Consider the following 57,142-nt stretch of genomic DNA (forward strand, 5'->3'; position numbering starts at 1 on the left):
GGTGGCGGCCGAGCCGGTGCGGGCCGGGGGGCGGCCGGTGCCGGTGACCTTCAGCGCGGGAGTGGCCTGCCGGACCGCCGGGCAGAGCCTGGAAGCCGGGCAGAGCCTGGAAGAACTGCTGCACGCCGCCGACGAGGCGCTGTACGCCGCCAAGCGAACCGGCCGCAACCGGGTCGAGACCGCCGCGGTCCCGGACGCTCACGCGTCCGGAACCGCGGCGTGACGCTCCCGTTCCACGGGAAGTCCGCGAAGTCCTCGAAGATCCCGAAGACCGCGATGATCCCGAAGAACCCGATGATCAGGGACGCGCCTCGATGACCAGGTTGTACTCCGTGGCGAGCGCCACGCGGACCCGGCCGAACCCGGCCTGGGCGAGCACCTGGCCCAGCCGGTCGGCGCCCGCCTGGGCGCCCAGCGCGAGACCGGGCTCCCCCGACAACGAGTGGGGCACGCACATGAACGTCGAGGCGGCGTAGTAGCTCATCGAGACCGGGTTGCCGATCCGGTCCTCCAGCCGGTCGGCCGCCGCGGGCTCGACGAGAAGCAGGGTGCCGTCCTCAGCCAGGCTCTCCCGGGCCCGCCGGGCGGCCGTCACCGGGTCGCTCATGTCGTGCAGGGCGTCGAAGAAGCAGATCAGGTCCCACGGACCGGTGGCGTCCTCGGTGGCGTCGCCGACGTGGAAGTGCGCGCGGGAGTCCACCCCGGCCTTGATCGCGGCCTGGCGCGCGGCCTCGATCGACGCCTCGTGGTAGTCGATCCCCTCGAACCGCGAGGCGGGGAACGCCTCTGCCATGAGGATCGTCGAGATGCCGTGCCCGCAGCCGACGTCCAGGACGTGGGCCCCGGCGCGGAGCCGGTCGACCACGCCGTCCAGGGCCGGCAGCCACTGGTCCACCAGCGACATCCGGTAGAGCGGGCCGAAGAAGCGCGCCACACCGGTGAACAGCCGCGCGTCGTGCCGGTGCCACCCGAAGCCCTCGCCCGTACGGAAGGCCCGCGCGATCCCGTCGACCGCGAGCCACGCGGCGGCGGTGGCCTCGATCTGCCCGGAGCGCGAGGTGATGGCCTCGTCGTCGGCCAGCACCGCGGCGTGCTCGGCGGGGAGCTCGAACCCGCCGGTCGCCGGGTCGTAGTCCAGGTGTCCGGCGACGGCCTGCGTGGACAGCCACTCACGCAGGTACCGCTCCGACAGGCCGGTGCGCTCGGCGAGCTCCGCGCCGGTCAGGGGACCGGCCCCGGTCATGGCCCGGAAGATCCCGAGCAGGTCTCCGAGGTAGTTGGACAGGCTGAGGCTCGCACCGAGCGCCTCCTGCGCGATCTGGGTGTGGAACGCCTCAAGCTTGGTGAGGTCCATGGTCTGTTTCCTCCCGTTGGTCGTGTACCTCAAGGAGGATCGGGGACCGCGCTGCCACGGCCCTGTCGTCCGGCTGTCACCCGCCTGTCGCCGGTTCGCGGCACCCGGCCTTCTGCCGCCGGCTCGCGGTGCCCGGCCTTCGCGGCGCCCGGCCCGGCCGTCCGCTACGCGGTGTCGCTGTCCATCTTCCGGGTGTCGCGGGGCTCGACGTACGGCTCCTGCTCCGGCGGGTGCCCGTCCTCGATCGCGCGGGCGCGGGCGAGCTCGGCGTCGAACTCCACCCCGAGCAGCACGGCGATGTTGGTGATCCACAGCCAGATCAGGAAGATGATGATGCCGGCGAAGGCGGCGTACGTCTTGGAGTAGGAGCCGAAGTTGGCGACGTAGAACCCGAACGCCAGGGAGGCGACGATCCACAGGATGACGGCGAGCACGCTGCCCGGGGTGACCCAGCGGAAGCCCGGGTGCGCCACGTTGGGGGCGGCCCAGTACAGCAGGGCGAGCATCAGCATCACGGCGATCACCAGGACCGGCCACTTGGCGATGTTCCAGACCGCCAGCCCGGTATGGCCCACGCCGAGCACCTGGCCCGCCCTGTCGGCGAGGCCTCCGGTGAACACCACGGCGACCGCTCCGGCCGCAGTCAGGATGACCAGGACGGTGGTGATGGCCAGCCGCAGCGGCAGGGTCTTCCAGATGGGCCGTCCCTCGGGCATCTCGTACATGATGTTGGCGGCTCGCATGAAGGCCGCCACGTAGCCCGAGGCCGACCAGAGCGCGACGGCGATACCGATGATCGTGGCGACCCCGGCGCCGCTCGGGTTGTCCCCCAGCGTACGGAGGAACCCGAGGAGGATGTCCTTGACGGGCCCGGAGGGCAGCGTCTCCATGTTCTGGATGAGCGGCCGGGTCGCCTGCTCGCCGAACAGGCCGAGCAGCGAGACCATCGCCAGCAGCGCGGGGAAGATCGACAGGACCGCGTAGTAGGTGAGCGCGGCGGCCCAGTCGGTGAGCTTGTCCTGCTGGAACTCCTTGACGGTGCGTTTGAGCACTCCCCACCAGGAGCGCTTGGGCAGCTCGGTCGGGCCTTCGGGAGCCTTGTCGCCGGGAGCCTTGTCGCCGCCCCGTCCGCGCGCCGCGTCGCGCTCCCGTCCGCGGGCCGTACCGGTGGAGGATCGTCTGTCGTCGTCGTGGCGTGTCATCGGATGCACCGTCTTCGGAGTGGAAGCCGCTGCCGCTCCGCCTCGGGGAGGCGGAGCGGCAACGTTGGTCGGACGACTGCGGCTACAGCTGGGAGCGGGTCTGGTCGGTGACCTGATGGGCCTGCTCCCGGGCGTGACCGCCCGTGGTCTTCGCGGCCTCGGTGGCGGTCTCCTTGACCTGCTGAGCCGCCTCCTGGGCGATTCCCTTGGCCTCCTGGCCGAGCTGCTGGGCCGAGTCCTGCAGCGCGCTCTTGACCGGTTCGACCATGTCGCCCGCCTGCTCCCTGAGCTGCTCGGCGGCCCGGCTCTCGGCCTCGGTCTTGGGCAGCAGGGCCGCTGCCAGCAGCCCGGCGCCGAAGGCGATCATCCCGGCCGCCAGCGGGTTGCCCTGTGTGCTCCGCATCACCTGTTCCGGCGTCTCCTTCACCACTTCGGTGGCCTGGTAGGCCCCGTGCTTGACGGTCTCGGCGGCCTGCTGGGCGCCGTGCTTGACGGTGTCGGCGGCGCCGGAGGCGCTCTCCCGGACCGTGTGGGCGGCCTGCCCGGCCTGCTCACGCACCCGGTAGGCGGCGTGGGTCGGGGTTCCCATCACGCGCTCACGCACCACGCGCATCTTCTGACGCATCCGCGCGGTGCGGCGCTGCGCGATCCGCCGCGGGCTGGTCCGCTCGGCGAGCCGGTTCACGTCGGCGGCCAGTTCCGCCCGGGTGGCGTTGATCTCCGCCCTTATTTCGTCAGGTTCCGCGCCCATTGTGCGTCCTCCTTGAGCGTCTCGATGGTCTGTTCCGGCTTGGGGGATACCTGCTGCATGCGCTTGCGTCCGTTCACGAACAGCACCGCGCCGATCACCGCCCACACGACGGCGACGATGAGCGCGGCCCAGCCCAGGTCCATGACGTTCCCGAGGCCGAACATGACGGCCAGGGTCACCAGCAGAGCGGTCATGTAACCGGCGAACCCGGCGCCTCCGAGCAGTCCGGCGGCCTTGCCCGCCTTGACCGCCTCCTGGCGGATCTCCGCCTTGGCCAGTTCCACCTCCTGGCGGAACAGCCGGGACATGTCCTCCCCGATCTCACTGATCAGCTGTCCCAGTGACGGGGGTTCCGCAGGTTCCACATGCGTGTCCGCCCGATGATCAGGGCGAGGGGGAGCGCTCATCACGACTCACCGTCCCAGCGGTTCGGCGGGTAGGCGCCCTGCGACTCGGCCGGAATGCTCTCCGGGTAGGTCGGCTGTGCCAGCGGCTCGGCCGGCTGTGCCGACTGATACGGCGACGTCGTGTGCGCCGGCGGGGTCATCGGCCGTACCGGGGTCTCCTGTCCGAAGCTCCCGGCGGTCGGGGTGAAGGTGGAGCCGCTCCCGGTGCCCCGTGACACGGTGCCGCTCGTGGTCTCCTCCGACGTGACGCCCGCCGTGGCCTTGGCGACCCGGCCGGCCAGGAAGCCCGCCACCACCGCCCCGGCCAGGAACAGGCCCGGACGGCGGCGGGCGAAGTTCTGGACCTCGTCCACCACGCCGGCCAGCCCGTTCTCCTCCAGGTAGTCGGCGGCGCGCCGGCCACTGTCGGCGATCTGCTGGACCGCCCCGTGAACCGGGGAGTCCGGCTTGACGGCTTCCTTCATCGACGACAGGTCATCGGCCCACTGGCGGATCCCCTGAGCTGCGCGCCGACTCTGGTGCTGCGTCTGTTCCCCCACTCGGTCACGCAGCTGACCCACGACGCGACGCGCCTGGTTCCTGGCCTCCCCGGCCACCACCCGCGTCTGCTCCTTGGCGGTCTGCGCGACCTCACCCGCGGCCGACTTGGCCTGCTGGGCCGTTGTCTGCGCTCCCCCGCTCTGTCCAGAGTAGTCCCCCGCTCCGGTCGGATACTCGCTCACCGATGCCTCCAGCGGTTGTGCTTTTTTCGGATGAAGCGCCCGCTACCCCCAAGTGCCGCGGACATTCACAAACCGCTTAAAACAGGGTCAACGATCTCCCTTTCCGATCATTTCTTTGCCGCACCCCCCGCACGATCCCCGTCGCCCGGGGATCCCTCCCCCACCTGTGGGTACGGCTCTCGCCGGGGACGGCCGGCCGCCGGTCGAGGTGGGCCATCACTTGGCAGGAGATGTACATGAAACCGGTTCGACGTACGGCGGGCTCCGCCGTGCTCGTCCTGATCCTGTCCGTCCTGGCGCTCGGTCTCCCGGCCTGCGGAGCCGCCGAGGAGACCGGCCGAGGAGACGGCACGGTGTCCACCGCCTCCCCCACCGCCTCCCCCGGCGGCTCCCCGCGGGGCGGCGCGGACGGTTTCCGGATCGGCCTGCTGCTCCCCGAGTCGACGGCCGTCCGCTACGACAGGTTCGACCATCCCTACATCGCCGAGGAGGTCACGGCGCTCTGCCCCACATGCGCGGTGGTGTACAGGAACGCCAACCGGGATCCGGGACGGCAGGAGCAGCAGGTCGACGAGATGCTCGCGAACGACGTCCGGGTTCTGATCCTCGACCCGGTGGACGCCCGGGCGATCGGCCCGGCGGTGGCCAGGGCCAAGGCGAGGGGGGTCGGCGTGGTCTCCTACGACCGCCTGGCCGCGGGCCCGATCGACGCCTACGTCTCCTTCGACAACGTCGAGGTCGGCAGGGCACAGGGCGAGGCCCTGCTCAAGGCGGTCGAGAAGGCCGGGACCCGGGGGCGCGGCCCCGTCGTGATGCTCAACGGCTCGCCCACCGACCCCAACGCGGAGCAGGTCAAACGGGGCGCTCACTCCGTCCTCGACGGCCGGGTGGACATCAGCAGGGAGTACGACATTCCCGACTGGAGCCCTGACCAGGCCAACGCCCGGGCGGCCGAGGCGTTCGCCGAGCTCGGCGCGGACAAGATCGCCGGGGTCTACGCGGCCAACGACGGCATGGCCGCGGGTGCCGCCCAGGCGATGCGCTCCGCCGGGGTTCCCGGGAGGATTCCGCTGACCGGCCAGGACGGCGAGCTCGCGGCCATCCAGCGCATCCTGCTCGGCACCCAGACGATGACCGTCTACAAGCCGATCAGGCCCCAGGCGCGAAGCGCCGCCCGGATGGCCGTCGCCCTCGGCACCGGCACGGCGGTGAGGACCACCCGGACCGTGGACAACGGGACCTCGGCCACGATCCCCGCCGAGATCCTCCGGCCGATCGCGGTCACCGCCGCCACCATCGGCACGACGGTGGTCGCGGACGGCTTCTGGAGGGTCGAGGAGATCTGCGCCGGGGACGTCCGGGCGGCCTGCCGGGCCGCCGGGCTCATCTGACCGCCGAACTCGTCCGACCGGCGGGCTCATCTGACCGCCGAACTCGTCCGACCGCCGGAACCGTCAGGCGTCGCCGTTCACGTCGAAGTAGACCCGCGTGGTGGTACCGGCCGGCCCGGTGTGCACGCGGACCAGGTCGCCGAGGAGGTGCGTCACGAGCAGGCCGCGCGAGCCGAGCTGGTGGGTGTCGGCGGGGTGACGCCCGGCGAGGGGATCGGTGATGTGGCCCGCGTCGCCGATGTCGAAGACCACCCGGCCGTCCTCCCGCCAGATCCGCAGGACGCCCGATCCGCCGCCGTGATCGAGGCTGTTGGCGGCCAGCTCGCTGGCGACCAGCCGCAGGTCGTCCAGGCGGTCGCCGGACAGCCCTGAGCGGGCGGCGTACTCGGCGGCGAAGTCGCGGACCCGCGTCAGGGGGTCGGGATGGAGGTCGTGGCCGTACCGCATCGTGGCGGCGTCCTCGGGGGGCGGCAGCGGCTGGTTGCACTCCCGCAGCACATGGTCCACCTCGTACCGGGAACTGGTCCGGGTTCCGGAGGCGTCCACGATGACGGGATGGGTCTCCTCCGCGTCCTTGATCACCACGGGGTCCAGCCGCTCGACGTCGTACGGGCACAGGATCGTGGCGTCCCGGCCGGCGAACGCGAGGTTGATCAGCGCCTCGTGCTGCAGGCACGCCGGGTACTCGGTCGCGGAACGGCCGGGCCAGATGGGTTCTCCGATGATGCGCACGTGGGTGCCGGGGTGGAGGTCGGCGAAGGCGCGCAGCACGCTGGGAATGATCCGCCCCGGATTGCGCCCGGCCTCGCCCATGTCCAACAGCCGCACCTCGGCGGCCGCGCGCTCACCCAGCGCCTCGCGGATCAGGTTCAGGTTCCCCCGCGGTACGGCGACCGCGACCGGTTCCTCCGCCGCCAGCCCTTCCAGGATGAAGGGCACCGTACCCCTGAGGTAGTCATCGGCTCCGCGGTAGAAGAGGGCCGGGTGTTCGAAAGGACCGGGCGTGTGCGGCAGTGACCGCCCAGAAATCGACCCCTCTGGTTCGCTTGCCACCACTAACCGCCCCAAATTGATGAACCGACATCTCCAACGTACCCTCTGCCCCATTTTCGGGAACAAGGATCCGCCAAGTGACATCATGCACGTCCATCTTTCTCCTCAGCAGATCCGGCCGGGCCGTATGACTCGCCGGAAGCGGGACGCGCCGGCGAGAACGGCGGCTCGCGCGGGGTCAGGCGCCGAGGACTTCGGCGATCCGGTGGACGGAACCGTCCCAGGGACGTGCGGTGATCACGGGGATCCCGGGCTCCACGGCCGCCCGGCGAGCCAATCCCCGTAGCGGGCGCTCACCCCGGCGCGCTTGAGCTGTTCTCCGGCCCCCGGTTCGCGACGGCGGTAGTTCTCCACGATCTGACTCGCCGATCGGGATCCCGTAGTGCCGTGCCAGCCGGTAGGCGACCCGGCTCTTCCCCGTTCCCGACGCACCCGCGAGCAGGAGCGCCTTCCAGTCGTTCGCCACGAGGAAGAACGTAGTCCATCCATCGATAAGTGCCTCTGTAGGGAAAGATGTCTGATATGCGGATTCTGATCATCGGTGGCACCCGGTTCGTCGGCCGGCACATCACCGAGGCCGCGCTCGCGGCCGGACACGACGTCTCCCTGCTGCACCGGGGACGGACCGGACCGGACCTCTTCCCCGAGGCGGAGCACATCCTGGCCGACCGCGACACCGGTCTGTCGGCCCTGGACGGCCGGGAGTGGGACGTCACGATCGACGTCAGCGCCTACCTGCCGTCCCAGGTCGAGGCGCTGGCCGGCGCCGTCTCGACCGGGCAGTACGTCTTCGTCTCCACCACGGCCGTCTACGCCACCCCCGAGGCGCCCGGCTTCACCGAGGACTCCCCGCTCGCGGAGCTCGCCGACCCCGGCGGCCCGGTCCCCGGGGCGGTCACCCCGGAGACGTACGGCCCGCTGAAGGTCCTGTGCGAGCGGGCGGCGACCGCCCGGTTCGGCGCGGGCACCCTGATCGTCCGCCCGACCTACGTGATCGGCCCGTACGACTACACCGGCCGTTTCACCTACTGGGTCAACCGGATCGCCCGCGGCGGCGAGGTCCTGGCCCCCGGCGCCCCCGACGACCCGATCCAGGTGATCGACGGACGCGACATGGCCTCCTGGATCATCGCCATGGTGGAGAAGGGGAACGGCGGCACCTTCCATGCCGTCAGCCCGCCCCCGCCGTTCACCTTCGGCGACATGCTGGAGGCGATCACCGCCGAGGTCGCCCCGCCGGGAACCACGCTGACCTGGGTGGACGCGGACTTCCTGCTCGCCCGCGGGGAGAACGGCCGTTCCCTTCCGCTGTGGGGCGAGGGGGACGCGTGGACGGCGGCCAACACCGCCGATCCGTCCGCCGCCCACGCCGCCGGCCTCACGCCGCGTCCGCTCGCCCAGTCGATCCGCGAGATCCGCGCGTCCGAGGCGGACTACTCCGTCGAGACCACGATCACCCCGGATCGGGAGGCCGAGCTCCTGGCCGCCTGGCGCGCGCGCTGATCATTCTGCGGAGTCCGGCAGAACCGGAATCTGCCAGAATCGGATCATGCTGAACATCCGGACTGTCGTGCTGGGCGTCGACGACGTGCCGCGGGCGATCGAGTTCTGGACCCGGGCGCTGGGCTACGTCCCGCGCCCGGGTGAGGTCCGGGACGACTGGGCCGTGCTCGAACCGGCCGACGGTGGCGGCGGTATCGCGCTGGCGCTCGACCTCAGCGAGTCCCCCGTGCAGGAGCACCCGCGCATCCACATCGACCTCTACGCCCGTGACACCGCCGACCAGGCCGCCGAGGTGGAGCGGCTGATCGCGCTCGGCGCCGGGCGGGTCGACTGGGACCTCTACCCCGAGGACCCCGACTTCGTCGTCCTGGCCGACCCCGACGGCAACCGCTTCTGCGTCATCGACCCGACCCACTGAGCCCTGCCCCACTGAGCTTCGGCCCACTGAGCTTCGGTCCGCTGAGCCCCGGCCCGCCGGGTGCCGCCGTACCGGCCAGCGCCAGATCCACGGCGCGCTCGACGTGCAGGCGGGTGGAGTCGAACACCGGGACCGGGCTGTCCTCCGGACCGATCAGCAAGGTGATCTCCGTGCAGCCCAGGATGATCCCCCGGGCCCCGCGGGCGGCCAGATCCGCGATGATCTCCCGATAGGCGCGGCGGGAGGCGTCCTCCACCCGGTTGCGGGTCAGCTCCCGGTAGATGACGTCGTGCACCAGGGCGCGGCCGGGTTCGTCGGGGACCAGCAGGTCGATCCCGTGCTCGCGCATCCGGTCGCGGTAGAAGTCCATCTCCATCGTGAACCGGGTGCCGAGCAGTCCCACGGTCGTGAGTCCCGCCTCGGTGATCCGCGCCGCCGTGGCGTCGACGATGTGCACGAACGGCACCTCGATCGCGGCCTCGATCTCCCCCGCGACCCGGTGCATGGTGTTGGTGCACAGCAGGACCAGCTCCGCCCCGCCCTCCTGGAGGGTCCTCGCCGCCCGGGACAGCAGCCGACCGGCCGCGGCCCAGTCTCCCGCGCGCTGCATGGCCTCGATCTCGGCGAAGTCCACGGTCAGCATGAGGCTGCGGGCGCAGTGGTGGCCGCCCAGCCGGCGGCGGACCTCCTCGTTCAGCAGACGGTAGTACTCCGCCGAGGATTCCCAGCTCATGCCGCCGATCAGGCCGATGGTTCGTGTCATGCGGAAATCCTGACGCGGTAGCCGCCCCATAGGTAGACCTGGATTTCTTTGACGACATCCAAGGAATACTTATGGCATGACCCACGGCATGGATCCCCACCGCCTGCTGGTCTTCCGGGAGATCGCCCACGCCGGGTCGATCGCGGGCGCGGCCCGCGCTCTCGGCTGGACCCAGCCCGCGGTCAGCCAGCACCTGCGCCACCTGGAGCGGCGGGCGGGGATGGCCCTCGTGCTGCGTCTCCCGCGCGGCGTCCGGCTCACCGAGGCGGGCCGGCTCCTGCTCGGCCACGCCGACGCCGTCGCCGCCCGCCTGCAGGCCGCCGCCGACGACCTCGACGCGCTGGCCCAGCTGCGGGAGGGCACCGTACGGCTGGCCGCCTTCCCCTCGGCCAGCGCCACCGTCGTCCCGGCCGCCATGGACCTGCTGCTCCGGCGTCATCCGGGAGTGGACGTACGGCTGCGCGAGGCCGAACCGCCCGAGGCGTCCGACCTGCTGGCCGCCGGGGAGGCGGACCTGGCCGTGACGTTCGCCCACGCCGGTCAGGAACCGGACGACCATCCCGGGCTGGTGCGGACCCCGGTGGGCGAGGACCCGCTGCTGCTGGTCCTGCCGCGCTCGCATCCGCAGGCCGTCCCCGGCGACCGGCCGGTGGACCTGCGGTCGCTGGCCGCCGACGGGTGGATCGCCGGCTGCGAGCGGTGCGCCGCCGGACTCCGCCGCGCCTGCGAGGAGGCCGGGTTCGTCCCGGACGTACGGCACGGCACCGACGACTACGTGGTCACCCAGGCGCTGATCGCCCGAGGCCTGGGGGTGGGGCTCCTGCCCCGTCTGGCCCTGGACGCCTTCACCGCCCCCGGCGTCGCCGTCCGGCCCGTCCCGGGGCTCCGCCCCCGCACGCTGTACCTGACCCATCCCCGCGAGACCGACCAGATCCCGGCGGTCCGCGCCGCCGTGCAGGCCCTCCGCGACGTTCTCGCCCCGCGCGTCCGGGCCGCGGGTGACCCGGACCACGGGTGACCCGGGCCACGGGTGACCCGGGCCGCATCCGTCAGGACGTCCAGCCGAACAGCGCGCACAGCCGCGGAAGCCGCCGCGCGTTCTCCTCCGTTCCCGGCCGAGACCGATGAGCCACTCCCGGAAGCAGTCGAACGACGCGTCGGAGTACCATCCGGCGATCACGGAAGTCGCGGCCCGCAGCGGCCACTGGAAGGCGGCCAGGCTGAGCCGGTGCCGGTGCTCGTTGAAGGCGCCCCGACGATCCGGCCGGTCCCGCAGCCGCGCCGCCCGCCCGCGGCGGCCGTCATCCAGAACGCTCACCGACGATCGCCCGGAGCGCGGCGACGTGACCCCGGTAGGCGGCGCGGCCGGGTTCGGTGAGCTGGAGCCAGACGCGCTGGCGGGTGTCGCGCACGGCTTTGCGCTGTTTGACGTAACCGGCCTCGATCAGCACTCCCACCTGCTTGCTGAGCACGGAGGCGCTGACCCCGAGCTGCTGCTGGACCGTGCCGAACTCGGCCTCGGCGACCGCATCCAGCAGGGCGCAGATCCGCAGCCGGTTCGGCGCGTGGATCGTCGCGTCGAAGCCGTCCGGGGAGTCGCCGACCACCGTCATGCCGACTTCCGGGAGGGCCTGCGGCAGTAGAGGGTGAGGGTGAACATGACGACGGCGTTCACCGCCGCCGAGACGCCCCAGCCCCACTCCAGGCCGTATCGCACGTCGAGCACGGTGGCGCCCGCCATGAGGCCCACGAGGAACAGCGCCGCCAGCGACATCACCACCACCTGGCGCCTGTCGCCTCTGCTCACGATCCCGGACCTGTCGAGGAACACCCGCATCGCGACCACGATCCCGGCGACCAACGCCACGGACACGACGGCTCCGGCGGGCTGCGGAAGCAGCACGCTCAGCGGAGACGCCGCGCTCAGCAGGGCGATGGCGACGGGGTACCACATCGGCATCGGGGTGGCGCGGAGGGTGGCCTGGACCTGCTCCACCTCGCGGAGAGCTGCGGCGGCCTCCTCACGGGAGAGCACGGGGACGGAGTTCTGAGAACTCGCGTGTGTTTCCATGACGGAAAGCCAACCACTGACTTTCCATATCGTCAACTCTAGGCTTTCCGTCATGGAAAGACGCGGACTCGGCGCCTCTCGCGCCCACGGGCTCAGCCGGGGAAGCCGATCTCCACCCGGCGGTTCCTGGCGCGGCCCTCGGGGTTGTCTCCGCCGTCGGGGGCGGTGTTGGGGGCGACGGGGTCGGCCGCGCCGTGGCCTTCGACGATGAAGGTGATCCCCTTGCCGTCCAGCAGCCGCTCCAGAGCCTGTCGTACGGCCTGGGCACGCCGCCGTGACAGGTCCAGGTTGTAGGCGTCGCCGCCCTTGGTGTCGGTGTAGCCGTCGATGCGCACCCGCTCGCCCCCGGCCTCGGCGGCAAGTGTCTTCGCGGCCTGCGCCAGGCGGCTCCTGGCCTTGGCGGTGAGCGTCGCCCTGTCGAAGGCGAACAGCACGTCGGCCGCCACGGTGATCTTCCGTTCGGTGCCCCTGCTCTCGTCCGTGAGCGATCCGTCCAGGGTGGCGACGCGCTCGCCGATGTCGAGAACCCGGCCCTGGACGTCGAGCACCGGGGCGGTCAGGTCGAGGACGGGCGCGGTGACCGGGGGACCCGCCTCCACCGGGATCGGGGTGGGCGACGGCTGCGGCGCGGGGGTCAGCAGGGTGGCGACGACGGCCAGCGCGCTAGCCGAGCGGTACATCGGCCAGCGTCCCGACGTTGGGGATGTGCACGTCCATCGACGTCACACCCTCGGGCGGGGCGGCGAAGGTGGCGGAGAACGCCGCGCTCTCGCCCTCCTTGAGGAACAGCGACCCGATCCGGCTGCAGACGCACGCGTTGTCGCTGTCCAGTGCGACCAGGTGCTTCTTGGCGTTCCTGGTGTCGACCAGGAACACCCCGTCGACAGTGGGGTGCTGCTGCGGGACGGCGGAGAAGGCGTTGTTCACCTGCCAGCCCAGTCCGCCGTCACCCTTGGTCACGGTGACGGTGAAGGTGAGGTTCACGAACCGGTCGCGACGGAGGAATTGCACGATCTCCACCCGGAAGCGGTGATTGTCGAGAGCGCCTTCCCGGCCGGCCACGACCTTGTCCGGTGGCGCCGTCGACTCCGCCGCCGGGGCCTTCGAGCCGGAGGAGGTGAGTTCCACCTGCTCCTTCGGGACGTCCCGGGCGGTCTGGCCGAACCGGCAGCCCGTGACGGCCAGGACCAGCGCCGCCACGGTTACGATCTTCATCGTCCTCATGGGACGAGAATCCTAATAAGCGGCTTTTACTTATTTCTAGTACAAATTCATGATTTCAAGACATGCTAAGCGCGCCAACTAATGCCTAATGGGCAAATTGGCCTGGACATATATTGTCAAACTGGGCGAGAGGACGACAGCCGGAAATTTGGGCAGATCCGGACAAAGGCACCAATACGCTCGGAGTATGTCCGAAGAACCCACGCGAACCGGCCCCGGGAACTCCCTGATGGAGACGGAGCCTCGATGGGGGGAGACCGGGCTCGCACGGACTGTACCCGGCACGGACGGCGCCCGGGAGGCGGACGCCGTGGAGCTGGCGAGCACGGGCCGGGGCAGCGTCGTACTCTCCCTGGCCGGTTTCCAGGACCAGTGGGTGACCGTCGCCTCCATCGCCGGGAAGCCGCAGCGCGGGGGCGTGCCCGTGCTCCTGCTGGGCGAGCGCGAAGGGGCCTACGCGTTCTACGACTGCGTCCGCCGGGAGACCTTCCGGCTGCCGGTGGGATCGACCTCGCTCCACCGCTTCGAGCTCGAACCCGACCGCCCCGACGACTTCACCTGCGACGCGCTGACGGCCGCACCCTGATCCGGGCGGGCCGGCCCCGCCCGTGGGAGCATAGGGGCACGTCTTTCGTGTTCCACGAAAAATCTGAGAAAGGCGTGAAACGCAACGCCGTTGCCGGACAGGTACGAGGTGACCGAGTCCCCGGCGGAAGGAAGCAGCGTGGGTCCCCCTGACCCCAAGCGGCGCTTCGAGGAGATCTACACCGCGCACTACCCCGATCTCCTGGCGTACGTACGGCGGCGCACCGGCTCCCCCGACGACGCCGCCGACGCGCTCGCCGAGACGTTCACCACGGCCTGGCGCCGCCTGGACGACGTCCCCGAGGGACACGACGCCCGCCTGTGGCTGTACGGGGTGGCCCGGCGCGTGCTGGCCAACGGCCGCCGCGCCGAGACCCGCCGGACCGAGCTGGCCGTACGGCTCCGCGCGGAGCTCACCGTGTGGGCCGAGCGCGACGGCGGAGCCCGGAACGCCGCCGAGGACGACCCCGGCGGGATCCGCGCGGCGTTCATGCGACTCAGCCCCGACGACCGAGAACTGCTCTCCCTGGTGAGCTGGGAGGGCCTGGACCACGAGGAGATCGCGACCGTGATGGGCTGCTCGCGCGGGGCCGTACGCCTCCGGCTGCACCGGGCGCGCAAACGGCTCGCCCGGGAGCTCGACTCCGCCGGGCTCGACCTGGCCAGGTACGGCTCGCGCGCGGTCGCGCTGGCGAAGGGGGACGTGTGATGCACGACGTCGACCGCCTCGTGGCGGGCATCGCCCCCGACCCCGGCCCCGGCATGACCCCGGGAGCCCGGGAGCTGTTCGACGAGATCACCGCCGTCGCGCCCGCTCCGCGCCGCCGGTTCGCCTGGCTCACCGCGCCGTTCCGCGCCGGGATCGTACGGCGCCGCCGGTGGACGACCCTGCCGATCGTCGTCGCGTCGGCGGTCCTGGGGGTGATAGTGACCTGGACGTTCCCCGGTGCTCTGGGTTCCCGCCCCGCCTCCGCCGCGCTGGACGTCAAGAGGGAGGGCGACTACTACGTCATCACGGTGAAGGACCTGTTCGCCGATCCCGGGCGGTACGAGTCCGAACTCGAATCCCTCGGCCTGAACATCAGACTCAGTGTCAAGCCCGCCTCCCCCGGCGGGGTGGGTCAGTTGCTCAGGGTGGACGAGGAGGCCGAGACGAACCGCATCCGCCGTCTCGTCAGGGAGGGGAAGCTGAAGGCCGGAGACGTCATCGAACCCGGTGAGGGCACCATCGTCGCCGTCGAGTCGTCCGGTTCCTGCCCCACCCTGTTCCCCTGCCACATCGGCCTGAAAGTCCCGGTGGGCTACACCGACAACGCGGAGATCTCCCTCGGGCGGGCGGCCCGTCCCGGCGAGGAGTACGCGGACCGGCCCGACCTGGGCCAGCCGCACCAGGTCTTCCACTGCGTCCCGTACGCCAACAGGACCGTCGCCGAGGTGACGGCCACGCTCCGGGCGCACGGCATCCGGCCGACCTGGACCTCCTACTCCACCATGAAGCCCCAGACCTCGCTCCCCGGCGACTGGTACGTCTACGAGGGCTTCATGACCTCGGCGGACGAGGCGTTCATCCTGGCCAACCCCACGCCGCACCGTACGCCCCGGCCGCTGAAGGTCTTCTGCCCCGAAGGGTCATAACCCTCGGGAGGTCGTGAGCCGACCTCGCCGGCCGTTCCCCGCCGGCCGTTCCCCGCCGGCTGCATCCCGCCCGGCCCCGGCGGGTCTCCCCATCGACGATCGGATTCAGCGTGCTCACAGACGTCCGCCCGGTGGCGCCTCCCCGGCTCCGCCGTACCGTTCTCGCGTCCCTCGCCGACCACCGCGTCTTCGCGGTCCTCCTCGTGCCCGCCGCCGCGCTCCGGGTCGTCACGATGCTCGGTTACCGGCCCGCCCAGCTCTACTGGTACGACTCCTTCACCTACCTGGACACCGCCGTCCACCTCGAACCCTCGGCGGCCTTCCACCCGATCGGGTACCCGCTCCTGCTCCGGGCGTTGTGGCCGTTCCACAGCGTCGAGCTGGTCGCGGCCGTCCAGCACGGGATGGGCCTCGCCATCGGGATCATGATCTACGCCCTGCTCCGCCGCCGGTCGCTGCCCGGCTGGGGCGCGGCCCTGGCGACCGTGCCGCCGCTGTTCGACGCCTCGTTCCTCCGGCTGGAGCACGCGATCCTGTCGGACACCCTGTTCATCTTCCTGATCGTCGCCGGGCTCACCACGCTCATGTGGTCGCCCGCGCTGTCGGCACGGGCCGCCACGGGGGCGGGCCTGCTGTTCGCGGCGGCGGCGCTCACCCGGACGATCGCGCTGCCGCTGCTGGCGCTGGTGCTGCTCGTCCTCGCCGTCCGGCGCACCGGGTGGCGTCCGCTGCTCGCCATGGTCCTGGCCGGGACGCTGCCGCTGGCCGCCTACGCCGCCTGGTACGGCGCGCACCACGGCAGGTTCGCGCTCAGCGGCGCCGACGGGGTCGCGCTCTGGGCCCGTACGATGACCTTCGCCGACTGCGCGGTCGTCAAGCCGCCGCCCGAGCTGGCGCGGCTGTGCCCCAACGGCACGGTCGTGGACGCCGCCTCGGAGTACGTCTGGGCGCCGGGCGCCTCGCTCAACCTTCTGCCCGGCGGCCGGTTCGCGCACAACGACGCGGCCCGCTCCTTCGCGCTGCGCGCCATCGCGGCCCAGCCGTTCGACTATCTCCGCGAGGTCGTCAGGGACACCTCCATCGCCTTCTCCTGGACGCCGGTCGCCCATCCCCGGCGGGTCACCCCGGCCTTCGGCTTCGGCCACGGGGAGTGGCCGCTGCCGGAGCAGCCTCTGATCGACAAGGTGAGGCGGGAGTACGACCCGGACATCCGCGGTCTGTCCTCGGTCCGGCCGTACGCGGACGTCCTGGTCGCCTACCAGTACCCGGCGTACCTGCGCGGGCCGATGCTGGGGGCGATCCTGCTCACCGGCGCGGCGGGGACGCTGCTGCGGCGCCGGGGAGCCCGCCCGGGGACGCGCCGTGCGGTCCTGCTGCCCTGGGCGGCGGCGACGGCCCTGCTGGCCGGGCCGGTCGCCGTGCTCGACTTCGACCACCGCTACGTGCTGCCGGTGGTCCCGGTCGCCTGCCTGGCGGCCTCTCTCTCCCTGTGCTCCCTGCTGGTGCGGCCGTCGGCCGACCACTGGCGCCACGGCACGGCGAGCAGCGCCGCGACCGCGCCCAGGATCGAGAGGTGAACGCCCCACGCCTTGACGAAGCCGGCCTCGAACGCCGTGCCGAACTCGGGCCAGCCCCGGTTCGACACCAGCCCCCCGACCAGTCCGAGGAGCAGGTACACCAGCGTCAGCGCCCCTCCGATGGCCAGCTTGGTCCGGGTCCGCATGCGGCGGATGACCCGTTTGCTGGCTTCCGCGGCGGTGAGCTCCCGGCGGAGGCGCTGGTTCTCCAGCTTGATCTGCTGGAGGACCGACAACGCCGTGCGCCCCGCGACGAAGTCGTTGTCCGCGCCCCGGTGACGGGCCAGCATCCCGACCACCGTGTGGACCGGGATGTCGATGAGCGAGTCGAACTTCAGCCACGCCTGCAGGCACCGTACGGTGACGCTCGCCTTGCCGCCCCAGGGGTAGGCGCCGGGCTGCCGGCGATCGAGCTGGTCCAGGATGGAGATGACGGCGCGCAGGCACATCTCCTCGACGCACCGGACGGTCTCCTCCGCACCGTCCTTCAGCAGGGCGCGCGCGTCGAGCAGGGTGTCGGCCATCGTGGCCGTGGTGATCAGGTCGACCCACTTGCCCTCCTCGTCCTGGCAGTCCGCGACCACCTTCACGAGGTACGGCACGGCCTCCGCGGTCTTCGCCACGACGGCCGCCTTGAGGTACACGGTGAGGTCGTTCTCGCTCGGGGGGGCGTCCCCGGCCGAGGTGACCCGGGCGAGGATGGCACGGACGTCCGCCAGCTCGCCCCGCTCCAGCGGACGGATCAACGAGAAGGTGACGTAGGCCAGGGCCCGATCGCGGTCCGGGCACTCCCGGATCGCCCGGCGCAGCCAGCGCCTGCTCGCCGCGGTCCTCGGGTCGTCCCGGCCGAGGTAGCGGGCGCGCATCCACCACAGCGCCACCGTCGCGCCGAACACCTCGTCGTACGATCCGTCCCGGTCATGGTTGGCGACGATCTTCCATGCCTCACCCAGGTGGTCGCCGATGTCGTCCGCCCGGCTGGGGAGCGCGCTCATGGTCTGGAGCGTCTCCACATGGCTCCAGAAACTGTCGTCGATGTAGCCCTGCTCGATGTCCGCGTGGATCTGCAGCTCGGCCGCCTGGAGCAGCCGGGCCGCCGAGAACTCCGGGCTGAGGACCGACAGGGGCCGGATCCGGTGGCCGGGCCGGCGGTCGGCGAAGTCCAGCACCCTCAGGTATCCGGCCCCGACGGCCTGGGTGATCACGGTTTCCAGCCGTTCGGGCAGTTCCCCGGCGAGACCGGGCTCGATGATCAGCGAGGAGTGGATGCCGCTGCCGAGGTGCTCCGCCAGCGCGTCGGCCTCGCTGCCCAGGTCGTAGGCCCGGAAGGCCAGCCGCTGGTCCCGCATGCTGTCGAGCAGGTAGGAGAAGGAGACCGGCTTGCGGGCGGCGTCGGCGACGACGGCGGTGTCGTGCCGTCCCTCCACCGCGTAGATCAGCAGATTCGCGGCGAGGTCGTGGTAGCCCTGCCAGTCGATCGGCAGAGCCGAGAGCACGACCCGGCGGTTGGACGACTCCTTCGTGGCCAGGAGCAGCGTACGGGGGCCGGAGGCGACCGAGGTGTCGGCGACGAGCACGTCCCAGTCGGTCAGGTCGACGTCGTCCCAGTAGTGCCAGTAGACGCCCCGCGGGTTGTGCGGGGCGGCGCACCAGTCCGTGATGCCCCGCTGGTCGATCGGGTTCGGATACAGCAGAGTGACGTGGCGGGCTCCCGCGGGCGGTTCCAGCCTGCCGCCGGTGAGGGGTTCGGTGGCGGGGCGCACCACCGGGCGGACGTCGCCGAGCGGGTCCGGCAGCACGCGCATGCACGGTCCTTTGCGCATGGCGAGCCCGAGCTGGTGGAAGCAGAGGAACCCGCGGCCCTCCAGCAGGAACTCCTCCAGGCTCGCGGCGAACGCCTCGTCGCACATCGTGTCCATGATGGTCCGGTCGTTCAGCGCGTTGGAGGCGAGCACGATCGCGTCGAACGCGCCGTCCTCCATCCGGTCGCGGAGGGTGGCGACGTTGTCCCCCGTGTACAGGGTCACCCGGTATCCGCGGCCACCGATCAGCGGCCTGGCGTCGGCGTATCCGTAGTGGGCCATCTCCGACTGGTTCTGGACCAGTGCTACCCGGTACATCCCTGCCCTCCTCGGGGTCAGCGGAGCAGCGCCACGAGCGCGGCGTGCGCCCCGGTCCGGCCGTCGCGGCGCCGCGAGAACCAACGCTCCGGATCCTCGCGGGTGCACCCGCCGACGGCTCGCACCCGGTGGACGCCCGCCCGCGCGAGCACCGCGGTCACCCCCGCGAGCAGGTCGAACGTTCCCGCCTCCGTCACGGCCTCCGGGTAGCGGCGGGCCATGGCCCGGCGCCGCTCCCGCCCGGCCGGGTAGCAGCGGGAGCAGATCGACGGCCCCAGCCAGGCCGCGGTCCGGCCGGACACCGCCCCCATGGCCAGCAGCGCCGCCACGCCCGCCTCCACCACGCCCGCGAGCAGCCCGCGCCAGCCCACGTGGAGCGCGCCGACGCACCGTGCGACGGGATCGGCGAGCAGGACCGGCAGGCAGTCGGCCGTGCCGATCATGAGCGCGATCCCCGGCGTACGGGTCACCATGGCGTCGGCCGCCGCCAGGGGCGGCGCGGACAGCCGGTCGCCCGCGGGAAGCCCCGGCACGGGCAGCGGGTCACCCTCGGGGAGCCGGTCGCCCGCGGGAAGCAGCGTGCCGGAGCGGGCGCGTGACCCGCCGGGATCGGGAGCCTCCGGCCCCGCCGGCCCCACCGGGACGCACCGGCCGCCGTGAACCTGCCGGAGGGTCACGACGGGCAGACCCGTCAGCCCCGCCGCCCCGAGCACGCCCGCACGATTGGCCCGCACCGCCGCCGGATCGTCCCCGACGGAGAAACTGATATTCGCGCCCGCGAAATGCCCCCGGCTCACACCTCCCGAACGGGTGGCGAACGCCGCGACGATTCCATGATCGAAATAATCATCGCAGTTCAGCAGAGCGACAATTTCCCCTGACCGGGGGCACATGGCATTCCGCACTCGCACATATTAGTATTCGCATTGGTCAGCTCATAGTGGTTTATCGAACCTTCCGATTGCGGGGCCCACGGTGCTGCCCGTTCCTTTCCATTGCCAATGGAGTTTGACGGACGACCCCGACATTCCACCCCACGACGGGGTGCCGTGGGCGACGAGAAGTTGCGCCATCGCCTGCTTGACCATGATCCTCAACTACTGGGGCCACGCCACCCGGATCTCGGAGGTGCTGGGACACGCGCTCCGCGCCGGCGCCTGGAGCACCTCGCGCCTCTGGCTCCACTCGCAGCTGGTGACCGTTCTCCACAACCACGGGCTGGCCGCCTGCCGCCGCAACTGGAGGCTGCTGGACGGCAGGGAGCAGGCCTACCTCGCCGGGCGGCCCGCCGAGGGCAGTGACTCCGAGCTCGACTGGGTCAAGCGGCAGATGATGCGGGAAGGGCTCGATTGCCTGACCCGGCTGCTGGGACTGCGGGTCCCCGTCATCGTCTCCGTCCACCGGCCGTTCGGCGCCCGGGAGGCGCGGGGCCACCAGGTCGTTCTCCTCGGCCGCGGGGACGGCCACGTCTGGTACCACGACCCGGCCGAGCGCGAGGGCCGGCAGTTACGCCTCCCCGTCGCGGCCTTCATGGCGAACTGGAGGGGTACGGCGATCATCGCCGCCCCGCGGGACCATCCGGCGCTGGACCCCGCCCCTTCCTGAGCGGCCCCTGCCCGGAGGACTCGGAGGCCCCGGAGGCCCCGGAGGCCCCGCGCGCCCGGCGGGTCAGCCCCAGAAGAGATTGAACAGGCCGTGCAGCAGTTCCGGCCGCCACGGCGGCCTCGGACCGCGGTACATCCGCATGGTCCGTGCCGACTCGGTGAAGCCCGCCCTCACCAGGGCGTCGAGCACGGCCGAGTTGGCCGCGGGGAGCGCGACGCCGCCGTGCCGCTCTCCCAGCAGCGCCATCCCCCCGCCGGGCGTCCGCGCCACCACGGCCCCGACAGCCGGCCCGTGCGGGGGGGTGAGGCTGAACCCGGTGAGCCCGCTCCCCCCACCGGCGACCCTGGCACCGCGCGGCCACAGGCCGCGCAGCAGCGGGCCGCGGTCCTCCCCGGTGGCCAGCCGGTCGAGTTCGAGCACTTCCGGCAGGTCGGCGGCCACGCCGTCGCGGATGTCCGTCGGGTCGCAGACAGGCGGAAAGCCGTCCGGGGACGGGTTCATCTGCAGGCAGACGCCCTCGTCGGAGAAACCGAGCTTGGTGTAGAGCCGGTGCCCGGCCTCGGTGGCGTGCAGCAGCAGGGTCTCCGCCCCGCCGGCGGAGAGCCAGTCCATCGTGCGGCCGGTGAGCTCGGCGCCCATGCCGCACCCCTGCCTCGCGGGGGAGACCGCGATGCCGCCCAGCCAGCCGGTCCGGCCGAGGGGAAGTCCGACCGAGGCGCCGACGACCCCTGTGGAATCCGCGGCGACGAACGCCCGGCCGCCCAGAGCACGACAGACGAGACGCACATCGTCGATGAGGTCCGGCCGGAATCCCACTTGTGAATAGAGACCGCCGATGGCAGCGAAATCTTCCTCTTCCGCAACGCGGACCATCGAGTCGCGCATGGCAACATACTCCAGAATGCCCGGTTCCGCGGTTGCCGAAATCCGCCGCGTCCGTCCTATCCAACCATGCTCCATTCAGCTGGAGCCCACTCCGTCCTTCTCAAGGAGGCTGGACACCCTGGAATTCATCCGGCTCGAATGGACGGTCCGCCCGCTCCGGCTCAAGGAGCCCTTCGTCATCGCGCGGGCCCGCGTCCACGACGTCACCACGGTGTTCGTCCGGGTGGGTCACGACGGGATCGTCGGGTACGGCGAGGCCCGGCCCGCGGCGTACCTGGGCGAGGATCTCAGCCGCGTCCTGACCGGTCTGGAGACCGTGGCGGCGGAAGGCCTGCTGGGGACCGATCCGTACGACCTGCCCCGGATCCACGACCGCCTGGCGGGACACGGCGTGGCCCATCCGGCCCGGGCCGGCCTGGACGCCGCGCTCCACGACCTCGCGGGCCGCCGCTCGAAGACGCCCGTCTACCGTCTGCTCCGGCTCGGGCGCGGGCGTCTGAGGTCCATGCGGACGGTCTCGCTCGGAGACCCGGACACGATGGCCCGGCAGGCCGAGGCGATGCCCCGGTACGCCCCGCTCAAAGTGAAGCTGGGCGGTGGAGACGGCCTCGACGGGCACCGGCTCGCGGCCGTGCGCGCGGCCGGCCCTCATCGTCTGTGTGTGGACGCCAACGGGGCCTGGAGCCTCGACGAGGCGCTGGATCTGCTGCCCGCGCTGCGGGAGCGCGGCGTGTGGATGGTCGAGCAGCCGCTCGCGCCGGGGGATCCCGCCGGACCGTCGCTGAGAGCGCGCTGCCGCCTGCCCGTCGTCCTCGACGAGGAGTGCCGGGATGCGAGCGATCTCCCCCGCGCCCGCGAGCGGGGGCACGGCGTGAACGTCAAGATCGGCAAATGCGGTGGTCTCCTGCCCGCGCTGCGGATGATCCGCCGGGCCCGCGAGCTGGGCCTGCGGGTGATGCTCGGCTGCCACCTCGAAACGGGTCTGGGCATCGGCGCCGCCGCCCACCTCACCGCCCTGGCCGACGCCGCCGACCTCGACGGGAACCTCCTCCTCGCCGCCGACCCGTGGATCGGCCCGCTGTGGCGGCGCGGCCGCCAGCTCCCGCGCCGCGCTCCCGGTCTCGGCGTCAGGCCGCGGCGGACGTGGGCGTGACCTTCGCAGGTTCCACGGGCACCCATCATGACAAATCTCTTTTCACACGATTTACCAGTGCAGATCAATCCTCTCGCTCCATTCCGGATGTGCGAACACCTGAGCGACATGTACTTTTTGTTCGGTCGTTGATCGCAGTTCGCCGGCCGGGGAGGTAGAACGGTGTCGAAAGCGACGTTCCGGGAGCGATCGCGGTACTGGTTCGACAACACCATGTCGCGGGGCACCGCCGCGCTCATCGGGTGGCTCGCGGTGATCTCCGTGGCGCTCATCGTCGTGGTCTCGGGGCTGGTGTTGTGGCTGACCCCGGTCGAGGCCGACAAGCACCACGGCGTTACCGGGGTGGTGTGGGCGACGCTGATGCGCACGCTCAGCCCGGGAAAGGTCGCCAGCGACACCGGGAGCGCGCCGTTCGTCGCGCTGATGTTCGTCGCGTCGCTGGGCGGCCTCTTCATCGTCAGCGCCCTGGTCGGCGTGCTCGCCAACGGGTTCAAGGAGCGCTTCGAGCAGCTCCGCAAGGGCCGCTCCCGGATCATCGAGCGCGGGCACATCGTGGTCCTCGGCTGGTCCGACCAGGTCTTCACCATCGTCAGGGAACTGGTCGAGGCGCACGCGAGCCGGCGCGGCTCGACCATCGCGATCCTCGCCGACCTGGACAAGGTGGCGATGGAGGACGCGCTCCGCACGCACGTCGGCGACACCGGGCGGACCAAGGTGGTCTGCCGGACCGGCCGTCCCGTCGAACCCGCCGACCTGGACCTGATGAACCTGGACGCGGCCGGCTCGGTCGTCGTGCTCTCCCCACAGGGGGAGGACCCGGACGCGCACGTCATCAAGACCCTGCTCGCCCTGGACAAGCGCGCGGGCGGCCACCCCCCGGTGGTGGCCGCGATCGCGAGCACCGGCAACATGGCCGCCGCCCGGCTCGCCGGAGGCCCGGCCGTGCACCTGGTGGACTCCGACGACACCGCCTCCCGGCTCATCGTGCAGTCCTCCCGCCAGTCGGGCACCTCGGTGGTCTGCATGGACCTCCTCGACTTCTCCGGCGACGAGATCTATCTGCGCTCCGACCCGAGCCTGGCGGGGACGGAGTACGGCCGGGCCCTGTCCGCCTACCAGACCGCCACGGTCATCGGCCTGCGCCGCGCGGGCCGGGTCATGCTCAACCCGCCCATGGACACCGTGATCGCCGCCGAAGACGAGATCATCGTGATCGCCCCGGACGACTCGATGATCCACCTGGCCGACGGCATGCCGAAGGCCCAGGAGGACGCGATCGTCATGGTCGAGCACGACAGGCCGGGTCCGGAGCGGACCCTGGTGCTCAACTGGAACGGCCGGGGTCGGCAGATCATCCGCTGCCTCGACGGCTACGCCGCCCCCGGCTCCGTCATCGACGTCGCCTCCGACCATCCCGACGCCGCGACCGGCGTCGAGGGCCTGGTCAACCTCACGGTGAACGTCAAGGACTGCGAGACCACCGACCGGTACGCGCTGGAGTCCCTCGGCCTGGGCGTCTACCAGCACGTGATCGTGCTGTCCGACGACCGCTACGACGCCGCGCACGCCGACACCCGGACGCTGATGACCCTGCTCCAGCTCCGCGACATGCAGAGCACGCTCGGCGAGCGCTACTCCATCGTCAGCGAGATGCACGACGAGAACAACCGCGCCCTGGCCGAGGTCACCCGGGCCGACGACATCGTGATCAGTGACACGGTCATCGGTCTCCTGCTGGCCCAGCTCACCGAGAACCAGCACCTGGCGGAGGTGTTCGGCCACCTCTTCGACTCGCGCGGCTCGGAGATCTACCCCCGCCCGGCCAACCGCTACGTCCGTGCCGGAGCGCCGGTCAGCTTCGCCACGGTGATCGAGGCGGCCCGCCGCCGCGGCGAGACCGCGATCGGCTACCGCCTGGCCGACCAGGTCAGCGAGGCGCCCCACTTCGGGGTGGTGCTCAACCCCGACAAGTCACGCCTGGTCCGGCTCGGCCCGGACGACTGCGTGATCGTCCTCGCCGAGCACTGACCCGCCCGCCCGCCCGGAGTGGTTAGAGTACGCGAGGTGGGATCCGTCCGCCTTCCCCCGAAGGTCCCTCTGAGCTTCCTGGCCACCGGGCTGGTGATCCTGGGGGTCCTCGGCGGCACCGTCGTCACCGCCGCCCTCAGACCCGGCGTGACGCCCAACGTCTGGGACTATGCGCTCCCCCTGCTTGCCTGCGCCGCCCTGCTGGTCCGCCACCGGTTCCCGGTCGGGATGCTGGTCGTCGTGACGGTGGCGGGAGCCGTCTACTATCCGGTGGCCCGCCTGGACGGCACGCTCTACCTCGCGCTGCTCCTGGCCCTGTTCACCGCCGCCGACCTCGACCACCTCGGCGCGGCCGTGACCGTCACCGTCCTGAGCCTGCTGGGAGTCCTGCTCGGCGAACTGAACAGCCCGGTCCAGCACCTGGACGTCAGTCAGCTCCTCCTGCTGGGCGGCTGGACGGTCGCGACCGTCGCGATGGGCGGGGTGACCCGCAACCGCCGCGCCTACCTGCGGGAGGCCGAGCGCCGGGTGGCGGAGGCCGAGCACGGCCGTGAGGAGGAAGCCCGGCGGCGGGCCGCCGAGGAGCGGCTGAGGATCGCGCGTGAGCTCCACGACGTGATCGGTCACAACATCTCGCTGATCAGTGTGCAGGCCGGGGCCGCCCTCCACCGGATCAGGGACCGCCCCGAGCAGGCCGAGTCTGCGCTGACCGCCATCAAGGAGGTCAGCAGGGAGACCCTGCGCGAGCTGCGGACCACCCTCGGCGTGCTGCGCCAGGTGGATGAGGAGGCTCCCACCGCTCCCGCGCCGAGCCTGTCCAGGATCCGGGAGCTGACCGGCCGGAGCGGGCTCGCCGTACGGGTCGAGATCCTCGGCGAGTCCCGCGACCTGCCCGCCGAGATCGACCACGCCGCCGCGCGCATCATCCAGGAGTCCCTGACGAACGTCACCCGTCACGCGGGCACGTCCGCCGCCGAGGTGTCCGTCCGGTACGGCGCCGCCGAGCTGACCGTCCGCGTCGACGACGACGGCCCGGACGGCTACCACCCGGACCGCCACCGCCCGGACGGTCACCGCCCGGACGACGGCGGGGCGGGGGAGGCCCTGGAGCCCACTGTGCCCGTTGAGCCCGTTGAGCCCGCTGAGGGGGGCTTCGGGATCACGGGCATGCGCGAGCGCGCCGCCGTCCTGGGCGGGACCCTGGAGGCGGGGCCGCGTCCCGGCGGCGGTTTCCGGGTCCTCGCCCGCATCCCCCTAAGGAAGGACATTTCGTGATTCGTGTGATGCTTGCCGACGACCAGACCCTGGTGCGAGCCGGGTTCCGGTCGATCCTGGAGGGGGAGGACGGCATCGAGGTGACCGGGGAGGCCGCCGACGGGCTGCGGGCCGTACAGCTGGCCCGGGAGCTCCACCCCGACGTGGTCCTGATGGACATCCGGATGCCGGAACTGGACGGGCTGGAGGCCACCCGGCGCATCGCCGCCGACGAGAGGCTCTCCGGCACGAAGGTGATCATCCTGACGACCTTCGCGCTCGACGACTACGTGTACGGCGCGCTGCGCGCCGGCGCCAGCGGGTTCCTGGTCAAGGACACCGAGCCCGTCGAGCTCATCCACGCCGTCCGGGTGGTCGCCCGGGGTGACGCGCTGATCGCGCCCGCGATCACCCGCCGGTTGATCGCGGAGTTCGCCGGGCGGGTGAAGCCTCCCGCGCCGGGACCGGAGTTCAACGGGCTGACCGAGCGCGAGCGCGAGGTGCTGACACTGGTCGCGGCGGCCCTGTCCAACGACGAGATCGCGGCCCGGCTCGTGCTGAGCCCGGCGACGGTCAAGACCCACGTGAGCCGGATCATGAGCAAACTGCACGCCCGGGACCGGGCCCAGCTGGTCGTCCTGGCCTACGAGGCGGGCATGGTCACCCCGGGCTGGATGAGCGAGGCGAGCGGCCCCGGGGCGTAGGGAAGTCAGCCGGGAGACAACTTCCGGAGTACGGGCGGTGCCCTCCCGGGACGGATGCGGCGGCGGTAACCGTACCCGGAAGCTCTCCGCATGGACACGCTCGACCTCGCCCGCCTGCAGTTCGCCCTCACCGCGGGGGCGCACTTCCTGTTCGTCGCCCTCACGCTCGGCCTGGCCACACTGATCGCGATCATGCAGACGCGGGCCACGCTGACCCGTTCCGCCGTCCACGAGCGGATGACCCGGTTCTGGGGGCGGCTCTATGTGATCAACTACGCGATGGGCATCGTCACCGGGCTGGTCATGGAGTTCCAGCTGGGCATGGCGTGGAGCGGGCTGACGCATTTCGCGGGCAACGTGCTCGGCGGGTCCCTGGCGATGGAGACGCTCGTGGCGTTCTTCGTCGAGTCGACCTTCCTCGGCCTGTGGATCTTCGGGTGGGACCGGTTGAACCGCTGGGCCCACCTGGGCGTGTTCTGGGTGGTCACGCTCACCGCCTACGCCTCGGCGTACTGGGTGCTCGTCGCCAACGGCTTCATGCAGAACCCGGTCGGCGCCGAGGTCTCCGGCGGCGTGCTCCGGCTCACCGACGCGGCGGCGGTGCTGGGCAACCCGACGGCGCTCACCGCGTTCGGGCACGTCCTGTCCGCCTCCCTGGTCGTGGGGGCGTTCTTCGTGACGGGGGTGAGCGCCTACCACCTGCGCAGGCGGACCGCCGAGCGGGAGTTCTTCCGCCGCTCGCTGCGGATCGGCGTGTTCACCGGCCTGCCCGCGCTGCTGGCCGTCGCCGCGTTCGGCGGTGCCGGCTTCGCGTTCGTGCAGCCGACGAAGGAGGCCCTCTTCGAGGGTGACGCGGCGGAGGTCGCCCGGCTCCAGGCGGAGGCGGTCACCGCGCACGGCTCAGCGGCCGGGCTCGCGGACCACCTCCCGCCCATGGGCCTGGTGCAGGCCGGAGCGATCCTCATGTTCATCGCCTTCGTGGTGATGCTGGTCGTCGCGGTGCCGAGCGCGCTGCTGGCGCTGTCCCGCCGCGCGGTGCTGGGGATGCGCTCCTGGCACGTCGTCCTGATCGCCGCGATCCCGCTGCCGTTCGCCGCCGTGCTCGGCGGCTGGGTCTTCCGGGAGGTCGGCCGCCAGCCCTGGGCGGTGTACGGCCTGCTGACCACGGAGGAGGCGCTCAGCGACCTGTCACCCGGCGTGCTCCGGTTCTCGCTGACGGCCTTCGCGGTCCTGTTCGCCCTGCTGGTCGCGGTCAACGTCTGGATGCTCGCCCGCAACGCCCGCCGCGGTCCCGTCACCGCCCCGAGTCTCCTGGACGAACCCTCGGACGCCCCGGCCGGCCCGGTACCGGTGGCCGCCGCCTTCTGACGCGGCGCTTCCGGCGTGACGCCGCCGGCACGACCGCACGACTCACGGACCAAGGACAAGGACCAAGGATCGCCCCCTCATGGAAATCGCACTTCTGGCGTTCTTCGCCATCGGCTACTTCGTCCTCGCGGGCGCCGATTTCGGGATCGGCATGCTCCTGCCCCATCTCGGGCGCTCACCGGCCGAGCGCGGCCGGGTGCTCGCCGCGATCACCCCGTTCTTCCTCGCGAACGAGGTCTGGCTGGTCACCGCGCTCGGGGTCCTCGCCGGGGCCTTCCCCGTCCTGGAGGGCGAACTGCTCAGCGAGCACTACGCGGTCTTCACCGCGCTGCTGCTCGGCTGGGTGACCCGGGACGCCGGGATCTGGCTGCGGGGGCGGGTGGACCGGGCCGGATGGCGGGCCGGTTGCGACACGGCCGTGGTCGCCGGGAGCTGGACGGTGGCGCTGAGCTGGGGAACCCTGCTCGCGCAGACCGTGGAGGCGGCCCCGCCGGTCGCCGTCCCGGTGATCGCGGCGGTGGCCGTGCTGTTCTGCGCGCACGGGCTGGCGCTGGCCGGGCTCCGGCTGCGCGACCGGCCGAGGGAGCGGGCCCGGCGGCCCTTCGGGGCCTCGGGCGAGCGTACGGTCTACGCCCTGACGACGGGCGGGACGGTCCTGGTCTGCCTGCTGGCCGGCTCCCGCCTGCCGCTGGCGGAGAACCTGGCCGACCCGGCGACGCTCGCCCTGCTCACTCCCACGGCGACGGTGCTCGTCCCCCTGCTGGTGGGAACGCAGGTGTGGCTCTGGTGGAGCCTGGGCCGGATCAGGCCGGCTGGGTGATCATGAATGCCAGACCGAGAAGCACGGCGACGGGGATCAGCCACACCACGGCCTCGATCGCGAACTCCTTGTACATGGTGAACTTCTTCCTCTAGAGCGTGCTACGACAACAAAGACATCGACCCGTAGCATAAGGGCTTGAGGAAAAGCCCGGAATCCGCCCTCCGGCGGAACAACGGCCTCCCCGGGCGCGCCGAGGAGGACTGACCGCGTCCGGTCAGGCCGCAGGCCGCGGCGTCCTCGCGCAGACGAAGGCGCGGACGCCCTCGGTCCACGTCCGCTCCAGGTCGGAGCCCTCGGGATAGCGGCCGTCGAGCTCCAGGATCACCATGCCGTGGGCGAAGGACCACAGGGCCTGGGCGAGGTACGGCTCGCCGGCGGCGAGGAAGAACGGGGTGCCCGACCACTCCTCCAGCCCGGGGGCGAGGCGCTCGCGGGGCAACGATCCCGCGGTCATCAGGCGGTAGAGGTTGGGGCGGGCGAGCGAGGCGGCCCGGTAGGCCCGGAGCACGGCCCCGATCGCGCCCCCGCCGCCCGCGCCCTCCCGCCCGGCGTCCCCGCTCCCCGCATCCTCCCGCCCGATGTCCCCGCTCCCCGCCCCGGCGCCCGCCGCGGCCTCGTCGAGCGCGGCGTGGAGCAGGTTCCCCATCTCGGCCAGCTCCTGCTCGATCAGGGCGGCCTCGACCGCCGCCTTGTCGGGGAAGTGCTTGTAGAGCGAGGGCGCCCGGATGCCGAGCCGGTCGGCCAGCGCCCGCATGGTGAGGCCGTCGGGGCCCTCCTCCTCCAGCAGCGCCCGCGCGGCCGCGACGATCTCCGCCGCGCGGGGCGTGAGGGGACTGAGTTCCGGCTGATCGCTCATCAGGCCATTTTCTCAGCGCGAGCCTTCAGCGCCGCGTTCATCGCGGCGAAGCCGTCGGCCACGTCCAGCGTCTTCCCGACGAACGGCACCAGCGCGCCGGTGAACGTCTCGCCCTGGACCAGCCGGCTCCGGCCGCCACCGAGGTCCTCGATGAGGAAGTAGTGCTCGCCGTCCACGACGCCGGGCATCACGAACCGGCCGATCCAGCGCAGCTCCCGCCCGGGGGTGGCGGCCAGGACCGTCGGCGTGAAGGTCATCTCGCCCCCGTTGCCGGCCAGCCTGTTGGTGAGCGTCGCACCGGCGCGCGGCTCGCCCTGGGCGCTGACGATGAACGGGTTCCACTGCGGGTAGGCGGCGAAGTCGGTCAGCACCCGCCACACCTGCTCCGGAGAGGCGTCGATCTCGATATCGGTGCGGATCCTGCGCGGATTGATCCGGGTCCACAGGTAGGCGGCGGCGGGCACGATGAGCAGAACGGCGACGGGGGCCAGGAACCACACGAACATGACGTCCTCCAGGGGCTAACGCTGTTAGCCACAACAGTAGGCTAACAGCGTTAGCTTCCGCAAGAGGGTGGAGAGACCCGTCAGGACCCCTTGGCCGAGGCGTCCTCCGGGAGCTGGTCCGGCTCGGCGACCCGGAACCAGCGGCAGCCGTACGGGCCCAGGGTGAAGCGCACGCGCCCGTCGGCCGGGATGTCCAGCGTGCCGTCCACGAGCAGGTCCACCAGGATCTTCGAGTCGTCGATCCCGCACAGGAAGAGCTCCACCTCCGCGTCCCGGTCGGCGAAGTTGTGCACGGCGAGCACGGTGCCGCCCTCGGCGTCGGCCCGGTGGGCCAGCACCGCCTCGTCGCCCGCGTCCAGGACCTCGTACTCGCCCCAGGCCAGCTCCGGCGACTCGCGGTAGCGCTCGATCAGCATCGTCACCCACCGCAGCAACGAGTCCGGGTCGCGGCGCTGCTGGTCCACGTTCACCTGGCGCGGGCCGTACTCGTTGTCCGGGCTGGGCACGGAGACCTTGGGGTTCTCCGAGAAGCCGCCGTCCGGAGACCACTGCATCGGCACCCGCACCGCCATCCGGCCCTCGCCGTCGAGGTTCTCGCCCAGGCCGATCTCCTCCCCGTAGAAGAGCACCGGGGTGCCCGGCAGCGAGAACATCACGCTGTAGGCGAGCTTGAGCCGGCGCAGGTCGCCGCCGAGCATCGGCGGCAGCCGGCGGCGCAGGCCGCGCCCGAACAGCTGCATGTCCTTGTCCGGGCCGAAGGCGTCGAAGACCTCCTGGCGCTCGGAGTCGGTCAGCTTGTCCAGGGTCAGCTCGTCGTGGTTGCGGATGAAGGTCGCCCACTGGGAGTCCTTCGGCGGCCGGGGCCGCTCGCGCAGGACGTCGGCGAGCGCCTTGGGATTCTGCCTGGCCATCGACAGGTGGAAGCGCTGCATGCCGATGAAGTCGAAGCACATGGTGATCTGGTCACCGTTGCCGTTGCCGAAGTAGTGCATCAGGTCCGGGTAGGGCAGGTTGACCTCGCCCAGCAGGATCGCGCTGCCGTCGCGCCGGTTGAGGAAGGCCCGCAGGTCGGCGAGGAACTCGTGCGGGTCCCCGCCCACGCCCTCCAGCAGGAACGGCACCGCGTCCACCCGGAAGCCGGACAGGCCCAGCTCCATCCAGAAGCCGAGGATGCGCGCGATCTCGTCGCGGACCTCGGGATTGGCCGTGTTCAGGTCCGGCTGGAACCGGTAGAACCGGTGCAGGTAGTACTGCCCGGTCCCCTCGTCGAGCTCCCAGACGCTGTCCTCCTTGTCGGGGAAGACCAGGTCCTTGGGATCGACCGGATCCGGCTCGTCCTGCCAGACGTACCAGTCGCGCTTGGGCGAGTCCCGGCTGGAGCGGGCCTCCTTGAACCAGGGGTGCTCGTCGGAGGTGTGGTTGACCACCAGGTCCGCGATGACCCGGATGCCCCGGTCCCTGGCGGTCCGCATGAACTCCACGAAGTCGCCCAGGGTGCCCAGCCGGGGGTCCACGGAGTAGAAGTCGGTGATGTCGTAACCGTCGTCGCGGTCGGGGGTGGGGAAGAACGGCATCAGCCAGATGCACGTCACCCCGAGCCTGTCCAGGTGGTCGACCTGCTGGGTCAGCCCCCGGAAGTCGCCGATGCCGTCGCCGTTGCCGTCCTTGTACGTCTCGACGTCCAGGCAGTAGACCACGGCGTTCTTCCACCACAGGTCCGCGGTGTAGGTCAGTCGCATGGGCCCGCCCTACCCCGTCGTGAACCTTTTATGAGGACCGCTTCACTGACTGCGGGAACCGCTCCCGGGACAAGGACGCATACCGTCCTGCCGTCCGCCGGTTAAGGTGGGATGACTCGTGACCCACCGGAGGGCATCATGCGGCAGCTGAGGCGCGCGCCCTTCGGCTGGCTGCTCGCCCTGCTCTTCCCCCTGCTGGTCTCCGGCGGGGCGGGCGCGGCCACCGCCTCCGCCTTCCTGCACGCCCCGGCCCTCACCAAGCCGCCCGGCGACCAGCACCCGTTCTCCCGCCAGCTCCCCGCCGGTGAGCGGCACCACGTCCTCGCCCCCGCCCCCGGGAACGGCTCCGGGGGCGGGCATCCCGTGGCGGCCGTCCCTCCGGACGCCCGCCACCTGTCGATCTCTCCCGGCCTCGGCACCGGTCCCGCCCGGCGTGACGACCCCCGTCCTCTGGCGGCCCTGCTGGTCAGGCCGGGCCGCGCACCTCCCTCCTCCACGGGCGCCTGAGGCTCCCCGGACCGCGTTCCGGGCGTCTCACCGTGCACACGGCATCTTCCGTCGCAGTGCACGGCCCTTCCATCCCGCGTACGGCCTGCCCGCTCCGGGCGCACCGCCGTACCCAGAGGACATCTCCCGCTCCGGAGTGATCGGCCCGCGTGCTGTGCCCGGAGGACTCCAAGCCTGTGGAGGCTTTCATGACACGTGCCCCCGTGGTACGCGCGATAGCGGCGTTCGCCGTGATCGCGACATCTCTCTACATCGCGTTGACCATGACCCCGCGCCTCGGTCTCGACCTGCGCGGCGGTACCCAGATCGTGCTGGAGACCAGGGACTCCCCCACCGTCAAGGCCGACGCCGAGACCACCGACCGCGCCCTGGAGGTGCTCCGCCGCCGGGCCGACGGGCTGGGCGTGGCGGACGCGCCGCTGTCCCGCTCGGGAGAGCGGCGGATCATCGTGGAGCTGCCCGGCGTCCTCGACCCGACCAAGGCGGCCGAGGTCATCGGCAAGACCGCCCAGCTGACCTTCCACCCGGTCATCTCCCCGGCCGACCAGAACACCACGCCGGGGCAGGGTGAGCGGGTCATCGCCGACGAGGACGGCAACCTGCTCCTCATCGGCCCGGCCCGGCTCACCGGCGACGGCGTCAGCGGCGCCGAGGCCGGGATCGACCCCGCCTCCGCCGGAGGCTGGTTCGTCACCGTCGACTTCCGCGACCAGGGCCGCCAGGAGTGGGCGAAGCTGACCGGCGAGGCGGCCTGCAACCAGCCGGGCGACCCCAAGCGCCGGGTCGCGATCGTGCTCGACGACAAGGTCATCACCTCCCCGCAGGTCAACGAGGGTGTGGCCTGCAACGTCGGCCTGCCGGGCAGTTCCACCCAGATCACCGGCTCCTTCACCATGGAGACGGCCGAGGACCTGGCGGCGCTCATCAAGGGCGGCGCGCTGCCGGTTCCCGTCGAGATCATCGAGCAGCGGACCGTCGGCCCGACCCTGGGCGCCGCCGCCATCGCCGCCAGCGCCCAGGCCGCCGTCATCGGCATCGTGCTGACCGCGCTGTTCATCATCGCCGTCTACCGGCTGGTGGGGTTCATCGCCGCCTTCGCCCTGGCCTGCTACGCGCTGATCTCGTACGCGGCGCTGGTCGCCCTGGGCGCCACGCTCACGCTGCCGGGTCTCGCCGGCTTCGTGCTCGCGATCGGCATGGCGGTGGACGCCAACGTGCTGGTCTTCGAGCGGGCCCGGGAGGAGTACGCCGCCGAGCAGTCCTCCGGGGGCGCTCCGGGGACGAAGCTCCGCCCGGCGCTGGAGAAGGGCTTCCGCAACGCCTGGAGCGCGGTGGCCGACTCCAACATCACCACGCTGCTCGCCGCCGGGTTGTTGTTCTTCCTGGCCTCCGGCCCGGTGCGCGGCTTCGGCGTGACGCTGTCCATCGGTGTGATCGCCTCGCTGGTCACCGCCATGGTCATCACCCGGGTCCTGGCCCAGTGGGCGGTGAGCCGGCAGGGGGTGGCGGCCCGGCCGCGGGTCACCGGACTGTCCGACATCGGGCGGGTCCGCCGGTGGCTCACCGAGCGCGACCCCGACGTGATGCGCCGCCGCGGCCTCTACTTCGTGATCACCGGCGTGCTGGTGGTCACGGCCATGGCCGGGGTCGCGCTGCGCGGGCTGAACTTCGGGGTGGAGTTCACCGGCGGGCGGATCGTCGAGTACTCGACGAGCCGGCCGATCACCGCGGACGCGGCCCGGGAGCTGGTCAGTGGGGCCGGGTTCCCCAGCGCCGTGGTGCAGACCTCGGGGCCCGGCGGTCCCGAGGGCTCGGTCATCTCCGTACGGACCGGTCAGATCGGCAACGCCGAGGTGGCGCGGATCGAGACGGCGCTGGAGCGCGGGGCAGGGGAGGCCGACAAGATCCGTGACGAGCTCATCGGTCCCAGCCTCGGTGACGAGTTGCGGCGCAACGCCCTGATCGCGCTGGCCGTCGCGCTCGCCGCGCAGCTGGCCTACCTGGCGTTCCGCTTCCGCTGGACGTTCGGGCTGGCGACCGTGGTGACCCTGGCGGCCGACGCGTCGATCGTGGTCGGCGCGTTCGCGTGGCTGGGCAAGCCGATCGACGGGGTGTTCCTGGCCGCGATGCTCACCGTGATCGGGTACTCGGTCAACGACAAGGTCGTGGTCTTCGACCGGGTCCGCGAGCTGTGGGGGGCCCGGCGCAAGGAGCCGTTCGCCTCGGTGGCCGGCACCGCGGTCCTGCAGACGGTGCCCCGCACGGTCAACACCGGTCTGGGCGCGCTGTTCATCCTCGCGGCGCTGGCGGTGCTGGGCGGCGCCTCGCTGACCGACTTCGCGGTGGCGCTGCTGCTCGGCATCATCGTCGGCACGCTCTCCTCGGCGTTCGTCGCGGCGCCGCTGGCGATCGTGTTCGAGAAGCACAACGCCGCCCCGCCGCCGCAGCCCAAGCAGAAGCGCGTCGCGCGTCCCCGCGAGGGCTCCGGAGCCGTGGTCTGACCTGCGCTCCCAAGACGTGCCGCCATATGCCTATATGTCGGCACGTCTCACGGAGATACTGTGATGATCTCCCACTAGGGTGTGTCCCGCGGATCCCCCGCCGCGACGTCCGCGGCAGGTGATCCGCCGGGCGCACCCCCGGTGTGCTCCGCTTTCGACCCCTCCGCATCAGGAAGGCGGACCCAGCCATGGCGAACGACTACGCGCTGACCTTCAAGATCGTCGATGTCGACGGCGACGGCCTGATCTCGGCTCCGGAGCTGACGCGGCTGATGGAGGTGCTCGGCCAGCCCATCACCCCCGAGGCGGCCACCGCGGCGATCGCCCGGATGGACAAGGACGGCGACGGCCGCATCTCCCTCGAGGAGTTCGCCGCTTATCTCGGATAGGTCTCAATCCCTCCCGTCGCACGCGCGAGGTGTTGCCTTTGAGACAAGAACAAGCGTTTGCTTACTAACTCAGGTGTCAACACGTCAGAACAGGACGCGCTCCGACGGGAGGGTCTATGCCGACGAAGGAACACACACGGGTGGCGGCCGCGGGATTCAACGGCCGCAGGGGAAAGTCCCGGGATTTCTCCGACCAGCGCCTGTGGAGCTCCACGCCGACAGACACAGCCCGGCTGCTCCGGCCTGGCCTGGCCGCGGTCGCCGACCAGGTGATCGATGAGATCACGCTCCGCATCCCCGAGTACGCCCGTCCCGCCGACTCCGTCTACATCAAGGTCATCCGGCTCGCCGTGGACGAGGCGTTACGCCAGTTCGTCGACCGGATAGAGAATCCGAACCGGCCCTGGGAGCTCGACGTCTTCCGTACGATCGGGCGGGGCGAGGCCAACGAGGGCCGCAACCTCGAACCGCTCCAGACCGCGCTGCGGCTCGGCGCGCGGGTGGCCTGGCGGCGCCTGACCGAGCAGTCCGAGGCGCTCGGGCTCACCCCCCAGCACCTCTACGACCTGGGCGAGGCCATCTTCGTCTACCTCGACCAGCTCGCCGACGCCGCCGCCGAGGGCTTCGACGAGGCCCGGGCGCACGCCGCCGGAGAGATCGAGCGCCGCCGCCACCGTCTGATGGACCTCCTGCTCAGCCAGCCTCCCGCCTCCCCCGACGCCATCGCCGACCTGGCCAAGGCCGCCGGGTGGCGGCTGCCCAAGACCGTCGCCGGGGTCGCGCTGGAGGACCACTCCGGCGGCTACCGCCCGCCGTCGCTCCCGCCGGACGTGCTCTCCGGCATCGACCGGCCCCATCCCTGCCTGATCGTCCCCGACCCCAACGGCCCCGGCCAGGCCCAGACGCTGGAGGCCGGGCTGCGGGGCTGGCGGGCGGCCATCGGCCCCGCCGTACCCCTCTCCGCCGCCGCCACCTCGCTGCGCTGGGCCCGCGAGGCGCTGGAGCTGCGCAGACGCGGGGTGCTCAACGAGGAGCGGGGCCTGCTGCGCTGCTCCGACAACATGGCGACGCTGATCGTGTTCAAGGACGAGGAACTGGTCAACGCCCTGGCGGAGGTACGGCTCGCGCCCCTGGCCCACCTGCGTCCCAGCCAGCAGGACCGGCTGGCCGAGACGCTGCTGGCGTGGCTGCGGCACGGCCGGGGCGCCGGCGAGGTCGCCGCCCGGCTCCACGTGCACCCGCAGACGGTCCGCTACCGGCTGCGCCAGCTGGAGGAGCTCTACGGCGACCAGCTCGCCGACCCCGACATCCGGTTCGAGCTGGAGATCGTCCTGCGCGCCCGGCGTCCCGTCACCCCCGGAACATCCTGATCCGGTCCTCGCCGATGCGCTCCCGCAGGGCGGGATCCTCGATCCCGAGGTCCTCCGCGGGGGCCAGGCACAACACGCCGACCTTGCCGACGTGTTCGTTGCGCTGGACGGCGCGGGTCGCCTCGCCGGTGCGGTCCAGCGGGTAGACCGTCGACAGGGTCGGCTGCAGCATGCCCAGCGAGAGCAGCCGGTTGACCTCGTGGCACTCCTGGTAGTTCGCCCCGTGCGAGCCGATGATGCTCTTGAGCTTCATCCACAGGTGCCGGTTGTCGTAGGTGTGGGCGTAGCCGCTGGAGGACCCGCAGGTCACCACCGAGCCGCCGCGCCGGGCCAGGTAGACGGACGCGCCGAAGGTGTCCTTGCCGGTGTGCTCGAAGACGATGTTCGGGTCCTCGCCCACCTGACGGCGGATCTCCGCGCCGAACCTGCGCCAGGCCTTCTCGTCGTCGAGGTGGTCGAACTGCGAGCGGTCCACGATGTGCTCGCAACCCATCCGGCGCAGCAGCTCGGCCTTCTCCGGGGAGCTGACCACGCCGACCGGGATGCCGCCGCCGTTCTTCACCAGCTGCACGCCGTACCCGCCGAGCCCGCCGGTCGCGCCCCAGACCAGCACCACGTCGCCCTGCTTCATCCGGGAGCCGTGCTCGCCGACGAGCATCCGGTAGGCGGTGGAGGCGCACAACATGTTGCAGGCCGCCTCCTCCCAGCTCAGGTGCCTGGGTTTGGGCAGCAGCTGGGTGGCCTTGACCACGGCGAACTCGGCCAGCCCGCCGTAGTTCGTCTCGAACCCCCAGGCACGGAGGTCCGAACCGAGCATGGAGTCGGCGTGGCTGACCGGATCCTGCGAGTCGACGTAGGCGGGCGAGGTGACGATCCGGTCGCCGATCTTCCAGTGCTTCACGCCCGCGCCCATGCGGACGATCACCCCGGAGGCGTCCGAGCCGAGGACGTGGAAGTCCTGGTCGTGGCGGGGGTCGGTACGGCCGAAGCGCTCCAGGAAGGCGAAGGTGGGGATCGGCTCGAACATGGCCGTCCACACGGTGTTGAAGTTGATGGCGCTGGCCATGACGGCGATCAGCACCTCGTCGGGCGCGAGCTCCGGCATCGGCACCTCGTCCACGTGGATGGACGTGGTGACGTCCTTGTCGACCCCGTCGACGCCGTGCGGGACACGGCCGAACATGCCGACCTGGTCCTTGCGGGTGTGCGCCGCCCGGAACGACGAGGGAACCTCCAGGCGGGCGAGCTCTTCGGGGTCGGCACCGTCGATGACGGCCTGGGCGAGGGTCATAGCTGATCTCCTAGGTGAGCGGCGATGACTTCGACGTACGGGGGATCGAGCAGGTTGAGATGGTGGGAGCCGGGGACGGTGACGATCTCCAGTCCCGGGGCGTACGGGGCGAACCCTCTGGCGGGGTCGCCGGCGTGGGCGTACCGGGAGTCCTGGACCGCCCACGGCGTCGGCTCCGTGGAGCGGTAGAGCACCACCCGGCCCGCGTAGGTCCCCGCCCGGTAGCCCTCCAGGGCCCGGGTGTCCTGGTGCGAGGTGATCTGGTGACGCAGGATCGCCTCGCCCAGCAGTTCCAGCACCCCCGACTCGGCGATCCGGAGCTCGGCCAGGGCGAGCTGCCCCGCCTCGTCCAGCGCCGCCAGTTCCCCGTAGCCGAGCTCGACGTCCACGCCGTAGGTCTCGCGCAGATAGGCGGCGAAGTCCGCGTACCGGCGGGCGGTGATCTCCACCCGCTCCGCCGGCGCGGTCTCGTCCGGCAGCCCGGAGTCGATCATCGCGACCAGCTCGACGTTCCCGGCTCCGAGCTGCCGGGCGATCTCGAAGGCCAGGATCCCCCCGAACGACCATCCCCCCAGCCGGTACGGCCCCTCCGGCTGCACCTTCCTGATCTCCTCCACGTACCGGGCGGCGCGCTCCACCACCCCCGGTTCCGCCCCGGGCGGGCCCGCCTCCCCCAGCCGCTCCAGCCCGAACACCACCCGGCCGGTTCCCAGCGCCCCCGCCAGCGGCCCGTACACCCCGGTCGTCCCGCCCGCCGGATGCCCCAGGAACACCGGCGTCTCCCCCGGTGTCCGCGCCTGCCCGGCCAGGTAGGCGCGGGCGGCCTCGGTCAGGGGACGGATGACGCCCTGGGCGGCCTCCTCCTCGTCGGCGGCGCGGACCAGGTCGGCGATCCGGGCCCCGGTCAGGGCGCCCCCGGCGGCCGTCGCCGTACCGATCTCCCGGCCGATCTCCCGGCCCAGCACGTCCAGCACGATCGGCAGGACATCCGCCGGGATCTCCTCGTTCACCCCGGGTTCGCGCCCCAGGACCCGCGCCAGCACGGCGACGACCCGGCGCTCCGCCGCGTCCCTCGGCCCCACCGGCCGGACCCGGGCGGCGTCCGCGTGGATGCCCAGCTCGGCCGCCACGGTCGCGGCCACGTCGCCGAGGGTCGCCCCCTGCAGCAGCAGCGCGGCCGGGACGCCCACCCCGAAGTCGTGCTCGATCGTCCCGCGCACCCGGGTCGCCGCCAGCGAGTCGAGCCCCGCCTCGGTCAGCACCGTGTCGTCCTGGAGCCACACCTCCTCGAACCCCAGCACGACGGCCGTCCGCTCCCGGATCTTGGCCGTGACCACCGCCAGCGCCTCGCCGGCCTCCATCGTGCTCAGGGCCTCGACCCCCGCCCACGCCGTCCCCGCGTCCGTCCCGGCCCCCGTCCCCGAACGCCCCGCGAGTTCCCGGAGTTCGGCGAAGTACGGCATGCGCGCGATGCCGGGAAAGACGGCCACCGCCGCTTCCGCGTCCAGCCGGACCACGCCCGCCGCCGCCACACCTCCGCCCAGCAGCGCCTCCAGCGCCTCGACGCCCTCACCGGGGGTGATCGGCGAGACCGCGGGCAGCACCGCCCGGCTCGCGCCCCCGGCCTCGGCCCAGGTCCCCCAGTTGATCGTCGTGGCCGGGAGCCCTTCCGCCCGGCGCAGGTCGCACAGCGCGTCCAGCCAGGCGTTCGCCGCCGCGTAGGCCGCCTGTCCCGGCGACCCGAGCAGCGCGGCGGCCGAGGAGAAGGCCACCCACCAGTCCAGGTCCGCGCCCCGCGTCGCCTCGTGCAGCGCCAGGCCCCCGTGGACCTTGGCGGACCAGACCCGGTGCAGGTCCTCGGCTCCGACCTCGGTGAACAGCCGGTCGTCCAGCGCTCCGGCCGCGTGCACCACCCCGCGCAACGGCAGGCCGCCCTCGGTGACCGCGCTCACCAGCCGCCCGGCGACTCCCGGAGCGGCCAGGTCTCCGGTGACCACCCGGACGTCCGTCCCGGACGTCCGGAGCCACTCGATGATCGCGGCTCCCTCGGGAGAGGGCCCGGACCGCCCGCCCAGGACGATCCGCCCGGCGCCCCGCTCGGCCAGCCAGCGCGCCACCACCAGTCCCAGCCCGCCGTACCCACCGGTGATCAGATATCCCCCGCCGCGCCGTACCACCGTCCTGCCGGGCCGTACGGCGGGCGGCGGCTGGACGGTGAGCCGGGCGGCGTGCCGTACCCCGTCCCGCCAGGCGACTTCGTCGTCGAGCTCCGCGAGCTCCGCGGGACCGGCCTCCTCCGGCCCCAGCAACTCGGCCATGACCGCCTCGGGGCCGTCCACGTCGACCAGGCGGGCGCGCAGGCCGGGGTGTTCGAAGCCCAGCACCCGGACCAGCCCGCGCAGGGCCGCGGCCCCGGGGTCGCCCCGTTCCCCGTCCCGTACGGCCTGCGCCCGCTCGGTGACCAGGTACAGGCGTGTCCCGGCCCCGTTCCCCGCCGTGGCGAGGTCGCGGACGATCCCGGTGACGGTGAGGATCACCGCCTCGGCCCCGGCCGGGTCCAGGCCGGCCGGGGCGAGGACCACGACGTCGTCCCCGGCCGGGACGGCGTCCCCGGCCGCGGGAGCGGTCGCCGCAGAGCCGGGCGGAACGGAGCCGGTCACCGTGGGACCGGGCGGAACGGGGCCGGTCACCGCGGGGCCGGGCGGAACATCGTAGGGGGCCGGACGCTGGGCCGGGACCAGGAGGGACGTCCCGGCGCGGGGCGGGACGAGCCGGGGCAGGGATGAGCGCCGGGCGGCGTGCCCGGCGGCGGTGAGACCGGAGATGAGGCGCTCGGCTCGTAGGTCCCCCTCACCAGCCACAATCAGCCAACCACGAGCCGAGCGCGGAATTGATCCATTCCCGCCCGGCTCACGCTCAACACCTGGACCCGCTGATATCCGGGTAATCGAATCCCCTCCGGCACCGGGGTCCGCGTTCCCGGGATCCCCGGCCCCGGCGCCGGTGCTCCCGGCGCCCGGCGCCTCCTTCCACACCCGTGCCACCAGCTTGTCCGCCAGCGGGACCGGCACGGCCGTGGCTGCGACGCGCCGGGTCAGCACACCGGTGGCCGTGCCGTCCGCGGCGAGGTGCTCGATCTCGACCGGGATCTCGGCGGGGTCGTCCGGGCAGTGACCGTTCAGGCGCGCGGCCAGCTCCGCCGGACCGGGGAGCGTGGCCGCCGGGACCGCGTCGACGGCGACGGTCGCGGTGCCGTACCTCATCCAGGCCCCCGCGGCGTTCTTCGCGTCGACCGCGACCTCGCCGGACGGGGTGAGGGTGACGGTGACCGTGGCGGGCAGCGGGAGCAGCGCGTCCAGGACGACGTCGGTCAGCTCCGCCCCGCCGTACACCTCGGCCGCCGCCGCCTGCGCGAGCGCGGCCACCGCGGCGAGCGGCAGGACCGGCAGGCCGTGCAGGAGCCGGCTCGCGGCCTCCAGCCGCCAGGGGGCGTCCGAGAGATCGTCGATGGTCGTGGTCCACACGTGCCCGGCCGGGCTCTCGGCGTGCACGCCGAGCAGCGGGTGGGCTCCCGCGGGCAGGGCGGGGCGCCGGGAGGCGGAGGCCCAGTGGCGCTCGTGCCGCCACGGGGACGGCGGCAGGTCGGTGACCGAACCGCGCGGGGCGAGGTCCGGGGAGGGCAGCGCGACGGCGACCGTGGCCAGCTGGGCCGGGAACTCCTCGTCGTGGCCCCGGCGCAGGGAGTGGGTGATGACCGTGCCCCGGGGGAGCGTGTCGCGCAGCGGCGCGGCCAGCACGGGATGCGGGCTGATCTCGGTGAAGACGGTGTGCCCGTCCTCGGCGGCGGCCCGCAGGGCGGTCAGCAGCCGGACCGGGCGGCGGACCCCGGCGGCCCAGTACGCGGGCTCGAAGGTGGGGATCTCACGGGGGTCGTCGAACACGGTCGAGTAGAACGGGATCTCGGGTTTGCCGCCGGCGATGCCGTCGAGCTCCTCGCGGAGCTTCGGCAGCAGTGGCTTGACCTGCGGCGAGTGCCCGGCGCCCTCGGCGGTCAGCAGCCGGGAGAGCAGCCCTCGCGCCTCCACCTCGGCGGCGAAGGCCGCGACCCGGTCCGGGTCGCCGGTGACGACGCACTGCCGCGGCGAGGCGTAGACCGCCACGTGCAGGTCGCCGGGGACCTCCTCGGCGCTCACCTCCAGCACGGCCATGGCGCCGCCGCCGCCCAGCGTGCCGAGCAGCCGGGCCCGGCGGCAGATCACCCGGACCGCGTCCGCCAGGCCGATCCCGCCCGCGACCACGGCCGCCGCGACCTCGCCCATGGAGTGCCCGATCACGGCGGCGGGCCGTACCCCGCAGGCCGTCCAGAGCCGGGCCAGTGCCACCTGCACCGCGAAGATCACCGGTTGCGCCGTGGCCACGCCCGCGGCCTCGCGGCCCTCGGTGACGATCTCCCGGAGCGGGATGTCCGCCTCCTCCCGGAACAGCGGGTCCAGCTCGTCGATCGCCGCGGCGAAGACCGGCTCCGCGGCGTACAGCCGGGCGCCCATCCCGGCCCACTGCGAGCCGTACCCGGAGAACACCCAGACCGGTCCGGGCCCGCCCGCCGCGGCCACGCCGGTGGGCGCCCTCCCCTCCTGTACGGCGCGCAGCCCGGCGACCAGCCCGTCCGCGTCCCGCGCGACCACGGCGGCGCCGACCCGTCCCCGCCCGGCACGCCGGGCCAGCGTGTGCGCGACGTCCTCCAGCGGCACCCCGCCGCCCTCATCGGCCACCCAGTCCGCCAGCACTCCCGCGTACGCCCGCACCCGCTCCGCCGACGCGTCCGTCAGCAGGAAGACCCGGGTGCCGTCTCCGGTCTCCTCCGGGGCGCTGTTCCCGGCGTCGTGCCCGGCGCCGTCCAGCACGATGTGGGCGTTGGTGCCGCCGAAGCCGAAGGAGGAGACGCCCGCCCGGGGGGTGGCCCGGGGCCAGGGGGTCGGCGCGGTGACGACCTCCAGCCGCTCCCAGGGGATGTGCGGGTTGGGCTCGCGGAAGTGGGCACTCGGCGGGATCACCCCGTGGTGGAGCGCGAGCACGGTCTTGATCAGCCCGGTGATCCCGGCGGCGGCCTCCAGGTGGCCGAGGTTGCTCTTGGCCGAGCCGAGCAGCACCCGGTGTCCCGGGGGCAGGGCCGCGTCGATCGCGCGGGCCTCGATGGGGTCGCCGAGGAAGGTCCCGGTGCCGTGGGCCTCGATGTAGTCCGGCGGCTCCAGGCCCGTGTAGACGGTGCGCAGGAGTTCCTCCTGCGCCTCCGGGTTGGGCGCGACCAGGCCGTTGGAGCGGCCGTCCTGGTTGACCGCCGTGGCGCGCACGACCGCCAGCACCCGGTCCCCGTCGCGGCGCGCGTCCGCCAGCCGCTTGAGCACCACGACGCCGCAGCCCTCGGCCCGGACCATCCCGTCGGCCGAGGCGTCGAAGGCCTTGCACCGCCCGTCGGGCGCGGTCCCCCCACCCTGGTCGAACGCCATGGTGATCACCGGGGAGAGCAGCAGGTTGACCCCGGCCGCCAGCGCCAGGTCGCTCTCCCCCGCCCGCAGGCTCCGCACCGCCAGATCGGTGGCCACCAGCGACGACGAGCAGGCGGTGTCCACCGCCAGACTGGGCCCGCGCAGGTCGAGCACGTAGGACAGCCGGTTGGCGGCGATGCTGAAGGCCGCCCCGGTCGCCGTCCAGGCGTCCACCCTGCTCGCGTCGGCGGTGGTCAGATAGGCGTACTCGTTGCCGGAGATGCCGACGAACGCCCCGGTACGGCTGCCGCGCAGCGAGCGGGGCGCGATCCCGGCGTGCTCCAGCGCCTCCCAGGCCGTCTCCAGCAGCAGCCGCTGCTGCGGGTCCATGGTCTCGGCCTCCCCGGGGACGATCCCGAAGAAGTCGGCGTCGAACCCGGCCACGTCGGCGAGGAAGCCACCGTGGCGGGTGGTCCTGGCCAGCGCCTCCGCCGTGCGCGGGGAACCGTCGTCGAAGGCCTCCCACCGTCCCTCGGGCACCTGCCCGACCCCGTTCCCACCGGCCATGAGCAGCCGCCAGAACTCCTGGGGGCCGTGGACCGGCCCGGGCAGGCGGCAGCCGACGCCGATGACCGCGACCGGCTCGTCGTGGGCGGCGGGCCGCGCGACCGGCGGGGCGGCGGCCGTACCGGAGGGTGACTCCCCCGGTGTGCGGGCCGCGTCGGACGTCAGGGCGGCCAGGCCGCGGGCGAGGCGGTTGATCGTCGGGTACTCCCAGACCAGGGTCGGTCCCAGCTCCCGGCCCAGCAGCGCCTCCAGCTCCCCGGCCACGGCGACCGCGTCGCGCGAGGAGAGGCCGAACTCCTCCAGGGGGCGGTCCGGGTCGACGGCGGCAAGGGGTATGCGGCACCGGGTGGCGATCCGGTCTGCGAGGAACCGACGGATCTCGTCTTCGCCGAGAAGTTCCACGGGGCGACTCCCAACAACAGCCGAGGTGATCGGTCAACCTACCGAGAGCGCCAGGTGTAAGGGAGACCAGACAACCCACAATCCACCAGGGCGTTTTGTCACGATTGTGATAATGGCCACACCTGCGCATTGATTTGTCCGGGGGGCTCAAGCGGCCCCCGTTCTTTCGTTGCGGACACGCATAGCCACCTGCCGATCACCCGTCTACCCTCGCCTGCCACGGCCTTCTGTCGTCAGGCCGGATGGAGGGAAAAGCATGCGATCTGTCCGGCACGGACTCCTGGCCCTCGCGACCGCCGCGGCCGTCGGGCTCCCCTCGACGGCGGCGCACGCGGCCCCGGTCCGTCCCCTGGCCCCGGCGGGCGAAAACCGGCAGGTGCTGGACCCGGTCCCCCCGACCGGGAAGAGCCCGTCCGGTCCCTGGCCGGCCGCGATGCCCGGCGGCGCGCGCGTGGTCGCCGAGAAGTGGCTGGGCCCGCGCACGCTCGACATCCTGGTCTCCTCGCCCTCGGTCGACGCGATGCTGCCGGTCCGGCTGCTGCTGCCTCCGGGGTGGTCGAAGCAGGCCAAGCGCACCTGGCCGGTGCTCTACCTGCTCCACGGCGGCGTGGACGACTACACGTCATGGACGAGGATGACCGGCATCGAGGAGCTCACCGAGGATGTCGGCGCGATCGTCGTGATGCCCGAGGCCGGCCGGGCCGGCAACTACAGCAACTGGTTCAACAAGGGCAAGGGCGGCCCGCCCGCGTGGGAGACCTTCCACACCTACGAGGTCCGCCGCCTGCTGGAGGTCGGCTACCGGGCCGGCACCCGCCGGGCCGTCTCGGGACTGTCCATGGGAGCGTACGGGGCGATCAAGTACGCCGCGCGCCACCCCGGCATGTTCCGCTTCGCCGGAGCCCACAGCGGCGTCATGTCCACCCGGCTGCCCGGCATCCCCGACATCATCATGAACGCCCAGGCGGCCGAGGGGTTCGACCCGAAGGCCCTGTGGGGCGACCCGCTCAAGAACGCCGACGTCTGGCGGGCCAACGACCCCGCGCACTTCGCCAGGAACCTGCGCGGCGTGAGCATCTACATCTCCAGCGGCACGACCAGCCTCCAGGGCGAGCTCGACCCGCCCGGCACCCCCTGGCACCCGGCCCACCTGGGTGAGCCGGTCTCGGCCTACACCGCCAGGCACCTGATCGCCAAGCTCCGGTTGTACGGCGTCAAGCCCGTGGTGAACCTCTACAGGAAGGGCACCCACAGCTGGCCGTACTGGGAGCGCGAGTTCAAGCGCTCCTTCCCCATGATCCTGAAGGCTCTCGGGGTGAAGCCCTCGTCCTCACCGGAGGACGCGCAGGAGGACGCGGAGAAGGAGCGGGACGAGCAGGTCCCCCCGCCCCCGGGCCAGCCCGAAGGCGGGGAGTGGAACCTGCCGGGCTCCGGTGACTAGGAGAGGGAGGGATCACCCGGTGGGCGGCCGGTCGGCTTCGATCCGAAGCGCTGTCGGCAGCGCAGCACCGTCGGACGAGGCTCGGTCATGTGATTGAAGCTCCTCACGTGGTTGTGGTCGGTTCGTCCGGCATGGTCACCGGTGAGGCCACGGCGATGTGCGGGCGGCCGGTGAGGGGATGCGGGCCCACATGAGCCCGTACCCCGAAGACCTCCTCGATGAAGGCGGGAGTCAGCACCTCCGCGGGAGGACCGTGCCCTGCGACGCGGCCGTCGCGGAGCACGACGACCTGGTCGGCGTAGGCGGCGGCCTGGTCGAGGTCGTGCAGAGCGGCCAGCAACGTGAGCCCGAGCGAGCGGATCAGATCCAGCAACAGGAGCTGGGATCCGACGTCCAGGTGGTTGGTGGGCTCGTCGAGGATCAGCAGCGGCGCCTCCTGTGCCAGGGCGCGGGCGAGCAGGACGCGTTGCCGTTCCCCGCCGGACAGCGTGGTCACCAGCCGGTCGGCGGCCCACCCCATGCCGACGCGGTCGAGCGCGGTGCCGACCGCCGCCCGGTCGGCGGAGGTCTCGCGGGCGAGCGATCGTTTGTGGCTGTAGCGGCCGGCCGCGACCACTTCGGCCGCCGTGAAACCCTCGGCGGCCTGGCCGTGCTGGGGGAGTACGGCGCGGTGGCGGGCGGCCTGGCGCGGACGCATCCGCCACAGGTCCCGCCCGTCCAGCCGGACGATCCCCGCCGAGGGCCGCAGGGAGCGGTAGACGGTACGCAGCAGGGTGGATTTGCCGCTGCCGTTCGGGCCGACCAGCGCGACGAACTCGCCCGGCCCGGCGGTCAGCGTGACGTCGTCGACGATGAGACGGGCGTCGATGCGGGCGCTGACGCCGGCGAGGTCAAGCCGCATCGCCGCCTCCTTTCACGCGGCGGCGCAGGAGCCACAGGAAGAACGGCACGCCGAGGCCGGTGGTGAAGATCCCGACCGGCAGTTCGTTGGGCCGGTCGGCGATCCTGGCAGCCAGATCCACCAGTACCAGGAACACCGCCCCGGCCAGCAGCGACACCGGCAGCACCCGCCGGTGGTCGGCGCCGACGACGAACCTCGCCATGTGCGGGATCATGAGTCCGATGAAGCCGACGCCGCCGACGACGCTCACCACGGTGGCCGTCAGCAGGGAACCGGCGACCAGCAGCCCGATCCGCAGGGCCGCGACCGGCACACCGATGGCGATGGCCGCCTCCTCGCCGGCCATCAGCGCGTTGAGCGCACGGACCTGCAGCGCCAGCCACGCCACGCAGACGGCGATGAGCAGGGCGGGCACGCCCAGGTCGGGCCAGGACGCCCCGGCGACGCTGCCCATCAACCAGAACATCATGCCCTGCAGTTCGCCGGGGTTGAGCTGCAGCTGGATGAAGGTCGTGGCCGCCGCGCACAGGTAGCCGACGGCGACGCCGGTCAGCACCAGCCACGAGTCCAGTAGCCGCCCGGAGCGCTGGGACAGCACGTACACCAGCAACGCCGAGAGCATGGCGGCGGCGAAGGCCGCCCCGGTGACGCCGAACGCGCCCGCCAGCGCGGTGCCACCCAGGGCTGGGACGAGCACGGCGCCGAGCGAGGCCGCCGAGGAGACGCCCAGGACGTACGGGTCGGCGAGCGGATTGCGGACCAATGCCTGCAACGCGACCCCGGCCACCGCCAGACCGGCGCCGGAGAGCGCGGCCAGCAGCGCCCGCGGGGTGCGGATCTCCCAGACGACCTGGCTGAGCAGCGGATCGGCCTGCGCGCCGCGTCCGGTGAGGTGCGCCCAGACCACACCCCAGACCTGCCCGAGGGGGAGATTGACCGAGCCGATGGAGATGCCCACCACCAGCGCCGCGACCAGTCCGGCGAGCAGGGCGGCCAGGAACAGCCCGGTGGCCGGACCGGAGATCAGGTGCGGACGGCGGGACGGCGTGGGCCCGGTCCGCGGCGGGAGGGTCAGGGTGTCAGTCACCGGGGTGGACCACCTTGGAGATCTTCTCCACGGCCAGGGCGTTGAGCGGGCCGAGGTAGACGCCGTCGGAGACGGTCGTGTAGGTCCTGGACTTCGAGGCCGCCCAGTGCGGGTAAGCGGCGAAGATCTTGGCTGCTTCCTCGTCGCCCTTCTCCTGCGGCGTGAACAGCCCGACGACCAGGACGTCCACCTCGGCGGTGGCGAGTTGCTCCTTGTTGATGGTGCGGGTGGCGTCGGAGTTCTGGCCGGCGAAGACGTTGACGCCGCCGGCCGCCTTGATGACGTCGTCGTAGATGCCGCCGACCATCACGGCGGGCAGGTCGTTGGCGTTCATCATGGACATGCCGGGATAGGCGATGAGCACCTTCTTGGCGGGCAGGCCCGCGACGCGCCGCCGGACGGTCTCGACGCGACCCCGCAGCTCGCGGATCAGATCGAACGCGCGCTGCTGGACGTCGAAGACCCGTCCCAGGAGGCCGATGAACTCCAGGGAGCTGTTGATCGACTGGTTGCGGTAGGCGCGCCGCTCCGCTTCGGTCGCCTCCGGCTTCCCCATGGCGCAGTTCACCGGATTGACCAGGGAGGTGATGCCGGCCGCGGCGAGCTGCTCGCGGGTGGCGAAGCCGCTTTTGGCGTCGAAACCGCCGGACCAGGTGGACACGACCAGATCGGGCTTGAGCTTGAGCACCTGCTCGGCGGGGACGTCGAAGTTCTTGTTCATGGTCAGCCCGCCGGTCGGCAGCGCCTTGATCTTGCCGATCATGGTCGGGTCGTCGGAGACGCCGTAGCTCTGGGCGTTGGCCAGGATGTTCTTCTCCAGGCCGAGCAGGATGAAGCTCTCCACCTCACCCACGCTGGTGCCGTTGAGGATCAGCACCCGCCGGGGTGGCTTCTGGAAGGTCACCCGCATGCCGCAGTTGTCGAAGGTCAGCGGATAGCCGGTCCTGGCGGCGGACGCCGGGGCGTCGACGGCCGCGCCCGCGGTGTCGGCGGGCTCGGTGGCGGCCCCGCATCCGGTGACGGTCAGGGCCGTGAGAGCGGCCACGGCTGCGGCGAAACGAGAAGGGTTCAAAGGGTTCATGCGTACGTGCTCCCTGTGGGTCGGATCTGGAGACGCGCACGCCACGGACGGCCGGCGAGGCGGCCGGGGTGGCGGCGGGAAGACCCGCGGGCAGCGGAATTGATCATGGCGAGGCCGAGCCGGGCAGCGCACGACTGCCGACTCTCGAAGAGCGCACGACTGCCGACTCTCGAAGAACATCGGCACGGTTGTACGGCCGAGCCTGACCAGCAGGCCCGGAATCACCAGATCACACGGCCGCCGCCGGCCGGGTCCGGCCTCCAGGCGGTCCCCTGAGCACGAGGACGTGTCTCAGGAACAACCGGACGCGCGCGGTCTCGTCCCGCCACATCCGGGAGACCAGTCGCACGGGCGCGGAAGGGCGTCCGGCGACCAGGAGGAACAGCAGCGGGCGCAGCACCCATCCGGCCAGTTGCCGGGCCAGGGCGCACAGGCCCGTCTCCAGCCACCGAAGCCACACGGAGGTGAGCAGCACGCTCGCCGCGTGTACGAGCACCATCCCGGAACCGGTCGACGCGGCGGGATGCACGTGGTCCATCCCGCCCATGCCCTCCATCGCGGCCATCTCCGCGCGGTGCGCCGCCGCCTGCCGGTCGGCGCTCTGCGTGAGGAGAGTGTGCAGGACGATCTGCGAGGCGGCCGTCGCGGGCAGGATGGAGGCGAGTGTGCGTTCACGCCCGGTCAGCGCCAGCGCGGGCAGCAGGAGGAGCAGGAACCCGCCCAGCGCCGCCGCCCGGTCGAAGGAGCCTCCACCGGCCAGGTGCCCGAGCGTGGCCAGGGCAGCGCAGGTGGCGGCGAAACTCGCCGCGCGCGCCCACCGCACCACTGAGAACGGACCCATTGCGGATAGATCTTTCCACACCGTTGCCGAGGTCTGTGAGTCGGGATGACCCGGCGCCGGGGGTTCCGGGAGCCTCAGGCGGTGGTGAGATACACCTGGCCGAAGACCTCGGCGAGCTTCTTGAGGTCGGCGGCGGTGTCCGTCTCGGGCGTGGCCGGGTTGTAGACGGCGGCCATGCGGCGCTGGATCGGGTTGAGCTTCTTCAGCTCGTCCCAGGCGGTCAGATGCTTGACGGCGCCCTGCGCGTCCTGGACCCGGGTCCAGAGGTTGACCTGCTGGGCGCCGCCGTCCATGACGGGGGCGGAGACCCGGGTGGCGACCTCCTCGGCGGTGACCTCACCGACCAGGCCGGTCTCCTCGGCGGCGACCTGGGCCAGCACGTCCCAGGCGCGGGCGCGGACCTGGATCCACTGGTTGCGCTGGGCCGTCTTGGCGTCGATCTTCCAGGTGGTGTAGCCGCCGTACAGCAGGCCGGTGTCGAGGGTGATCTGGTCGACGCGCCCGGCGATCAGGTGGGACTCGACCTGCTCGGGGGCGAGCAGCGGGTAGCGCTTGGCCATCTCGGTCTTGCAGGCCTCCTCGGCGCCGCAGGCGAACACGGGCACGACCGTGTGCACGCCCAGCTGCTTGCCGGGGGCCGCCTGGCGGAGCGCGCCGGACGCGGCGGCGACGAAGGCGGTGATCTCCTCCTGCGTCGCGAACGTCGTGTTGTAGCCGAGCTGCGCGGTGAACCGGATCCCGGCCACCTCGGGCCGCGCGGCCAGCGCACCGATCCGCTTGACGGCCGTGGCGAAGGCCGCCGGGCCCGCCTTCCAGTCGTCGGCCAGCTCGGTGTCGATCCAGACGCGAAGGCCGGTGGCGCGCGCCGAGGTGACGGCCTGCCCCGCGGGGGTCTGCGCCGCCGCCGCGATCTCCGCCGCGGTGGGCGGGGCCACGGCCGGGCCGGTGGTCTGCGGCGCCACCGTCTCGGTGGTGCGCGCGTTCGGGTCGGCGGGGCTGTTCGGCTCGGGCTCGCTCACCGTGCCGTCACCGCCCTCGGGGTGCCCGTCGACCGAGCACTCCTGGCCGGCCTCGCACTCGGGCGTGCCGCCGTCCTCCGCGCCCTCCGGAGCCGGGGAGTTCTCGTCGCCGGCGGCGCCGTCGCCCTCCAGCTGCGGGCAGACGGTCCCCTCCTCCGCGCAGTCGACGAACATCACGTACGGGGTGGCCTCCTTCAGGCGGGCGTTGTCGTTCTGCGCCCAGAACCGCACGACGTCGAAGGCCTCGTCGGGCTTGGCCAGCCACCGGCACTGGATGAACGCCGGGGCGTCGGCCCCCATCAGGTCCCGGCAGCTGCGCGGGTCGTCCTCGGAGTAGGCGGCCGCCGCGGGAGCCACGACGCCGATCAACGTGAGCATCGAGCCGACGGCGAGAACCCGCCGCAGATTGAGTCGCATGTCCCGCAGCTCCCCGGTAAAGCCGGTCAAAATCCGATTTGAACCTTACCTAGATCGCCACTGTCCGAACAGGCCCAGCAAGGAATTCGTCAGCACGCTTCTCACACAATTCGTCAGCACGCTTCCCGCACAATTCGTCAGCACGCTTCCAACACGTCACACGCGCGGGCCACCCCGTCCTCGGCCCGCAACCGCGCACCCAGCCGCGCCGCCGCCGCCCGCATGTCCCCGTCCCGTACGGCCCGCGCCACCCGTCCGGCCAGCTCCCCCACCGTGAGCCTGCGCACCGGCAGCGGAACCGGCCCGGCCCCCAACGCCGCCACCCGGGCGCCCCAGAACGGCTGGTCGGAGAAGAAGGGGCAGACCACTGCCGGTATCCCGGCCCGCAGCGCCGTCCCGGTCGTCCCCGCGCCGCCGTGGTGCACCACGGCGGCCATCCTCGGGAACAGCCACGTGTGGTCCGCGTCGCCGATCACGAACACGTCGTCCGCGCACGCGCCGTCCGCGCCGCCGTACGGCAGGCCCTGCAGCACACCGCGCACCCCGGCCGAGCGCAGGGCCGTCACCACCGTCCCGGCCGTCGCGGCCGGATCGCCCGGGACCATGCTGCCGAAGCCCACGTAGACCGGGGGCGGTCCGGCGTCCAGGAACGCCTCCAGCTCCGGCGGCGGGCTCCACCGGCGCTCCAGGAACCAGTAGCCGGTCAGGTGCACGTGCCCCGGCCAGTCCGCGGGGCGGCCCACGACCGACGGGCTCACCCCGCACAACACCGGCACCCCGTCGGCCCGTGCCCGCCGGAACGGGCTGTCCCGCATCGGGCCGAGCCCGAGAACCCGGTCCCGCAGGCGGTTCACCATCCGGCCCAGCAGCAGCCAGCTCAGCCGCTCGACGAGCGCGTAACTGCCCCGGTTGCCCCAGCCGCCCAGCGTGCGCAGCGGGACCAGCGGGTTGGGGAAGGCCCGGGTGGGCTCGCTGGGCTGGAAGTGCAGCAGCGCGTACGGCATGCCGTACCGCTCGGACAGGTGGTGCCCGAACCCGCCCAGCGCCGGGGCGAGCACCCGATCCGCCCCGGCGCAGGCCGCGTCCACCTCGGTGACGAGCCGCTCGGCGAGCGGCTCCACGATCCTGCGGAAGCCCCGGACGAACCCGGCGGGCCCGCTCCGCAGCCACGCCTGGCCCTCCTCGGACTCCGCGATCCGCAGCGGGTCCACGCTGAGCGGGCCCAGTTCCAGCCCCGCCTCCCCGACCAGCGCGCCGTACCGTCCGGCCGCGACGACCGTCACCCGGTGGCCGCGTGCCGCGAGCCCGGCTCCCAGCGCCACGCACGGCTGGGTGTCGCCCCGTGACCCGAACGCCAGGATCGCGACCTTCACCGGAGAGTCACCAGACTGACGGCGGCTCCGACGGCGACGAGCCCGGCGGCGGTGAGCAGGCCGGTGGAGTACCCGGCGGTGAAGCTCGCGGAGCTGTTGACGATCACCCCGATGACCGCGATGCCGAACAGCCCGGACACCTCGCGCGCGACGCTGAACACGCCCCCCGCGACACCCGCCCGCGCCTGCGGCACCGCACCCAGCACGGCCGAGCCCAGCGGCATGGTCAGCGCCGAGCCGATCCCGATCACGCACACGGCGGGCAGCAGTTCCGCCCAGCCGTCCCCCGGCCGCAGGAACGCCACCGCGGCCATGCCCGCCGCCACCAGGACGAGCCCCAGGGCGACCGTACGGCCCGCGCCCAGGCGGCTCTCCACCGCCGGGACCAGGGGCGTGACCACGACGACGAGCAGCGCCAGGGGAACGAAGGCCAGGCCCGAGGCGGTCGGGCTGAAGCCGAGGACTCCCTGCAGGAACAGGGCCGTGAAGAAGAACACCCCGTTGACGCCGAGCCCCCAGAGCACCTGGGCGGCCACCCCGCCGGTGAACGCCCGCGCCCGGAACAGCTCCAGGTCCACCATCGGATCGCGGCCGAACCGCTCCACCGCGACGAAGACGGCCGCCGCGACCGCGCTGACGGCCAGCGCGACCAGGATCACCGGTGAGGTCCAGCCCAGCTCGGCCCCGAAGGTCAGGCCGAACGTCCCGGCCGAGAGCACGACGACCGAGGCCACGACGCCGGGGACGTCGACGCGGGCGGCCGTCTCGTCACGGGATTCCGGTACGGCGACGGCCGCGAGGACGATCACCACGGCGCCGAGGGGGACGTTGAGCAGGAAGACCCAGCTCCAGTGGGCGTGCTGGGCGAGGTAGCCGCCGACCACCGGGCCGAGGGCGAGCGCGCCCGCGCCGGAGGCCATCCAGACGGCGACGCCGACCGACCGTCGCCGGTCGTCGTTGCCGACGGAGACGACGGCCAGCATCGCGGGCAGGATCAGCGCGGCCCCGCACCCCTGGACCAGGCGTGCCGCGACCAGCGCACCCGCCGAGGTCGCCAGCCCCGCGGCGAGGGACGCCGCGGTGAAGACCGCGAGCCCGGCGAGGAGGACCCTGCGGCGGCCGTACACGTCGGCCAGACGGCCTCCGGCGAGCATCAGCCCGGAGAAGGTGAGGACGTACCCGGTGACGACCCATTCGAGGGTCGCCAGCGACGCGCGCAACTCGGTCTGGATGGTGGGGAGGGCGACTGTGACGACCGTGTTGTCCAGGGTTGTCACGAACCCGGCCAGGCCGACGACCAGCAGGAGCAGCGCGCGCCGGGGCGGGGCGGGAACGCGGGGCGCGGGGCGCGGTTCCGCGTGAACCGGCTGGCCGGGGGCCGGGGCCTTGCCTCCCGGTCCCGTGGCGAGGTCGCTCACTCGTCCACCTCGACCCACATCCAGCCGGATCCGTCAGGCGTGGGCCGTACGACCCGGGTGGCCCGCCGCTCGACGGCCGCCCAGCCACCGGCCCGCTCCGGCCGCCGGGGCGCGGGTCCGGGGTGCGACGCGGGCGCAGGGTGCGGGACGGGTACGGGCGCGGGGTGCGGAGCGGGTACGGGCGCGGGGTGCGGAGCGGGTACGGGCGCAGGGCGCGGGAGGGGATCCGGCGGCGCCATGGGACGTTCTTCCATCACCGGCGCGGCACCCGGCTGAGCGACGACCGGCGGCACCACGACGGCCCGCACCTCCTCGACCGGTTCCGGATCGACTTTCGAAGGCCCGGTGATCGGGACGATCCGCTTGGCATGCTGCGGCCGTACCGGCGGTTCCAGCTGGTCGATGAGGTGGTTGCTGATCATCGGCACGCTCCGCCCACGGCGCGCATCCTCGGCGTCCGCCTCGGAACCCCTCGGAAGCGCCACCGGAACGGGAGGCTGCGGACGCACCTCGGGAACGGGACCCGCCACCGGAGCGGGAGGCACCACCGGAGCGGGAGGCACCACCGGAGCGGGGGGCCGGGCGGGCTCCTGTCGTGCATGGTCCTGAGGAACGGGGGCCTGAGGAACGGGGGCCTGAGGAACGGGGGCCTGAGGGGTGGGGTCCTCCTCGTCCACCTCGGCCCAGTGCCAGCCGGGAGCGTTCACGTTCGGCTTGACAATCTTCTTTTGGCGCCCGCGTCCCGGACCGGCCGTGGTGACGGGAGTGGTGGGAGTGGTGGGAGTGGTGGCAGTGGCAGGGGTGACCTGGCCCGCAGCCGCGGGACGGGATTCGGACCGGGGAACCGGGGCCGGAGCGGGGGCGGGTGGTACGGGTTCGGGGGCGGGAGCCCGCGGCGTGAGTTCGGGAGCCGGCGGCGTGGTCTCGGACGCCTGAGCCTGTGACACGGGCTCGGGGGCCGAGGCGCCGGGCTGCTCAGGGGCGTGAGGGCTCGGCCCGTGCCGCCGGGACGGGATTCCCGTTCCCTGGTAGGGCTTGATCCCGTTGGCGGGCACGAGCCCGGTGGGGCCGCCGTCGGATACCGGACCGGAAACGCCGTTGGGGGCCGGGGGAACAGCCGTGGACGCGCGGCCGGGCACACCGTTGGCCGCCGGGGGTGTGGCGTTGGGAGTGCGGCCGGGCAGTCCGTTGGCCGCCGGGGGTGTGCCGTTGGGAGCGGCCGGGCGAGAGGCACCGCCGGTTCCCGCGGGGATGGCGGGGATCCGCGGCGGCGGGAGGGACGCCTCCGGACGGCGGGACCGGACGGCGCGGTGGGCGCCGGTCCCGCCGGCACCGGCGCGGGTCTCCCGTTCCACCGTCACGTAGGTGTCACCGGGAGGGAGCGCTCCAACGGGGACGGCGTGTTCGCGGAGCTCGATCCGCCGGTGGAATCCCCGCAGGGCGGCCGGGAGCCACCAGTTGGCGTTGCCCATCAGCCGCATCGTCGCGGGCACCAGCAGCGCCCGGACCAGCGTCGCGTCCACGACGATGGCCACGAACATGCCGACGCCGAGCATCTTCACCACCGTGATCCCGGCGGTGGAGAAGGCCGCGATGACCACCAGCAGCAGCAGGGCGGCGCTGGTGATCAGCCCGCCGGTCCGTTCCAGGCCGGCCGCCACGGCGGCGGTGTTGTCCCCGGTCCGCAGCCACTCCGCCCGCACCCTGCTGAGCAGGAACAGCTCGTAGTCCATCGACAGGCCGAACACCACCGCGAGGATCAGCACGGTGACGGTCGCCTCGATCGCACCGGTCGGGGTGAAGCCGAGCAGGCCCGCGAGGTTGCCGTCCTGAAACGCCCACACGATCACGCCGAAGGACGCGCCCAGGGACAGGACGTTCATCAGGATCGCCTTGATCGGCAGCACGATCGAGCCGAACGCGGCGAACAGCAGCAGGCCGGTCATCAGGCACACGATCAGGGCGGTCCACGGCAGCGTGGCGGTCAGGCTGGCCTGGAGGTCCAGCTGCGCGGCGGTGGGCCCGCCGACGGCCACGTCCCGGAAGTTCGGCTCGCGGGGCAGCTCGCGGATCTCCTCGACCAACGCGCGGGCCTCGTCCGACATGGGGTCGGCGTCGTAGCGGACCGAGAGCCGTACCGCGCCGTTGTTCTGCGAGACGCCCGTCACGGCGACCTCGGTGACATGGTCCAGCCGCTTGAGCCGGTCGGCGAAGACCTTCACGTCCAGCGGGCCGATCTCGGTGACGGGGGTGATCCCGGAGTTGCCGACCCCGACGGGCCCGACGCGCCCGCCCACCTCCGAGGGCAGCGCCCCCGGCGCGGCGGCGGTCATCGGCCCGACCAGGCTGCGTTCGACGAGCACGACGACGTCGATGGGCGACATGGTGTTGCGGGCGAAATCCCGGTCGATCCGCTCGGCGACCTGGCGGCTCTCGAAGCGCTCGGGCAGCACCCGGTGGTCCACGTTGCCGAAGCGCACATGCAGGAACGGCGCGGCCAGCGCGAGCAGCACCACGCTGACGCCGACCAGGTAGACCACGGGCCGCTTCATCACGCTGGAGGCGATCGCGTGCCAGGTCCCCCCGCCCCGGTGCACGCCGAAGTCGGGCATGATCTTGATCGCGTCGACCTTCGGGCCGAGTACGGCCAGCAGCGCGGGCAGCACGATCAGCGCCGACGCCATCGCGACCAGCACCACCGCCGCCGCGCCCAGGCCGAGCGAGCGCAGGAACATCTGCGGGAACAGCAGCAGCCCGCACAGCGCGGTCGCCACGGTCAGGCCGGAGAAGGCGACCGTCCGCCCGGCCGTCGCCATGGTCCGCACGACCGCCGTCTCCACCGGGGAGCCCCGGCGCATCTCCTCGCGGAAGGCGCTCAGGACGAACAGGGAGTAGTCGATGGCCAGGCCGAGGCCGAGCATCGTGACGACGTTCAGCGAGAAGACCGAGACGTCGGTGACCTCGGTGAGCAGCCGGAGCAGCGCGAGCGCGCCGACCACCGAGAGCAGGCCGACGACGAGCGGGAGCCCGGCGGCGACCAGGCTGCCGAAGACGATGGCGAGCAGGACCAGCAGGACCGGCATCGAGATCGCCTCGGCCTGCTGCAGGTCGAGGCCGGTCTGTGTGTTGAGGTCGGCCAGGAGCGGGATCCGGCCGCCGACCTGGACGGTGTATCCGGCGGGCGCCTCCCGGAGCCGGCTCTCGATCGCGGCGTAGCCGTCCTGCTTGGTCAGCTCACCGCCGCGCAGGCCGACCAGCGCGTAGGTGGAGTGCCTGTCGGTGGAGACGAGATCCTCGGCCTTGCTCGTCCAGTAGGTGGTCAGCTTGGTGACGTGCTCGCCGGGCAGATCCTTC

Annotated in this window: 47 protein-coding genes (1 of these 47 cut by a window edge); 21 read left to right on the plus strand and 26 right to left on the minus strand. The window is 72.5% G+C overall.

Features of this window, described 5'->3' with window-relative positions:
* On the plus strand, positions 1-223 hold a 223-nt coding region (locus tag IEZ08_RS16535), incomplete at its 5' end, for a diguanylate cyclase domain-containing protein (protein WP_189242436.1).
* Between the two features lie 75 nt (positions 224-298).
* Here the strand turns inward: IEZ08_RS16535 and IEZ08_RS16540 are convergent.
* From IEZ08_RS16540 to IEZ08_RS16560, 5 genes are all read right to left on the minus strand, one after another.
* Positions 299-1,354 carry a class I SAM-dependent methyltransferase gene (locus tag IEZ08_RS16540; protein WP_068927539.1) on the minus strand — a complete coding sequence of 352 codons (1,056 nt, stop codon included), beginning with the start codon at positions 1,352-1,354 and terminating at the stop codon, positions 299-301.
* A gap of 164 nt (positions 1,355-1,518) precedes the next feature.
* A complete protein-coding gene (locus IEZ08_RS16545) occupies positions 1,519-2,556 on the minus strand; it encodes a YihY/virulence factor BrkB family protein (RefSeq protein ID WP_189242437.1) in 1,038 nt (345 codons plus the stop codon).
* 82 nt (positions 2,557-2,638) lie between these two features.
* The gene (locus IEZ08_RS16550) at positions 2,639-3,307 is read right to left on the minus strand and encodes a DUF3618 domain-containing protein (protein WP_068927541.1); all 669 of its coding nucleotides are present in this window, start codon (positions 3,305-3,307) and stop codon (positions 2,639-2,641) included.
* Positions 3,283-3,714, minus strand: a complete 432-nt coding sequence (locus IEZ08_RS16555) for a phage holin family protein (protein ID WP_068927543.1) — start codon at positions 3,712-3,714, stop codon at positions 3,283-3,285. The genes IEZ08_RS16550 and IEZ08_RS16555 overlap by 25 nt, the downstream gene beginning before the upstream one ends.
* Positions 3,714-4,436, minus strand: a complete 723-nt coding sequence (locus tag IEZ08_RS16560) for a hypothetical protein (protein WP_189242438.1) — start codon at positions 4,434-4,436, stop codon at positions 3,714-3,716. Before IEZ08_RS16560 ends, IEZ08_RS16555 begins: the two co-directional genes overlap by 1 nt.
* Before the next feature lie 236 nt (positions 4,437-4,672).
* Between IEZ08_RS16560 and IEZ08_RS16565 the strand changes: the two genes are divergently transcribed.
* Positions 4,673-5,827, plus strand: a complete 1,155-nt coding sequence (locus IEZ08_RS16565) for a sugar ABC transporter substrate-binding protein (RefSeq protein ID WP_189242439.1) — start codon at positions 4,673-4,675, stop codon at positions 5,825-5,827.
* Positions 5,828-5,890: 63 nt separating this feature from the next.
* On the opposite strand, the gene IEZ08_RS16570 is transcribed toward IEZ08_RS16565, so the two are convergent.
* The gene (locus IEZ08_RS16570) at positions 5,891-6,883 is read right to left on the minus strand and encodes an anti-sigma factor RsbA family regulatory protein (RefSeq protein WP_307815397.1); all 993 of its coding nucleotides are present in this window, start codon (positions 6,881-6,883) and stop codon (positions 5,891-5,893) included.
* Between the two features lie 519 nt (positions 6,884-7,402).
* On the opposite strand from IEZ08_RS16570, the gene IEZ08_RS16575 reads away from it, so the two are divergent.
* Both IEZ08_RS16575 and IEZ08_RS16580 read left to right on the plus strand, forming a co-directional pair.
* Positions 7,403-8,383 carry an NAD-dependent epimerase/dehydratase family protein gene (locus IEZ08_RS16575; RefSeq protein ID WP_068927547.1) on the plus strand — a complete coding sequence of 327 codons (981 nt, stop codon included), beginning with the start codon at positions 7,403-7,405 and terminating at the stop codon, positions 8,381-8,383.
* Between the two features lie 46 nt (positions 8,384-8,429).
* Positions 8,430-8,801: a VOC family protein gene (locus IEZ08_RS16580; protein WP_068927549.1), complete on the plus strand. Its 372-nt coding sequence runs from the start codon at positions 8,430-8,432 to the stop codon at positions 8,799-8,801.
* Here IEZ08_RS16580 and IEZ08_RS16585 read toward each other — a convergent pair.
* Positions 8,782-9,564: an aspartate/glutamate racemase family protein gene (locus IEZ08_RS16585; protein WP_084780736.1), complete on the minus strand. Its 783-nt coding sequence runs from the start codon at positions 9,562-9,564 to the stop codon at positions 8,782-8,784. The genes IEZ08_RS16580 and IEZ08_RS16585 overlap by 20 nt on opposite strands.
* A gap of 76 nt (positions 9,565-9,640) precedes the next feature.
* Here IEZ08_RS16585 and IEZ08_RS16590 point away from each other — a divergent pair, with 76 nt between their 5' ends.
* Positions 9,641-10,582 carry a LysR family transcriptional regulator gene (locus IEZ08_RS16590; RefSeq protein ID WP_203863389.1) on the plus strand — a complete coding sequence of 314 codons (942 nt, stop codon included), beginning with the start codon at positions 9,641-9,643 and terminating at the stop codon, positions 10,580-10,582.
* Positions 10,583-10,865: 283 nt separating this feature from the next.
* On the opposite strand, the gene IEZ08_RS16595 is transcribed toward IEZ08_RS16590, so the two are convergent.
* From IEZ08_RS16595 to IEZ08_RS16610, 4 genes are all read right to left on the minus strand, one after another.
* Positions 10,866-11,177 carry a transcriptional regulator gene (locus IEZ08_RS16595; RefSeq protein WP_068927552.1) on the minus strand — a complete coding sequence of 104 codons (312 nt, stop codon included), beginning with the start codon at positions 11,175-11,177 and terminating at the stop codon, positions 10,866-10,868.
* On the minus strand, positions 11,174-11,635 hold the full coding sequence (locus IEZ08_RS16600) for a hypothetical protein (protein ID WP_189242440.1): 462 nt from the start codon (positions 11,633-11,635) through the stop codon (positions 11,174-11,176). Before IEZ08_RS16600 ends, IEZ08_RS16595 begins: the two co-directional genes overlap by 4 nt.
* 92 nt (positions 11,636-11,727) lie before the next feature.
* Positions 11,728-12,315: an OmpA family protein gene (locus IEZ08_RS16605; RefSeq protein WP_189242441.1), complete on the minus strand. Its 588-nt coding sequence runs from the start codon at positions 12,313-12,315 to the stop codon at positions 11,728-11,730.
* Positions 12,299-12,850: a hypothetical protein gene (locus IEZ08_RS16610; protein ID WP_068927557.1), complete on the minus strand. Its 552-nt coding sequence runs from the start codon at positions 12,848-12,850 to the stop codon at positions 12,299-12,301. The genes IEZ08_RS16605 and IEZ08_RS16610 overlap by 17 nt, the downstream gene beginning before the upstream one ends.
* 196 nt (positions 12,851-13,046) lie before the next feature.
* Between IEZ08_RS16610 and IEZ08_RS16615 the strand changes: the two genes are divergently transcribed.
* The 4 genes from IEZ08_RS16615 to IEZ08_RS16630 all read left to right on the plus strand — a co-directional run bounded on the left by IEZ08_RS16615 (position 13,047) and on the right by IEZ08_RS16630 (position 16,656).
* The gene (locus IEZ08_RS16615) at positions 13,047-13,445 is read left to right on the plus strand and encodes a hypothetical protein (protein WP_189242442.1); all 399 of its coding nucleotides are present in this window, start codon (positions 13,047-13,049) and stop codon (positions 13,443-13,445) included.
* Positions 13,446-13,583: 138 nt separating this feature from the next.
* Complete coding sequence (locus IEZ08_RS16620; RefSeq protein ID WP_068927561.1) at positions 13,584-14,153, plus strand: RNA polymerase sigma factor; 570 nt, start codon at positions 13,584-13,586, stop codon at positions 14,151-14,153.
* A complete protein-coding gene (locus IEZ08_RS16625; RefSeq protein WP_189242443.1) occupies positions 14,153-15,079 on the plus strand; it encodes a hypothetical protein in 927 nt (308 codons plus the stop codon). The genes IEZ08_RS16620 and IEZ08_RS16625 overlap by 1 nt, the downstream gene beginning before the upstream one ends.
* Positions 15,080-15,189: 110 nt before the next feature.
* On the plus strand, positions 15,190-16,656 hold the full coding sequence (locus IEZ08_RS16630; RefSeq protein WP_229803170.1) for a hypothetical protein: 1,467 nt from the start codon (positions 15,190-15,192) through the stop codon (positions 16,654-16,656).
* Between the two features lie 2,137 nt (positions 16,657-18,793).
* Here IEZ08_RS16630 and IEZ08_RS16640 read toward each other — a convergent pair.
* Positions 18,794-19,669 carry a purine nucleoside phosphorylase YfiH/LACC1 family protein gene (locus IEZ08_RS16640; RefSeq protein WP_229803205.1) on the minus strand — a complete coding sequence of 292 codons (876 nt, stop codon included), beginning with the start codon at positions 19,667-19,669 and terminating at the stop codon, positions 18,794-18,796.
* A gap of 82 nt (positions 19,670-19,751) precedes the next feature.
* Here IEZ08_RS16640 and IEZ08_RS16645 point away from each other — a divergent pair, with 82 nt between their 5' ends.
* Positions 19,752-20,381, plus strand: a complete 630-nt coding sequence (locus tag IEZ08_RS16645) for a C39 family peptidase (RefSeq protein ID WP_506330642.1) — start codon at positions 19,752-19,754, stop codon at positions 20,379-20,381.
* Between the two features lie 63 nt (positions 20,382-20,444).
* Here the strand turns inward: IEZ08_RS16645 and IEZ08_RS16650 are convergent, their stop codons facing one another.
* Positions 20,445-21,167, minus strand: a complete 723-nt coding sequence (locus tag IEZ08_RS16650) for a GNAT family N-acetyltransferase (protein WP_176728624.1) — start codon at positions 21,165-21,167, stop codon at positions 20,445-20,447.
* 115 nt (positions 21,168-21,282) lie between these two features.
* On the opposite strand from IEZ08_RS16650, the gene IEZ08_RS16655 reads away from it, so the two are divergent.
* The 6 genes from IEZ08_RS16655 to IEZ08_RS16680 all read left to right on the plus strand — a co-directional run bounded on the left by IEZ08_RS16655 (position 21,283) and on the right by IEZ08_RS16680 (position 28,593).
* Positions 21,283-22,419, plus strand: a complete 1,137-nt coding sequence (locus tag IEZ08_RS16655; RefSeq protein WP_176728625.1) for a dipeptide epimerase — start codon at positions 21,283-21,285, stop codon at positions 22,417-22,419.
* A 162-nt stretch (positions 22,420-22,581) separates the two neighbouring features.
* A complete protein-coding gene (locus IEZ08_RS16660) occupies positions 22,582-24,447 on the plus strand; it encodes a CASTOR/POLLUX-related putative ion channel (protein ID WP_189242446.1) in 1,866 nt (621 codons plus the stop codon).
* A gap of 36 nt (positions 24,448-24,483) precedes the next feature.
* Entirely contained in the window at positions 24,484-25,722 is a 1,239-nt protein-coding gene (locus IEZ08_RS16665; RefSeq protein WP_189242447.1) for a sensor histidine kinase, read from the plus strand.
* On the plus strand, positions 25,719-26,405 hold the full coding sequence (locus tag IEZ08_RS16670; protein WP_068927577.1) for a response regulator: 687 nt from the start codon (positions 25,719-25,721) through the stop codon (positions 26,403-26,405). Before IEZ08_RS16665 ends, IEZ08_RS16670 begins: the two co-directional genes overlap by 4 nt.
* Before the next feature lie 90 nt (positions 26,406-26,495).
* The gene (locus IEZ08_RS16675) at positions 26,496-27,773 is read left to right on the plus strand and encodes a cytochrome ubiquinol oxidase subunit I (RefSeq protein ID WP_189242448.1); all 1,278 of its coding nucleotides are present in this window, start codon (positions 26,496-26,498) and stop codon (positions 27,771-27,773) included.
* Between the two features lie 79 nt (positions 27,774-27,852).
* A complete protein-coding gene (locus IEZ08_RS16680; RefSeq protein WP_189242449.1) occupies positions 27,853-28,593 on the plus strand; it encodes a cytochrome d ubiquinol oxidase subunit II in 741 nt (246 codons plus the stop codon).
* A 217-nt stretch (positions 28,594-28,810) separates the two neighbouring features.
* Here the strand turns inward: IEZ08_RS16680 and IEZ08_RS16685 are convergent, their stop codons facing one another.
* The 3 genes from IEZ08_RS16685 to IEZ08_RS16695 form a co-directional block, all read right to left on the minus strand.
* The gene (locus IEZ08_RS16685) at positions 28,811-29,452 is read right to left on the minus strand and encodes a TetR/AcrR family transcriptional regulator (protein ID WP_189242450.1); all 642 of its coding nucleotides are present in this window, start codon (positions 29,450-29,452) and stop codon (positions 28,811-28,813) included.
* A complete protein-coding gene (locus IEZ08_RS16690) occupies positions 29,452-29,958 on the minus strand; it encodes an SRPBCC domain-containing protein (RefSeq protein ID WP_068927586.1) in 507 nt (168 codons plus the stop codon). The genes IEZ08_RS16685 and IEZ08_RS16690 overlap by 1 nt, the downstream gene beginning before the upstream one ends.
* A gap of 80 nt (positions 29,959-30,038) precedes the next feature.
* The gene (locus IEZ08_RS16695) at positions 30,039-31,697 is read right to left on the minus strand and encodes an alpha-amylase family protein (protein ID WP_068927588.1); all 1,659 of its coding nucleotides are present in this window, start codon (positions 31,695-31,697) and stop codon (positions 30,039-30,041) included.
* A 138-nt stretch (positions 31,698-31,835) separates the two neighbouring features.
* Between IEZ08_RS16695 and IEZ08_RS16700 the strand changes: the two genes are divergently transcribed.
* The 4 genes from IEZ08_RS16700 (at position 31,836) to IEZ08_RS16715 (ending at position 36,464) form a co-directional block, all read left to right on the plus strand.
* The gene (locus IEZ08_RS16700) at positions 31,836-32,204 is read left to right on the plus strand and encodes a hypothetical protein (protein WP_068927590.1); all 369 of its coding nucleotides are present in this window, start codon (positions 31,836-31,838) and stop codon (positions 32,202-32,204) included.
* 188 nt (positions 32,205-32,392) lie between these two features.
* Positions 32,393-34,705: a protein translocase subunit SecD gene (gene secD / locus IEZ08_RS16705; RefSeq protein ID WP_189242451.1), complete on the plus strand. Its 2,313-nt coding sequence runs from the start codon at positions 32,393-32,395 to the stop codon at positions 34,703-34,705.
* Between the two features lie 188 nt (positions 34,706-34,893).
* A complete protein-coding gene (locus IEZ08_RS16710) occupies positions 34,894-35,094 on the plus strand; it encodes an EF-hand domain-containing protein (RefSeq protein WP_068927592.1) in 201 nt (66 codons plus the stop codon).
* Positions 35,095-35,210: 116 nt separating this feature from the next.
* On the plus strand, positions 35,211-36,464 hold the full coding sequence (locus IEZ08_RS16715) for a PucR family transcriptional regulator (protein ID WP_068927594.1): 1,254 nt from the start codon (positions 35,211-35,213) through the stop codon (positions 36,462-36,464).
* Here the strand turns inward: IEZ08_RS16715 and ccrA are convergent.
* Positions 36,445-37,755 carry a crotonyl-CoA carboxylase/reductase gene (gene ccrA, locus IEZ08_RS16720; RefSeq protein ID WP_068927596.1) on the minus strand — a complete coding sequence of 437 codons (1,311 nt, stop codon included), beginning with the start codon at positions 37,753-37,755 and terminating at the stop codon, positions 36,445-36,447. The two genes, IEZ08_RS16715 and ccrA, sit on opposite strands and share 20 nt — an antisense overlap.
* Entirely contained in the window at positions 37,752-44,210 is a 6,459-nt protein-coding gene (locus tag IEZ08_RS16725) for a type I polyketide synthase (protein ID WP_189242452.1), read from the minus strand. The genes ccrA and IEZ08_RS16725 overlap by 4 nt, the downstream gene beginning before the upstream one ends.
* 256 nt (positions 44,211-44,466) lie before the next feature.
* Here IEZ08_RS16725 and IEZ08_RS16730 point away from each other — a divergent pair, with 256 nt between their 5' ends.
* A complete protein-coding gene (locus IEZ08_RS16730) occupies positions 44,467-45,651 on the plus strand; it encodes an alpha/beta hydrolase (RefSeq protein ID WP_084780740.1) in 1,185 nt (394 codons plus the stop codon).
* A 103-nt stretch (positions 45,652-45,754) separates the two neighbouring features.
* Here the strand turns inward: IEZ08_RS16730 and IEZ08_RS16735 are convergent, their stop codons facing one another.
* The 8 genes from IEZ08_RS16735 to IEZ08_RS16770 all read right to left on the minus strand — a co-directional run.
* A complete protein-coding gene (locus tag IEZ08_RS16735) occupies positions 45,755-46,552 on the minus strand; it encodes an ABC transporter ATP-binding protein (protein WP_068927599.1) in 798 nt (265 codons plus the stop codon).
* Complete coding sequence (locus tag IEZ08_RS16740; protein WP_203863390.1) at positions 46,542-47,639, minus strand: FecCD family ABC transporter permease; 1,098 nt, start codon at positions 47,637-47,639, stop codon at positions 46,542-46,544. Before IEZ08_RS16740 ends, IEZ08_RS16735 begins: the two co-directional genes overlap by 11 nt.
* On the minus strand, positions 47,632-48,720 hold the full coding sequence (locus tag IEZ08_RS16745; RefSeq protein WP_068927601.1) for an ABC transporter substrate-binding protein: 1,089 nt from the start codon (positions 48,718-48,720) through the stop codon (positions 47,632-47,634). Before IEZ08_RS16745 ends, IEZ08_RS16740 begins: the two co-directional genes overlap by 8 nt.
* Before the next feature lie 229 nt (positions 48,721-48,949).
* Positions 48,950-49,561, minus strand: a complete 612-nt coding sequence (locus IEZ08_RS16750) for a hypothetical protein (protein ID WP_068927603.1) — start codon at positions 49,559-49,561, stop codon at positions 48,950-48,952.
* Between the two features lie 74 nt (positions 49,562-49,635).
* A complete protein-coding gene (locus tag IEZ08_RS16755) occupies positions 49,636-50,997 on the minus strand; it encodes a hypothetical protein (RefSeq protein ID WP_068927605.1) in 1,362 nt (453 codons plus the stop codon).
* A gap of 137 nt (positions 50,998-51,134) precedes the next feature.
* Positions 51,135-52,370: a glycosyltransferase gene (locus IEZ08_RS16760; protein WP_068927607.1), complete on the minus strand. Its 1,236-nt coding sequence runs from the start codon at positions 52,368-52,370 to the stop codon at positions 51,135-51,137.
* On the minus strand, positions 52,367-53,788 hold the full coding sequence (locus tag IEZ08_RS16765; RefSeq protein WP_084780741.1) for an MFS transporter: 1,422 nt from the start codon (positions 53,786-53,788) through the stop codon (positions 52,367-52,369). The genes IEZ08_RS16760 and IEZ08_RS16765 overlap by 4 nt, the downstream gene beginning before the upstream one ends.
* On the minus strand, positions 53,785-57,142 hold the 3' portion of the coding sequence (locus IEZ08_RS16770; protein ID WP_229803184.1) for an MMPL family transporter. Its footprint extends 275 nt past the window's final position; 3,358 of the gene's 3,633 nt are visible here — the last part of the coding sequence; the start codon falls outside the window, past its right edge; it ends in the stop codon at positions 53,785-53,787. Before IEZ08_RS16770 ends, IEZ08_RS16765 begins: the two co-directional genes overlap by 4 nt.

The organism is Planobispora rosea, from assembly GCF_014648175.1.
In the GTDB taxonomy this organism is placed as follows: Bacteria; Actinomycetota; Actinomycetes; order Streptosporangiales; family Streptosporangiaceae; genus Planobispora; species Planobispora rosea.

What these genes read in the sequence shown, in the direction of transcription:
- IEZ08_RS16540 (WP_068927539.1), bottom strand. Translation starts at nt 1,354, where the DNA reads ATGGACCTCACCAAGCTTGAGGCGTTCCACACCCAGATCGCGCAGGAG.
- IEZ08_RS16545 (WP_189242437.1), bottom strand. Translation starts at nt 2,556, where the DNA reads ATGACACGCCACGACGACGACAGACGATCCTCCACCGGTACGGCCCGC.
- IEZ08_RS16550 (WP_068927541.1), bottom strand. Translation starts at nt 3,307, where the DNA reads ATGGGCGCGGAACCTGACGAAATAAGGGCGGAGATCAACGCCACCCGG.
- IEZ08_RS16555 (WP_068927543.1), bottom strand. Translation starts at nt 3,714, where the DNA reads ATGAGCGCTCCCCCTCGCCCTGATCATCGGGCGGACACGCATGTGGAA.
- IEZ08_RS16565 (WP_189242439.1), top strand. Translation starts at nt 4,673, where the DNA reads ATGAAACCGGTTCGACGTACGGCGGGCTCCGCCGTGCTCGTCCTGATC.
- IEZ08_RS16575 (WP_068927547.1), top strand. Translation starts at nt 7,403, where the DNA reads ATGCGGATTCTGATCATCGGTGGCACCCGGTTCGTCGGCCGGCACATC.
- IEZ08_RS16580 (WP_068927549.1), top strand. Translation starts at nt 8,430, where the DNA reads ATGCTGAACATCCGGACTGTCGTGCTGGGCGTCGACGACGTGCCGCGG.
- IEZ08_RS16585 (WP_084780736.1), bottom strand. Translation starts at nt 9,564, where the DNA reads ATGACACGAACCATCGGCCTGATCGGCGGCATGAGCTGGGAATCCTCG.
- IEZ08_RS16590 (WP_203863389.1), top strand. Translation starts at nt 9,641, where the DNA reads ATGACCCACGGCATGGATCCCCACCGCCTGCTGGTCTTCCGGGAGATC.
- IEZ08_RS16595 (WP_068927552.1), bottom strand. Translation starts at nt 11,177, where the DNA reads ATGACGGTGGTCGGCGACTCCCCGGACGGCTTCGACGCGACGATCCAC.
- IEZ08_RS16600 (WP_189242440.1), bottom strand. Translation starts at nt 11,635, where the DNA reads ATGGAAACACACGCGAGTTCTCAGAACTCCGTCCCCGTGCTCTCCCGT.
- IEZ08_RS16605 (WP_189242441.1), bottom strand. Translation starts at nt 12,315, where the DNA reads ATGTACCGCTCGGCTAGCGCGCTGGCCGTCGTCGCCACCCTGCTGACC.
- IEZ08_RS16610 (WP_068927557.1), bottom strand. Translation starts at nt 12,850, where the DNA reads ATGAAGATCGTAACCGTGGCGGCGCTGGTCCTGGCCGTCACGGGCTGC.
- IEZ08_RS16615 (WP_189242442.1), top strand. Translation starts at nt 13,047, where the DNA reads ATGTCCGAAGAACCCACGCGAACCGGCCCCGGGAACTCCCTGATGGAG.
- IEZ08_RS16625 (WP_189242443.1), top strand. Translation starts at nt 14,153, where the DNA reads ATGCACGACGTCGACCGCCTCGTGGCGGGCATCGCCCCCGACCCCGGC.
- IEZ08_RS16640 (WP_229803205.1), bottom strand. Translation starts at nt 19,669, where the DNA reads ATGTGCCCCCGGTCAGGGGAAATTGTCGCTCTGCTGAACTGCGATGAT.
- IEZ08_RS16655 (WP_176728625.1), top strand. Translation starts at nt 21,283, where the DNA reads ATGCCCGGTTCCGCGGTTGCCGAAATCCGCCGCGTCCGTCCTATCCAA.
- IEZ08_RS16675 (WP_189242448.1), top strand. Translation starts at nt 26,496, where the DNA reads ATGGACACGCTCGACCTCGCCCGCCTGCAGTTCGCCCTCACCGCGGGG.
- IEZ08_RS16680 (WP_189242449.1), top strand. Translation starts at nt 27,853, where the DNA reads ATGGAAATCGCACTTCTGGCGTTCTTCGCCATCGGCTACTTCGTCCTC.
- IEZ08_RS16685 (WP_189242450.1), bottom strand. Translation starts at nt 29,452, where the DNA reads ATGAGCGATCAGCCGGAACTCAGTCCCCTCACGCCCCGCGCGGCGGAG.
- IEZ08_RS16690 (WP_068927586.1), bottom strand. Translation starts at nt 29,958, where the DNA reads ATGTTCGTGTGGTTCCTGGCCCCCGTCGCCGTTCTGCTCATCGTGCCC.
- IEZ08_RS16695 (WP_068927588.1), bottom strand. Translation starts at nt 31,697, where the DNA reads ATGCGACTGACCTACACCGCGGACCTGTGGTGGAAGAACGCCGTGGTC.
- IEZ08_RS16700 (WP_068927590.1), top strand. Translation starts at nt 31,836, where the DNA reads ATGCGGCAGCTGAGGCGCGCGCCCTTCGGCTGGCTGCTCGCCCTGCTC.
- secD (WP_189242451.1), top strand. Translation starts at nt 32,393, where the DNA reads ATGACACGTGCCCCCGTGGTACGCGCGATAGCGGCGTTCGCCGTGATC.
- IEZ08_RS16710 (WP_068927592.1), top strand. Translation starts at nt 34,894, where the DNA reads ATGGCGAACGACTACGCGCTGACCTTCAAGATCGTCGATGTCGACGGC.
- IEZ08_RS16715 (WP_068927594.1), top strand. Translation starts at nt 35,211, where the DNA reads ATGCCGACGAAGGAACACACACGGGTGGCGGCCGCGGGATTCAACGGC.
- ccrA (WP_068927596.1), bottom strand. Translation starts at nt 37,755, where the DNA reads ATGACCCTCGCCCAGGCCGTCATCGACGGTGCCGACCCCGAAGAGCTC.
- IEZ08_RS16730 (WP_084780740.1), top strand. Translation starts at nt 44,467, where the DNA reads ATGCGATCTGTCCGGCACGGACTCCTGGCCCTCGCGACCGCCGCGGCC.
- IEZ08_RS16735 (WP_068927599.1), bottom strand. Translation starts at nt 46,552, where the DNA reads ATGCGGCTTGACCTCGCCGGCGTCAGCGCCCGCATCGACGCCCGTCTC.
- IEZ08_RS16745 (WP_068927601.1), bottom strand. Translation starts at nt 48,720, where the DNA reads ATGAACCCTTTGAACCCTTCTCGTTTCGCCGCAGCCGTGGCCGCTCTC.
- IEZ08_RS16750 (WP_068927603.1), bottom strand. Translation starts at nt 49,561, where the DNA reads ATGGGTCCGTTCTCAGTGGTGCGGTGGGCGCGCGCGGCGAGTTTCGCC.
- IEZ08_RS16755 (WP_068927605.1), bottom strand. Translation starts at nt 50,997, where the DNA reads ATGCGACTCAATCTGCGGCGGGTTCTCGCCGTCGGCTCGATGCTCACG.